The following is a 57671-nucleotide window of genomic DNA, read 5'->3' as shown; positions in this document are numbered from 1 at the left end:
GACGTGCTTGGTCCCGCCGGTAGCCAGGGAGTCCGGATGAAGCAACACCGCGGTGGCGAGCTGGCTCGGAGCCAGGGATCCGCTGGTTCGTTGCCGCACCAGCAGTTCCAGCAATCCCACGGCCGACTGCACCACGTTGTTCTGCGCAGGTGTCAGCGGCGCGTCCGAACCGAGGATCAACGCGCCAAGGTTCGCGTCTTTGGTACTCCGCAGGGGGTGCCCGAACACCAGCGCCGATCCCGGCTGCTCAAAGCCGTCCATCTCCACGCGGGGACCGCTGCCGGACAGCAGCCGCTCCAGCATCGGTGCCAGCAGTGAATGCTCGACGCCGTTGCTGCCGCCGGCATTGTGCCCGCGTGCCCTGACCCGCCCGTCCGCCCCCACCAGCAGCGCCCACACCGGTACGCGCTGGACGAGGGCTGCCAGCAGTTCGTGTTCCGGCCTGGGGGAGAGGACCGCGCGCATGAGCTGCCGGTTGGTCTCGGCGAGCTGCCGGAAAACGCGTGCGTTGTCTGTCTCCAGAAGCTGCGAGAATTCAAGACCGATCGCGGCGAACGGGACGGACTCCGGTACCTCGAAAAGGGTGAGGTCGTGGGTGCGGCACGCTTCGACCAAGGCCTCAGGTACGGCGTCGAAGTAGGGCCTGATGCCGAACCCCAGTGCAGCGACCTTGGCGTCCACGAGCCGGCGGACGTAGGCGTCCACCTTCGCCGCCGTGCCGCCCTCCCCAAGGAAGGGCAGCCCGGCGGTGAGGAGGAATTCGCCCTCGGGCAGGTAGGGCGTGGGGTCTTCGAGCTCACTGGGTTCCACCCACCGCAGCAGCGAGCCGCCGCTGCCGCCGTCGTGAATCATTTTCAACTCGGGCGGCAGCTGCTCCAGGAACTGCTCAAGCGTGACGAAGCTCAGGCGGGCGGTGGCGGGCTCAGGCGACATTGCCTTGCCCGGCGGCTGCCGGCTCCTGGTAGTCGGGGCACTGGTAGGCGGTAGTCGAGTAGGCGCGGGGGAGGCGCGGTGCGATCCTGTTGATGATCTCGTCTCCATGGCTGCCGATCGCGGCACCCCAGTCGTCGGCGCTCGCCGCTCCGCTGGAGGGATCGCCGAACAGTACGGCGGTGTCTCCCACGGCGATTCCGGACGCATCCGGCCCGAGGTCCACCATGAACTGGTCCATGCAGACCTTGCCGATTACCGGCACGCTGCGGCCAGCGATGTTCACCACCGAGCGTCCGCTGATGCCCTTGGGAATGCCGTCCGCGTAGCCGAGCGGGATGAGCCCCAGGTACCGTGGTTCGTAGGTGATGGCCTGGTGTTCGTAGCTGACCCCGGTGCCCGCTGGGACCTTTTTCACCATGACCAGCGGCGCAGTAACGCTCAGCGCCGGGCGCAGCCCGAAGTCCGCCGGGTTGAGGTGGTCCGCCGGAGCGAGGCCATAGATTGCCAGCCCTGCGCGGACCATGTCGAAGTGGAATTCGGGGCGGTCCAGGATGTTGGCGGAGCTGGAAACGTGCCGCAGTTCGGGCGTCAGCCCGGCGTCACGGGCTTCACGGACGGCGTCCTCGAACTCGGCGACGGCGGCTGCGTTGCCAGGGTGTGCCGGGACATCGGCCCAGGCCAGGTGGGTCCAGAGGCCTCGGACGCGGAGGGTTCCGTCGATTTCGGCTTGCCGCGCGTGCGCCACGAGTTCCGCCCAGTCTTCCTTGCGCGCGCCGCCACGGCTGAGGCCGCTGTCCAGTTCGAGATGGACGACGGCGGGGCGGCCAAGGCGGCCGGCGATACCCGCCAGGACCTCCAGTTGGCCAACGCTCCCGAGGGACACGTCGATGTCGTTTTCCAGCGCCTCGAGAATGGTGGCACTTGTCTGGGATGCCAGATAGAGCCAGGAAAGGATGGGTAGGGTGATGCCTGCTTTGCGGAGGGCGATGGCTTCCGTGAGTTGGGCTGTTCCCAACCAATCCGCCCCGGCATCGGCAGCAGTTCGGGCGACTTCCACCAGGCCGTGCCCATAGGCGTTGCCCTTCACCACGGCCATGAAGAACGGCGCCTCGGTGCGCTGTTTCAGGGCCTTGACGTTGTCTGAAATGGCGGACAGGTCAACGGTGACCTGTCCGGAGAGGGCCGCTGGGGCAGCCTCTTGATAGTGTGCATTACGTCTCATGGTTGAACACTATAGGTCATTTTGCACCGCGGTGAGAGGTGGCTCACATGCCAGTCTTGTGGAGGGGAAATCGAAACTACTTTGAAGGGACGTCAAGGGTGACTGTGCCTGTGAACACCGAAAATCCAGCGGCGGTGGGCGCTGCGAGGCCGAGCCTCGGAGCCCAGTTGCTGCGCCGAAAGCCCATTGGGCAGATGGTCAGCGAGTCCGGCAGCGGCGAAGGCGGCACTCCGCTGGTCCGCAGCTTCGGCGTGCTGCAGCTGACCATGATCAGCGTTGGTGCCACGCTCGGCACCGGCATCCTCGTCATTCTCGGCGAATCCGTTCCGCTGGCAGGTCCGGCCATCTGGATCTCCTTTGTCATCGCCGGCCTTGCTGCGCTCCTCTCCGCTGTTTCCTATGCCGAGATGGCAGGCCTCGTGCCGGTTGCCGGGTCAAGCTACTCGTACTCCTACGCCACCATGGGTGAGGGCATGGCGTGGATCTGCGGCTGGTGCCTGGTGCTGGAGTATGCCGTCTCCGTGGCAGCAGTTGCCGTCGGCGCCGGACAGTACGTCAATGAGACCCTGGCCGCCTTTGGGCAGGTCCTTCCGGACGCGTTGTCCCAACCTCCGGGGGATGGCGGCCTGGTCAACATACCGGCCGTGGTGATCGTGGTCTTCGCCATGATCCTGCTGGTCAGGGGCGCCCGCGAGAGTGCGTGGATCAACACAGCGATTGTCATCATCAAGGTGGGCATCCTGATCTTCTTCTGCGCAGTGGCTTTCACGGCTTTCAATGCCGGCAACTTCGAGCCCCTGCTGCCCATGGGCGCCGCAGGTGTTTCGGCAGCGGCCTCCAGCGTCTTCTTCTCCTACATCGGCTTTGACGCCGCGTCCACGGCAGGGGAAGAGGCCAGGAACCCCAAGCGTGACCTTCCCAGGGCCATCATGCTGTCCATGGTGATCGTCACCAGCATCTACGTCCTCGTATCCGTGGCCGCTATCGGTGCCCGCCCGTGGGGATGGTTCGACGGTACAGAAGCGGCCCTGGTGCAGATCCTGCACGAGATCACCGGCCAGCCCTGGATCGCCCTGGTCTTCTCCATCGGTGCTGTGCTCGCCATCGCCAGCATCGTCCTGACGGTCCTCTACGGCCAGACGCGCATCATGCTGTCCATGTCCCGCGACGGCATGGTGCCCAAAATCTTCGGCCGCGTCTCCCCGCGGACCGGCACTCCGGTGGCGGGAACGCTCATCATCGGCACCGCCGTCGCCCTCACTGCGGGCCTTGTCCCGCTGGGCGCGCTGGCGGACGCCACCAGCATCGGCACGCTGTTTGCCTTTGCCCTGGTCAACGTCGCCGTGATCTACCTGCGACGCAACCGCCCGGACCTCGAGCGAAGCTTCCGCGTTCCCCTATACCCGGTCACGCCGATCCTGGGCGCCCTGATGTGCGCCTACCTGATGCTCAACCTCGGCGCAGATACCTGGATCACCTTTGGGGTGTGGATGCTGGTGGGCATCGCCGTCTACTTCGGCTATGGACGCCGGAACTCCAAGGTAGCCGCGCTCAGCGAGCAGGACTACCGTGAAATGACCACCAGGGCCATGAGCCCGGAACCTGTGAAAGCAGCAAAACCATGACCATCGCCACCGAACTTCCCGTCGCCGGGGAACCCGCAGCACCCGGCGCCAGTGAAGCGCCGATCACCATGCTGAACCCGGACTTCCCCTTCAGCTACGACCACTACCTGGCACACCCGGACGGGCTTGGCTCCGTCCCGGAGGAAATGTACGGCACCGAAGTCGCCGTTATCGGTGCGGGCCTCTCAGGACTCGTGACCGCCTACGAACTCATGAAGCTTGGCCTCAAACCGGTCATTTACGAGGCCGACCAGATCGGTGGCCGGCTCCGGACCGCGAGCTTCCCGTCGGCGCCCGGCGTCGTAGCCGACCTCGGCGGCATGCGCTTCCCGGTTTCCGGCAAGGCGTTCTACCACTACGTGGACCTCCTGGGGCTGGACACCAACGATTTCCCCAACCCCATGGCACCGGCAACATCCAGCACTGTGATCGAGCTCGCCGGCAAGAAGCATTACGCCACCACCGCCGACGAACTGCCCGTGTTCTTCCGCGAAGTTGCCGATGCCTGGAAAGCCGCGATCAACGATGGCGCAGCCTTCGCGGAGATGCAGGAAGCCATCAAGGCCCGGGACACCAAGCGGATCAAGGAACTCTGGAACGCGCTCCTGCCCGAACTCGACGAGCAGACCTTCTACGGCTTCATCGCTGCCAGCAAGTCCTTCAAGGAAGCCGGCTTCGCCCACCGCGAGGCATTCGGCCAGGTCGGCTTCGGCACGGGCGGTTGGGACACCGACTTCCCCAACTCCATCCTTGAGATCCTGCGCGTCGTATACACCGACGCCGACGACCAGCACCGCTCCATTTCGGGAGGCGCGCAAAGGCTCCCGGAGGCACTTTGGAACCACGCGCCGTCGGGCCTGAAGCACTGGCCGGAAGGAACCTCGCTGGCCTCCCTGCACTCAGGTTCGCCGCGCGGTGCCGTGGACAACATCCGCCGGGCAGAGAACGGCGACCTCGTGGTGCGGGAAAACTGGGGACGTGAAGCCAGCTACCAGGCCGTGGTCACCACATGCCAGTCGTGGCTGCTCTCCACCCGTATCCATACCGAAGAGGCACTGTTCCCCGCGGAGATGTGGACCGCGATCGAACGCTCGCACTACATGCAGTCGTCCAAGACCTTCGTGATGGTGGACCGGCCGTTCTGGAAGGACATCGACCCGGAGACCGGGCGTGAAGTCTTGTCCATGACCCTCACCGACCGCCTCAACCGGGCAACGTACTTGCTCGACGACGGCCCGGACAAGCCCGCTGTCATCCTCTTGTCCTACACGTGGAACGACGACGCCCTGAAGTGGCTCGCCCTCACTGCGGAGGAGCGCGTCAAGTTGATGCTCCACTCGCTGGAGCAGATCTATCCGGGCGTTGACATCGCGAGCCACATTGTGGGGCAGCCGATCACCGTCTCCTGGGAAGCGGACCCCAACTTCATGGGGGCCTTCAAGGCCAACCTGCCCGGACACTACCGCTACCAGCAGCGGCTGTTCACGCACTTCAAGCAGGACAAACTGCCCGGGAACCAGCGCGGCATCTTCCTCGCCGGTGATGACGTGTCCTTCACCGCCGGGTGGGCCGAGGGTGCCGTCACCACGGGCCTGAATGCCGTCTGGGGCGTGGTGAACCACCTGGGTGGCTCGTCCGCCGCCGGAAACCCCGGCCCGGGTGACCTGCTGGACGAGCTCGGCCCGATCAGCTTGGACTAGTCCCTTTTGCATTGCGAGGCCCGCTCTACGCCCCAAACCCACCGCAGGGGACGCAGAGCGGGCCTCGCATTCGGCGTTAAGCGTGCATGTCCCGGTGCGCCGCTGCGAGTTCCTTGTAGTGGGCGGCGTTGTGCTTCACGCCCTCGAATTCTTCGTCCGTCAATTCGCGGCGGACTTTGGCAGGAACGCCAGCTACGAGGGAGCGCGGGGGAATGACGGTGCCTTCCAACACGACGGCGCCGGCAGCAATGAGGGAACCCGTGCCGATCACCGCGCCGTTGAGGATGGTGGCACTCATGCCGATGAGGCAGTCGTCCTCCACGGTGCAGCCGTGGACCACGGCGCTGTGCCCCACGGAGACGCGCTCGCCGACGGTGCAGGGAAAACCGGGATCGGCGTGAAGGACCACGTTGTCCTGCAGGTTGGAACCCGCCCCCACCTTGATCGCGGCTGTATCAGCGCGGACGGAGACGCCGTAGAAAGCGCTGGAATCCTGGGCCAACGTGGCCTTGCCGATGATGGACGCGGTGGGCGCCACGAAGGCGGTTTCATGGATGTCCGGAGTGTCCCCGGCAAAAGTGTAAGAAGGAGCCATGAAGCCCAGCCTAGTTGGCTGAAGGGGTGCGGAGCACCAGGAATTGGTAGTGCTGCTCCCAGTTTCCCGCGCCGGGGCCGGACTCAACGCCCACACCTTCCGGCCACGTTCGGAAATGCTCCACCACGCCGTGTTCCCCAAAAATCCGCCGCACGGTTTCGTCACTGCGGCGGCTGAAGAAACGCCGCGGTTCTTCCAGGTCCTCCGGGTTCAGAACTTCGTCGTCGTCACCGGACCAGAGTCCGACGGCGATTGGCGCACCCGGTGCGGTGACCCGCACGAGTTCGCGGACGACGTCGTGAATCCCGCTGTTGGGGACATGTAACAGCGTGCTCATGGTCCACGCCGCTTCGAAGACCGAATCCGCAAACGGCAGGTCCCGCCCGCTCGCAACCGAGGCGTCGAGTCCTGCGGCGCGGGCCACGTGGACGCTCTCCGGCGACAGGTCCACACCCGTGTAGTGCAGTCCGGCGCGGACGAACTCCACGCCTTCAACACCGGTGCCACAGCCGAGCTCCAGCAAGGAACGACGGTGTTCGGACTTGAGCAGCCGGATGAACCACTCCCGGCACTCAACCCGGTGGGGAGTCAGCGAGCGGGTATTCCGTGCGGCGGCATGGCGGTCGTAATAGACGGCGAGGTCGCGCTCCGGATCAGGAAGGCCCTGCATACCCCCAGCTTAGGAGTGGTGTTAGTTGAACACCACAGTCCGGGTGCCATCCAGGAGGACGCGGTGCTCGGCGTGCCACTGCACTGCCTGGGCCAGCGTGCGGCCCTCGACGTCGCGGCCCATCTGGACGAACTGGGCCGCCGTGCGCGCATGGTCCACTCGGATGACCTCCTGTTCGATGATCGGCCCCTCGTCCAGGTCTGCGGTCACATAGTGCGCCGTGGCGCCGATGATCTTGACTCCGCGGGCGTGCGCCTGGTGGTAGGGCTTTGCGCCCTTGAAAGAGGGGAGGAAGGAGTGGTGGATGTTGATGGCTTTGCCGTTCAACTCCGTGCAGAGTTCGTTGGAGAGGACCTGCATGTACCGGGCCAGGACGGTCAATTCGACGTCGTGCTCGGCAATCAGCTTCAGCAGCTCAGCCTCGGCCTGCGGCTTGGTTTCCGGTGTTACGGGGATGTGGTGGAACGGGATGCCGTAGAAGTTGGCCATTTCCTCCAGGTCGCGGTGGTTGGAGACGATGGCCGGAACCTCGATGGGCAGGGTGCCTGTGCGCTGCTGGAACAGCAGGTCGTTGAGGCAGTGGGCGTCCTTGGAGCACAGGATGATGGTGCGCACCTTCCGGCCAACGGGGTTGATCTGCCACGTCATGCCGAAGGTATCGGCCACCGGCTGCAAGGCGGCGGCCAGTTCCGCCTGGGTGCTCGACGTCGTTGCCTCCACGCGCATGAAGAAGTTGCCGGTGGTGGGGCTTCCGTATTGTTGCGAATCGGCGATATTGCACCCGGCGTCAAGGAGTGCGCCGGCAACAGCGTGCACGATGCCGGGGCGGTCGGGGCAGGAGAGGGTCACAACAAAAGCGGTGGAGTCAGTCACACGGACAAGCCTACCGGTGCTGCCTTGTTGTACTGTTAACGGGTCGCAACTGGCGTTGGGTGGACTACCACCAGGGAGCGGCAATCACGAAGACCACGGATCGTACGCCTGGGCCGAGGGTCATGTCTTACCGTCGCACGCAAGTGACCGATGCCTCCTGTCATCAAGGGGACGCGGGAATGCTGCTGCCGGTAGCCTGACCTGTAGCACCACCCGTTCCCTAGCCAGGAGATCTCCGTGACTACCACCACTTCAGCGTCTGTCAGCAACCAGTCGCTCGCCGAACTCGATCCCGAGATCGCAGCAGTCCTCGACCAGGAGCTTGGCCGCCAGCGCGGCACCCTGGAAATGATTGCCTCCGAAAACTTCGCCCCCCGCGCCGTGATGGAAGCCCAGGGCTCCGTCCTGACCAACAAGTATGCCGAGGGTTACCCGGGCCGCCGCTACTACGGCGGTTGTGAATACGTCGACGTCGCTGAGCAGCTCGCCATCGACCGGGTCAAGGAACTCTTCGGCGCCGAATACGCCAACGTCCAGCCCCACTCCGGTGCCCAGGCAAACGCTGCAGCACTGTCCGCCATGATCAACCCGGGCGACAAGATCCTCGGCCTGTCCCTGGCCCACGGCGGACACCTGACCCACGGCATGAAGCTCAACTTCTCCGGCAAGCTCTACAACGTAGCGGCCTACCAGGTGGAAGAGGACAACTTCCGCATCGACATGGACAAGCTCCGCGAGCAGGCCATCGCCGAGAAGCCGCAGGTCATCATCGCAGGCTGGTCCGCCTACCCGCGCCACCTCGATTTCGCAGCTTTCCGTTCCATCGCCGACGAAGTCGGTGCGCTCCTGTGGACCGACATGGCGCACTTCGCAGGTCTTGTAGCAGCAGGACTGCACCCGAGCCCGGTGCCGCACTCCGACGTCGTCACCTCCACGGTCCACAAGACCCTGGCAGGTCCGCGTTCCGGCGTGATCCTGGGCAAGCAGGAGTGGGCCAAGAAGCTCAACTCCAGCGTCTTCCCGGGCCAGCAGGGCGGCCCGCTCATGCACGTCATCGCAGCCAAGGCCGTTGCCTTCAAGATCGCCGGCGGCGAAGAGTTCAAGGAACGCCAGGAGCGTGTCCTTGAGGGCGCCAAGATCATCGCTGACCGCCTCAACCAGTCCGACGTCGCCGAAGCCGGCGTTTCGGTCCTGACCGGCGGCACCGACGTCCACCTGGTCCTGGTTGACCTGCGCAACTCCCAGCTGGACGGCCAGCAGGCCGAAGACCTCCTGCACTCGGTGGGCATCACCGTGAACCGGAACTCTGTTCCGTTCGACCCCCGCCCGCCGATGGTCACCTCCGGCCTCCGCATCGGTACGCCCGCCCTGGCTACCCGCGGTTTCGGTGCCGACGAGTTCACCGAGGTTGCCGACATCATCGCCACCGCACTCGTAAAGGGCGCCGCCGGCAGCGTTGATGCAGAGGCCCTCCAGGCACGCGTCGACAAGCTCGCCGACAACTTCCCGCTGTACCCGCAGCACGAGCAGTGGTAACCAGCGGTTCCTGCGACAACAAGCGCTGAACACGCATTACCCCGGCACTGAACCGGAGCCAACGGGATCCGCCGCCACACCTACGGCGGCGGGTCCCGTTGGCATGAGCCTCCCAGCAGAAAGAGCAGATGGAATGACACAGTCCACCGCACAGATCCTTGACGGCAAGGCCACCGCCGCCGCCATCAAGGCAGAACTGACCACCCGCGTTTCTGCCCTTGCCGCCAAGGGCATCGTCCCCGGCCTGGGCACCATCCTGGTGGGCTCCGACCCCGGCAGCACCTGGTATGTCGGCGGCAAGCACAAGGACTGCGCAGAGGTGGGCATCCAGTCCATCCGCCGCGACCTCCCCGAGGACATCTCCCAGGAAGACCTCCTGAAGGTCGTCCAGGAACTCAACGAGAACCCCGAGTGCACCGGCTACATCGTCCAGCTCCCGCTTCCCAAGCACATCGACCAGGACGTCATCCTGGAAGCCATGGACCCGGAGAAGGACGCCGACGGCCTGCACCCCATGAACCTTGGCCGCCTGGTGGCCAACGTGAACGGTGAAATGAAGTCGCCGCTGCCCTGCACGCCCAAGGGCTGTGTGGAGCTGCTTCGCCGCCACGACATCGACCTCAAGGGCAAGCGCGTCCTGGTGGTTGGCCGCGGCGTGACCATCGGCCGTCCCATCGGACTGCTGCTGACCCGCAAGGAAGTCAACGCAACGGTCATCCTGGCCCACACCGGAACCGTGGACCTGCCCGCGGAACTCAAGCAGGCCGACGTCGTGATTGCCGCCGCCGGCGTGCCGCACATGATCAAGGCAGAAGACCTCAAGCCGGGCGCAATCGTGCTCGACGTCGGCGTCAGCCGCGTGGACGACGGCAACGGCAAGGCTGTTGTCACCGGCGATGTGGACCCGGCAGCTGCCGACGTCGCCGCCTGGCTGTCCCCGAACCCGGGCGGCGTGGGTCCGATGACCCGCGCCATGCTGCTTGCCAACGTCGTGGAGAGCGCCGAACGCCAGGCCGGCATCGCGTAACCTCGCTGAATGCAGAAAGGGCGCCCGCTCCGTTTGGGAGCAGGCGCCTTTTCCGTCCCGCGGGGAGCGCCCTAGTGGACCTCGGTCATGGTGTTTTCGCTGCGAATACGACGCGGTACAGGGCGGCTGCAGCGATGGCTCCGGCGATGGGGGCAACGATGAAGACCCAGAGCTGGCCCAGCGCCCAGTTGTCGGCATACAGGGCCGTGGCGATGGAACGGGCCGGGTTCACCGAGGTGTTGGTCACGGGAATGCTGATGAGGTGGATGAGGGTCAGGCTGAACCCGATGGCAAGTGCGGCGAATCCGGCCTGTGCACGCCGGTCAGTGACGCCAAGGATGACCAGGACGAAGACAGCGGTCAGGACGAATTCGGTCATCAGCGCCGAACCAAGGCCAAAGCCCCCGGGGGAGTGGTCGCCGAAACCATTGGAGGCGAATCCGGCTGCCCGGGCGGCAGTGAAGAAGCCGTCGGAGCCGCCGGCAGCGATGACGGCCAGCACGCTGGAGCCTGCCGCGCCGCCCACAAGCTGCGCCCCAATGTAGGCCGCTATGTCCTTGGCCGGAAAACGCCCGGCGACTGCCAGGCCGATCGTCACCGCAGGGTTGAAGTGCCCGCCTGAGACGTGACCGAAAGCGTAGGCACCGGCGACGACCGTCAGGCCGAAAGCCAGGGACACGCCCAGGAATCCAACCCCCAAGGCGTTAGCAGGATCCGGGAAGCTTGCTGCGAACAGCGCAGTTCCCACGCCACCGAAAACCAAAATAAATGTGCCCAAAGCTTCAGCGCCGAGCCTGGAGACCAAAGCCGGGCCGGCACCGGGATCCGTGGGTCGTGGGATGGTCTTGGTATTGCGGCTGGCCATGCTGAGCCTTTCAGTTTTGGAGGTTGTTTGCGTTGGGGGCGGTTCACCCCAAGAACGTCGTGCGGCTGCTCGCGCGTTTGTGACGCGATTCCGGGCCTGTCTTTCGGGAAGGACAGCTGGTTGCGGGCGCAGGTCCCCGGTGCCTGCATCGGCTAAATCCAGAAAGTTGCGGAACACATCTTTCACATGTCGACGGGCGCTACTAGTCTGCTGAGGGTGCACAATGAAGCAATCCGCTCCCCGTCACCGTCTCCAACACCGTCACCGACACCGTCACCAACACAGTCAGAATCACTGCAACCCGGCTTCGACATGAACCGACCCACCGTCATCAGTGCCCGGAACCTCACCAAGGCCTACGGTGACCTCACCGCCGTCGACAACATCTCCTTCGACGTTCCGGCGGGGGAGTCCTTCGGCCTGCTCGGGCCCAACGGCGCAGGCAAGTCCACCACCATGAAAATGATCGGTGGCGTCTCCCAGCGCACGTCGGGCTCGCTGAGCATCATGGGCCTGGACCCCGAAACGCACGGCCCCGAGGTACGGGCGCATCTGGGCGTGGTGCCGCAGCAGGACAACCTGGACGAAGAACTCAAAGTCCGCGAGAACCTGATTGTGTACGGCCGCTATTTCGGCCTGCCCCTGCGCTACCTGCGTCCGAAGGCGGACGAGTTGCTCGAGTTCGCGCAATTGACCGACAAGGCCAATTCCAAGGTGGACGCGCTCTCCGGGGGCATGAAGCGGCGATTGACCATCGCCCGCTCGCTGATCAACGAGCCCCGCATACTCCTCCTGGACGAACCCACCACCGGCCTTGATCCGCAGGCCCGCCACATCCTCTGGGACCGGCTGTTCCGGCTCAAGGAAAGCGGCGTCACCCTCATCCTGACCACCCACTACATGGACGAGGCGGAGCAACTCTGTGACCGCCTGATCGTGGTGGACAAGGGCCGGATCATGGCGGAGGGGTCGCCTGCCAACCTCATCCGCGAGCACTCGTCGCGAGAAGTACTCGAGCTCAGGTTCGGGTCCGAGCGGAACGCGACCATCGGCGTCGAACTTGAAGGCATCGGTGAGCGGCTGGAGACCCTCCCGGACCGCGTACTGATCTACGCGCACGACGGCGAGGCCGCGCTGGAGCAGGTGTCCGCCCGCGGGCTGCGGCCCATGACCTCGCTGGTCCGCCGCTCGTCGCTGGAGGACGTGTTCCTCCGGTTGACCGGCAGGAGCCTCGTTGACTGAGAAGCAAAGCACGACGACGGAGCAGCCTTTGCGGGCCCACTCGCCGCAGGTTTCGGCCGCCAGGGCTCGCCGCTGGGGTTCCTTCTACTATGCGGAGCAAGTCCTCCGCGTGATGCGCAACTACGGCTGGTCCGTGGTCCTCTACAGCGTGGGGCAGCCCGTTGCGTACTTGTTCGCCATGGGAGTCGGGCTGGCCACGTTGGTGGACGCCAACAGCGTGTCGGCGTTCGGCGGCGTCAGCTACCTGGAATTCGTTGCGCCGGCGCTGCTGGTCTCCGCAGCGGTGATGACGGCGTCCGGTGAGTTCTCGTACCCCGTCATGGATGGCTTCAAATGGCGCCGGGTGTTCTATGGCCCGCACGCCTCGCCGTTGATTCCGCAGCAGATCGCCAGCGGGCACATCATGGCGAGCTCCCTGCGCTTCCTCCTCCAATCAGTGGTCTACTTCGCGGTAGTGGCCATTTTTGGAGCTTCACCGAGTCCGTGGGGCTGGGTCTCTGCGCTGGTGGCGACCGTGGCGGCGCTGTCCTTTGGCCTGCCCCTGATGGCCTATGCGGCAAGCATCACCCAGGACAAAGGGCAGTTCGCGCTGGTGCAGCGGTTCATTGTGATGCCCTTGTTCCTGTTCTCCGGGACCTTCTTCCCGCTGGATACCCTGCCGCTGGCTGTCCGCTGGATCGGCTGGATTTCGCCGGTCTGGCATGGAACCGAGCTGGGCAGGGTGTTCACGTACGGACTGGATGAACCGCCGTTGCTCACCATCACCCACGTGGTGTTCCTGGTGGCGGCTGCCGTTGGGGGCTGGGTGCTCGTGCGCCGGCAGTTCGTGAAAAGGATGGGTTCATGAGTGTCCTCACGGGTGGCCACAGCGCCACCGACCATGCCCGCGAACGCAAGTTTGGTTCCCTATACTCCCGCAACGCAAGGGCTGTTGTGGGCCGTGGGCTGATGGCGGCCAAGAGCAGTACTTGGCTGGTCCTGGTGTCCGGGTTCTTTGAGCCCGTGCTGTTCCTGCTGGCCATGGGCGTGGGCATGGGCTCGATCGTCGGAACAGTCGAAGGCCCCGGCGGCCAGGAAATCAGTTACGCGGCCTACATCGCACCGGCGCTCCTCGCCGTGTCCGCCATGAACGGCGCCATTTACGACTCCACCTGGAACGTCTTCTTCAAGATGAACTTCGCAAAGCTCTACCAGGGGATGCTCTACACCTCCTTGGGGCCGCTGGATGTCGCCATCGGCGAGATCTTCCTGGCGTTGCTGCGGGGACTTCTCTATGCCACAGGGTTCACCGCGGTCATGGGTGTCATGGGCCTGCTCACCAGTTGGTGGTCCCTCCTGGTCATCCCGGCGTCGGTGCTGATCGCCTTCGGATTCGCAAGCTTCGGCATGGGCATCACCAGCTTCATGAAGACGTTCCAGCAAATGGACTGGATCAACTTCTTCCTGCTGCCCATGTTCCTGTTCAGCGCCACGTTCTACCCGCTCAGCGTCTACCCGCAAGTCATCCAGTGGTTTATCCAGGCCATGCCGTTGTGGCACGGTGTGGAGTTGCTGCGGCAGATCAGCGTGGGGTCTTTCAGCCCGGCCACGGCCATCCATGTGGGCTACTACGTCGTGATGATTGCGCTCGGCATCATGCTGACCACCGGAAGGCTGCGCCGGCTGTTCCTCAAGTGATGGAGTTTTTGTACACCTCCTGCCCGCAAAAGGGCGTGTTGAGGGCATCTGGTGTACAAAAACTCCCACGGAAGGGGGCTCGTGTTCGCCGTCCGTGGAAGAGTCCCGGGCACCTTTCGGGGTTTGAGAGAATGGGCTCATGCAATCTCTCGGTGACCCGCACCCGTCCACGTCCCCCGCCGGCAAAGGCATGTTCAAGGGCTTCCGCATCGGCGGCCTGGGGATGACCGTTGTCATCATCGCTTGCCTGGTGGCCGTCATCTTCGCGGCAAACCAGAACGACGTGGTGGGCTGGGTAGTTGCCGTCGTCGCCTTCGGTTGGCTGGCCCTTGCCACCTTCGTCGTGTTGAGCATCCGCAGGGCTGCACAGCGGGCCGGGGCAAAGCTGAGCGAAGCCCAAGCCGCCTTCAACTCGGCAACCGGCCGCGCGCCGTCGTCGAACGTTGCGGACAACGGTGGCACGCGGGTGGTGGCCGAGCGCAGCCAGGCCGATGAGGTTCGTGACCTCAAGCTGGACCACTCGTTCAAGATCGTGCAGGTGCAGGTGCGCGTGGTTGACGGGGAGCGTGCAAAGGGCGCTGCCGCGGACCAGGACACCATCGACCGCGCGTTGGAAACCATCGCCATTACGGCCACCAACGCCAGGGATATGATCAAGTCTTCCGGCGGCTCGGACGAGCCCGTTGCCGGCACCATCATCGACTAGAGTAGAGCGGGTGAGTACGGCATTGAAGAAGGACTTCCTTCGCATCGCATCAGTCAACGTCAACGGCCTCAGGGCTGCCTACAAGAACGGCATGGCGGAATGGCTGGAGCCCCGCGAGGTTGACATTCTCTGCCTGCAGGAAGTCCGCGCCCCCGATGACATCGTCCGGAAGCTGATCGGCGAAGGCTGGCACATCCTCCACACCGAAGCTGAAGCCAAGGGCCGTGCCGGTGTTGCCGTTGCATCCCGCGAAGAGCCCACGGCCACCCGGATCGGCATCGGAGATTCCTACTTCGACACTTCCGGTCGTTGGGTCGAAGCGGACTTCAACGTCAAGAACAGTGCGGGGGAGTCCACCACCCTCTCCGTGGTCAGCGCCTATGTGCACTCCGGCGAAGTGGGAACCCCCAAGCAGGACGACAAATTCCGTTTCCTGGACGCCATGATCACCCGGCTCCCTGAGCTCGCCAAGCACAGCGACCACGCCTTGGTGGTCGGCGACCTCAACGTCGGACACACGGAACTCGACATCAAGAACTGGAAGGGCAACGTCAAGCGTGCCGGCTTCCTCCCGGAGGAGCGCGCCTACTTTGACCGCTTCCTCGGCGAAGAAATCGGATGGAGGGATGTCCACAGGGGCCTGGCAGGAAATGTCGCCGGCCCCTACACCTGGTGGTCCCAGCGCGGTAAGGCCTTTGACACTGACACTGGCTGGCGCATCGACTACCACCTGGCTACGCCGGACCTTGCTGCAGCTGCTTTCTCCGCTGTGGTGGACCGGGCGCCTTCGTGGGACACCCGTTTCTCCGACCACGCACCGCTGGTAGTCGACTACCGGCTCTGAGCTCCCTAAGGTATTTCTCCATGACAAGTTCCACCACGACTGAAACCGATCCGGTGGCCGCACCGGAAGCCGCCACGTCCACCAAACCGGCAGTCGGCGCCAAGCACCGTGTCCTGTCCGGCATGCAGCCCTCCGCGGACTCCCTGCACCTGGGCAATTATCTCGGCGCCTTGGTCAACTGGGTCCGCATGCAGGATGAGTACGACGCCGTCTTCTTCATCCCGGACCTGCACGCCATCACCGTGCCCCAGGATCCTGCGGAACTCGCACGACGCACCCGGGTTACTGCCGCCCAGTACATCGCCGGTGGCGTGGACGTGGACAAGTGCACCTTGTTCGTCCAGTCACAGGTACCCGAGCATGCGCAGCTGGCATGGGTCCTGAACTGCATCACGGGCATGGGCGAGGCCGCCCGGATGACCCAGTTCAAGGACAAAGCCCAGAAGCAGGGATCAGACCACGCCAGTGTCGGCCTGTTCACCTACCCCATCCTGCAGGCGGCCGACATCCTCCTGTACCAGCCGCACGGCGTACCGGTGGGCGAAGACCAGCGCCAGCACGTGGAACTCAGCCGCGACCTCGCCAACCGCTTCAACAGCCGGTTCGGGGAAACGTTCCAGGTCCCCGAGGCCTTCATCCAGAAGGAATCGGCCAAGATCTACGATCTCCAGAACCCCACGGCCAAGATGTCCAAGTCCGCGGAATCACCGGCGGGACTCATTAACCTGCTGGACGACCCCAAGACCGTGGCCAAGCGGATCAAATCCGCCGTCACGGACACCGAAACCGAGATCCGCTATGACCGCGAGAACAAGCCCGGCGTTTCCAACCTGCTGACCATCTACTCGGCCATCAGTGGTACGCCGGTGGAGAAGATCGTGGCCGACTACCAGGGCAAGATGTACGGCCACCTGAAGGTCGACCTCGCGGAACTGGTCTCGGGGCACCTCGCTCCCATCCGTGAACGCGCCAACGAACTCCTGGCCGATCCCGCGGAACTGGACCGGCTCCTGGCACACGGTGCGGACAAGGCACGGGAAATCGCCTCAGCCACCCTGACTGACGTCTACTCCAAGGTCGGCTTCCTGCCGTACCGCGGGACTGCCAACGGTGAGCAAGGGGTCCGCTAACTCCATGTGCTCTGCTGGCCAGCTCAACGTCAAGACCGACACCCGTAAGGGTGTTGGTCCTGACGACTCTCGCCAGCCTGCTGTCACCGGCGCCGACTGCGGCGCCGGTGACGCCATGTGTGTTGGAGTGATCCTTGGCTTCCCCCCGGAGATAGCCCGCGAACTCCAGGAATGGCGGGCTTCCTTCGGCGATCCCATGGCCGAAGTCATCCCGGCCCACATCACCTTGATCACCACCACCCCCACCCAGGACTGGGACGCCACCCGCGAACACGTCAGGGAAGTAGCCCGCACACAGGAGCCGTTCCACATTACGATTTCCGGCACTGGTTCGTTCCGTCCGGTGTCGCCGGTAGTGTTCGTCAACGTCGAACAGGGCTTTGAAGAATGCGTGCAGTTGCACGAGAAACTTCAAACCGGTCCCCTCGAGCGGCGGCTGCCCTTCCCCTATCACCCGCACGTCACTGTGGCTCACGATGTCGCCCAGGAAAATCTTGATGAGGCCGAAACGGTCCTCAGAGATTACCGGGCCACCTTCCCTGTGGTTAGCATGGGACTTTACGAGCACGACACCAACGGAATATGGCAGCTACGGGAAGAGCTCGACTTTGGCGGCGATACTGACGAAGAACAGCAAGCGGATTCAGGCCACGGAGGCGGACACTCCTCCACTGCCAACTGAGCTGGCAAAGCTCAAGCTTGAGCTGCTCCGGAAGCGGCAGGACTGGGGCCATGCCAAGCGTGCCGGCGACGGCGCACTGAAGAAGGCCGGCGCCTTCTTTGCGTTGTTCATGGCGCGGCTGAACACCAATCGCGTCATGCGCTCCTTCCAGCACTACACCCGACAGCACGGCCCCCTGTTGAGTGCGGGCATCGGTTTCAACATGTTCTTCTCGGTGACAGGTTTGCTCACCACGGGCTTTGCCGTCGCAGGCATTGTCCTGGGCGGAAATCCGGTTCTGGAGGACGCCGTGATCGGCAGCGTTGCATCCGCGGCGCCCGGCTTGCTTCAGGTCAATGGCGGTGAGGGCTTGGTGGATCCACAATCCCTGCTGAACCCCTCCGGCCTGGGCTGGACCGCGGTCATCGCCGCCGCCGTCACGATCTTCACGTCGCTGGGTTGGATAGCAAGCGTCAGGGAGGGGTTGCGCGGAGTCATGGGTTTGGGCCCCTTGGTCCGCAACGCCATCCTTCAAAAACTCATCGACGCCGGAACCCTGCTGCTCCTTGGCGTGATCCTGGTGGTCAGCGCCGGGGCATCCCTGATTTTCGGCACCGCGGCCGACTGGTTCTTCGACCTCCTGAAGCTCGACGAAACCGTCGCGGCCCCCATCGCGGCGGTCGTCAAGATCGTCGTCCCCCTCCTTCTGAACTGCGCGACGGCGGCCGTCCTGTTCCGCGTCGCCGGCAGCCTGGCGTTGACGCGCCGGGCGTTCCTCGAAGGCGTGGTGCTGGCCGGCGTCGGGACAACGGTTCTGCAATTCTTCAGTACGGAACTTCTGGCCCGCTCCGGCAACAACCCTGTCCTGGCTTCGTTCGCCATCATCATCGGCCTGCTGATCTGGTTCAACCTGGTGAGCCAGGTCTACCTCGTCTCAGCGTCCTGGTCAGCCATCCGCGAGGCCGACCTCGCATCGGGGGAGACCCCGCGCAAGAAAGTCCTCGGTTCGCGTCGCGTAGCACCGCGCACCTGAGCATCCAGTGGAGGCGCAATGAACAATCAGCTGTGGATCGCCTGCCTCCTGGGCGCTGCCGCGGGCTTGATAACAGGGCAGCTGATCTTCAATTCGCCTTTCCTGGGCATCCTGATCGGCGTTGGCCTCGGAGCGCTCGTGGGCGCAGCAGTGGGCCCCCGCCGCGGTTAGGAGCAGTGCCCTCCAGCTAGGGCGATTGCACCAGCCCTTCCCACGTCACGGTCCAGTCTTCGGGGAACCCGGGAGCGTTCCGCTCGGGTCCGTTGTCCCAGCCGGCCGCCATCAGTGCCACAGCGGCCAGGAGACCGCCGTTGCCCGGCAAGTACAGCGGCAACGAATCAGTCTGGCGGTTGTGGCCGTTGGGAAGCACGGTGTTCTTTCCCGCATCAAACAGCAGCGCCTCCACCGCGGCCTCGGGATCTCCCAAGCGCGCAGCGGTCATCGCCATCACTGGATAGTCCCACCCCCAGGTACTCGCCCAGTCCCAATCCGCCAGCACGTCCTTCAAGGTGGCCCGCATGATGTCAGGATCGATCAGCTCGGTCCGGGGGAGGACACCCAGTGCGCACAGCATTGACGGGTGGTCTGTGCGGATGGTGAAGGGTTCCACGTCGATGGCTGCGTAGACGCCGTCCACCACCCTTGGCGCCACCATCGCCTTCGCTACGACGGACCATTCCTCCACAGGGTCCAATCCCAGCCGTTCGCGCCAGGCAGCAGCTGTTTCCAGGCCCCATCGCCAGTACGCCAGCTCAAAAGTTGGATTGGTGACCGATGCCCTGATGGAGCCGTAACTCTCCTGTGCCGGGATCAGGGGTGGACCCAGCTCGAAGCCCCGCTGGGTCGGGTGTGCAAAGCCGGCCATGAACGCGGCCGACTCGAACACGATCTCCGCGAACTCCTCCAGCACATCACGGCTGGGATTGGCCCGGTACACCAGTTCGGCAAGGTAGATCGGATGCGGCTGCTGCCAGATCAGGAAGGTGCCGATCGGGCTGGGGCTCTCCCGCCCGTCCGGACCTACCTGCTTGGGCCAGCGGACGCCGTCGAATCCTTGTGCCTTGGCCGTTTGCCGCGACACCTCCAGGATGCTTGCGTACCAGCGCAGGGAAGGCAGAAGCAGCTCCACCCGGTTCCAGTGTGCGAAATGCGCCGCATGCCACCAGTGCATTTCCAGGTGGAAGCGGCCGCGCCAGGAATTACAGACGAGTCCCGTCTCCTGCGGCGGCAGCGAACCTGAACAGTTGATCGCCGTCAGGTACTGGGACAGCACGATCCTGCGTTCCAGCTCCTTGGCCCGTGGATCCTCCGTGGCATGGAGTTCCACGGCACCTCCCGTGGACCAGAACCCGGGCCAATGGGCCGAGGAGGCCGCGGCAACGCTGCTGCCCGGAGAAAGCACGACGCCGGTACGTGCCGTGGTGGCGCCGCCCTGGTCCGGCGCACGGTCACCGGAGCTGTGGTCACCCCGCGGAAGGCAGTCGCCGTCGCCGGAAGAGCGGAAGGAGATGCTGAAGTCGAGGACGCCGTTGGTGACGGGGTGGGCTGGACTTCCCGGGAGCACACGCAGCCGGTGCTCTTCCGTTTGCTCCACGGTGAGGTCCGGGCCGGTGATCAGGACCTGGTAGCGCGATTCGTCCAGCTCCCGGTCAGCCGTCCACACAGTGGAACCAGCATGTAGATCGGATGGCGTCCCACCAGCCAGGACGGTCCGGTGTGCCCCCGGGTTGTTCCAATCGGCCGCGTCATGCCATGCACCCGAGCCGTAAGGGAAGGCGACGCCCACCACCAAACCGGCCCCGAGGGCAGGCGACTCCACACGGAAGCCGAGCTCGTCGCGGTCCGGGTGGCACGCCGTCGTGACCTTGACGGGGTGCCCGGCGAGGAAGAAGCGGCTGGTGACCACTCCGGTCCACAGGTCCAGCGTCTGCACGGTACGCGTGAGTTCCCCGGGCTGTACCTCGCGCTCCACACCGTTCTCGAGCCAGCGGAGGCTGACGCGGCCCAGATCGAGCCTGTGGGAGTTGGCACGGAGCCAATCTTCGGCTGCGGATGTGTTGGTCTCGCGGTCGTTGACGATGTCGCCCACCATGTCGACGTAAGGGACGGGCCCGCGCGGCGAATCGTAGAGGACGGTGGACCCGGCGAGGTCGTAGGGTTCCGCCGGCGGAATGGTGTGCCAGCCCCACTGCGATTGCGTGCCCAGTAGTGTGCCTGCCGGAAGGTTATCGCGGGAAGCAACCGGGTAGGCATCTGGCAGCGTCTGGAAACCGGTGAGGTCCATGGTGAAGGCAAATTCGCCGTTGCCCACGGATACGGGGCTCCGGGAATCCAGTTCCTGTTGGTGGACGTTATGGCGCCGCACGAGTGATTTCCGGTCGATACCGCCGGGGGAGTGCGGCCCACCCGCCGGCTCCAGCACGACAGTGTCTTCAAGTTCCCGCAGCGGGAAGAACGCCGCCCGTTCGTGGGGGCTCTTGTTGGGCTGGTGCAATGTCAGGAACAGGCTGCCGTCCAGTTTCCGGCCGATCATGCCGTGGCCGCCGTCGGTGCTCCACAGGGGTTCCACCTCCTGGATCCAGGGGCCAAGGACGGTCCCGGATTCGCTGTGCGCGATGCCCATGGCATATCCGTTGTGGGCAAAGCTGGACCACAACATGATGAGCTTGCCGGTGGCGAGCCTGTGGAGGAACGGACCGTCGGTGACGTACACGGGGCCTTCCTTGGCTGCGCCGGATGCCTGCTCCAAGGCTCGCGACCATGGAGCCCCGGAGGCGGTGAACAGCACCACCGGTTCTCCCTCGGATGTACGCAGGTCCGGACTGAGGCGTTGGGCGACCATCCCGCCGTCGTTGACCTGCTTCCATTCGTGGCAGAAAACCATCCAGGGGACGCCGTCGTCATCAAGATGAAGCGTCCCGTCGAGGCACTCCCAATCCCGGGGCGTGACGGGGCCGTCGCTCCATGGTTCATAGGGTCCGTGCGGGGCCGCAGCTGAAAGTATTTGGGTCCCACGGGTGTGACCCGGAGCGGTGAAGGTGGCGAACATGAAGAAGCGGCCCTTGTACTCATGGACTTCCGGCGCCCAGTACTGCTCCTTGCTCCAGAAGTCCGGAGCAGGACGGAAAGCCGGGTACGGGCCCTCCCAGTCCACGAGGTTGCTGCTTCGGTAACAGTCGAACCCGGTAGCTGGTCCGGACCAGATGTTCCGGTCCGTGCTGCCGAAGAGCAGATACTCCTGCGAGCCGGGCAACGTCAGGACATAGGGATCCCGGATCTGAATCTGTTCCAAGGGCTGTGACACGGCGGGCTCCTCTGGGGGTGAATAGTTCAAGCTCAAAACTATTGACGAATATACACCGCCTTGATACGTTTCAGGAACCGTTTTCTCAAGGTTGAAAGAAGCTTACCCAATGACGCGTAAATCCCTCCGAAGTATTCGCAAATCCCTGGCCTTCGTGACGGCCGTGGGCATGCTGGGCCTGACCGCGGCCTGCTCCAGCCCCTCATCAAACCAGCCCGAAGACGGGCCCGTGGAGATCCGCTTTTCGTGGTGGGGCAATGCGTCCCGCGCCGAACTGACCAACAAGGCAATCCAGGAATTCGAGGCCGCCAACCCCAATATCAAGGTCAAGCCCGAATACGGCGACATCAGTGGCTACTTCGACAAACTGGCCACGCAAGTGGCTGCCAACGATGCTCCCGATGTGATCACCATGGGTGGTGCCTACCCGGCCGAATACGCCAACCGGGGTGCTCTCCTGGATCTGTCAAAAGTCCAAGGCTCGCTGGATCTGTCGAAGCTGGACCAGGGCGCCCTGGAAAACGGCCAGGTCCAGGGCAAGCAGTATGGCGTCTCCACAGGTGCCAACGCGCTGGCGGTTGTAGTGAATCCTGCTGTCTTCCAGGCAGCCGGCGTAGCCGTCCCGGATGACAGCAGCTGGTCCTGGGACGACTTCGCCAAGACCGCCTCGGAAGTGACGGCCAAGAGTCCCAAGGGAACGTACGGCACGGCCACCGTCCTCACGCACGACTCCCTGGACGCCTTCGCCCGTCAACGCGGCAAGTCCCTGTACACCCAGGATGGCCAGCTGGGGCTCGACAAGGACACTGTGCAGGACTACTTCGACTTCTCGCTGAAGCTCAGCGAATCCGGCGCGGCCCCCAGCGCGTCGGAGACCGTGGAGAAGCTCAATGTCAGCACGGAGCAGACGCTGATGGGCATGGGGCAGGCTGGCATGATGCTTACCTGGAGCAACTCCCTTTCAGCACTGAGCAAGGCTTCCGGCGCGGAGCTGAAGCTGCTCAAGCTCCCGGGCGAAACTCCCACCCCGGGCATCTGGCTCCAGTCTTCGCAGTTCTACACGATTTCGGCCCGCAGCAAGCACACTGATGCCGCCGCCAAACTGGTGAGCTTCCTGGTCAACAACGAGGCCGCCGCCAAGATCATCCAGAGCGACCGCGGGGTGCCCAGCAACCCGGGCATGCGCACGGCCATCCAGGACCTGCTCACTCCCCAAGGCAAGGTTGAGGCCGCCTACATCGACCAGATCGGCAAGATGGACTTCGCGCCGACGTTCATCGGCCCCACCGGTTCCACGGCGGTTTCGGAGATCACTGCGCGCATCAACACCGATGTCCTGTTCAAGCGCCTGACTCCTGAGAAGGCTGCCGAGCAGTGGCTCAGCGAGAGCAAAGCGGCCATCGGCAAGTAGCCAGGAGCAACGCGGGGTCACTTTTGGCCCGTCCAGGGGTGGAACATGGGCCACAAGTGACCCCGCGTTGCTTTAGGAGACTTCCAGGTAGGGGTCGGCCCACGCGCCGATGATCCGCGCCACGCGCGCAGCCTGGCCCTTCCCCGTGAGGAGGTGCTCGCTGCCCTCCAGGGAGATGAAACTCCGAGGGTGCCGGGCGGTTTGGAAGATCTCGCTGGCGTTGTCGATACCCACCGTATTGTCCGTGGGGGAGTGCATCACCATCAGCGGCTTGTGGAGCGTCCGGATGCAGTCGCGCAGGTCAGCGCTTTCGACGTCCTCCACAAAGTGGCGGCGAACCTCCATTGGACGCCCTCCCAGGTCAACCACGGCGCTGCCGTCGCGCAGGATGGAGTCAATCTCGGTGTCGAACATGTGCTCCACGTGCTTGGGCTCGTAAGGCGCCGCCACGGTCACGACAGCGTTGAGGCCGGGGATGTCGCGGGCAGCGGCGAGGACGGCTGCGCCACCGAAGGAATGACCCACCAGCAGGGAAATCGCGCGTCCCTGCTCACGCATGAAGGCTGCGGCCAGGATTGTGTCGGCCACCTTGACGCTGAACGAGCCGGCGGACCATTCGCCACCCGAGCCGCCAAGTCCGAGGTTGTCGAACCGGAGCATCCCTACTCCCTGCTCAGCCAGGCCCTTGCAGATCCGTGAAGCGGCCGGGCTGTCCTTACCCAGGGTAAGACCATGCGAGTAGAGGCCCCAGCCGCGGACCGGTCCCTCGGGCACGTCCACAATTCCGGCCAGCGTATCGCCGGTGCTTCCCGTGAAGGTGATCTTCTCAGAGCGTGACACGCTGGTCTCCTTGCGTTGCGATGTGTGGTTGCGGGAGTTGATTAACGACGACGGCGCCCCTCACCTGCAGAGGTGAGCGGCGCCGTCGACGTGCTGTTCTTCGAGGAACGGCTGGTTAGATCTTGCGGGCCAGGATGGCTTGCTTGACCTCAGCGATTGCCTTGGTCACCTGGATGCCGCGGGGGCATGCTTCCGAGCAGTTGAAGGTGGTACGGCAGCGCCACACGCCTTCTTTGTCGTTGAGGATCTCAAGGCGCATGTCGCCGGCGTCATCACGGGAATCGAAGATGAAGCGGTGTGCGTTGACGATTGCTGCCGGGCCGAAGTACTGGCCATCGGTCCAGAAGACCGGGCAGGACGAGGTGCAGGCTGCGCAGAGGATGCACTTGGTGGTGTCGTCAAAACGCTCACGGTCCTCAACGGACTGCAGGCGCTCCTTGGTGGGCTCGTGGCCCTTGTTGATCAGGAAGGGCATGACCTCGCGGAAGGACTGGAAGAAGGGTTCCATGTCCACGATCAGGTCCTTCTCCACCGGGAGGCCCTTGATCGGCTCGACGGTGATGGGCTTGGACGTGTCCAGGTCCTTCAGCAGCGTCTTGCAGGCGAGGCGGTTGCGGCCGTTGATGCGCATGGCGTCGGATCCACAGACGCCGTGGGCGCAGGAGCGACGGAAGGAGACGCTGCCGTCGATTTCCCACTTGACCTTGTGCAGGGCGTCCAGCACACGGTCCGTGCCGTACATGGTCAGCTTGTAGTCGTCCCAGCGCGCTTCTTCCGAGATCTCGGGGTCGTAGCGGCGCACGCGGAGCGTGATGTGGAACGTGGGAATTTCACCGTCGCCGGCAACACTCGCCGGAAGCTCGATCTTTGATGCGGGCTCTGCCATTTCGGTCGTCATTAGTACTTACGCTCCATCGGCTCGTAACGGGTGAAGATCACGGGCTTCGTCTCCAGACGGATGCCCGCAACGGATTCCGCCGAGGAGGCGGCAGTGACGGACGTGTCCAGGTAAGCCATGGAGTGCTTCATGAACTTCTCGTCGTCGCGGTCCGGGAAGTCCTCGCGGTAGTGGCCACCGCGGGACTCTTCACGGTGCAGAGCACCGACGGTCATGACCTTGGCCATGTCCAGCAGGAAGCCCAGCTCCACTGCTTCCAGGAGGTCCAAGTTGAAGCGCTTGCCCTTGTCCTGGACGGTGACGTTCTTGTACCGCTCTTCGAAGGATGCGATGTCACGAAGGACCTGCTCCAGGGATTCCTTGGTACGGAACACCTGCATGTTGGCGTCCATGGTGTCCTGCAGTTCCTTGCGGATCTGGGCAACACGCTCGGTGCCGGTGCCGCTGAGCAGGCCATCCAGGATGCCGCGGGTCATTGCTTCGGGGTCCTCGGGCAGCTCGACGAAGTCGGCCGTCTTGGAGTACTCGGCAGCTGCAATGCCTGCACGCTTGCCGAAGACATTGATGTCCAGGAGCGAGTTGGTGCCAAGGCGGTTGGAGCCGTGCACGGAAACACAGGCAACCTCACCGGCGGCGTACAGTCCGGGAACGATCGTGTCGTTGTCCTGGAGTACCTCGGTGGTGATGTTGGTGGGAATGCCGCCCATGGCGTAGTGCGCTGTGGGGAACACGGGGACGGGATCGGTGAACGGTTCCACACCCAGGTAGGTGCGGGCGAACTCCGTGATGTCCGGGAGCTTGGCTTCGATGTGGGCCGGCTCGAGGTGGGTCAGGTCCAGGAGGACGTAGTCCTTGTTCGGACCACAACCGCGGCCCTCACGCACCTCGTTGGCCATGGCGCGGGCCACGATGTCACGGGGAGCGAGGTCCTTGATGGTGGGGGCGTAGCGCTCCATGAAGCGCTCACCTTCCGAGTTACGCAGGATGGCACCTTCACCGCGTGCACCTTCGGTGAGGAGGATGCCCAGGCCTGCAAGACCTGTCGGGTGGAACTGGAAGAACTCCATGTCTTCCAGCGGAATGCCGCGGCGGAAGGCGATGCCCATGCCGTCGCCCGTGAGGGTGTGGGCGTTGGATGTGGTCTTGAAGACCTTGCCCGCGCCACCGGAGGCGAACACGACTGACTTGGCCTGGAAGACGTGCAGCTCGCCCGAGGCGAGGTCGTAGGAGACCACACCGGCGACACGCTTCTGCTTGTACGGCGTGCCGTCTTCGCGGACGGCGTCTTCCTCGACGATCAGCAGGTCAAGGACGTAGTACTCGTTGTAGAACTCAACGTTGTGCTTGACGCAGTTTTGGTACAGGGTCTGCAGGATCATGTGGCCCGTGCGGTCGGCTGCATAGCAAGCGCGACGGACAGGAGCCTTGCCGTGGTCACGGGTGTGGCCACCGAAGCGGCGCTGGTCGATGCGCCCTTCAGGCGTGCGGTTGAATGGCAGACCCATCTTTTCCAGGTCCAGCACGGCGTCAATGGCTTCCTTCGCCATGACCTCGGCTGCGTCCTGGTCAACCAGGTAGTCGCCACCCTTGATGGTGTCGAAGGTGTGCCATTCCCAGTTGTCTTCTTCGACGTTGGCCAGTGCTGCGCACATACCACCCTGGGCCGCACCGGTGTGCGAGCGGGTGGGGTAGAGCTTGGTCAGTACCGCTGTGCGTGCACGCTGACCGGACTCGATCGCGGCGCGCATGCCGGCGCCACCTGCACCGACAATGACGACGTCGTACTTATGGACCTGCATACCAGATGCTCTCTCTTTCAAAAATTCAGATGGTCGGCGGAGGCTGCTCCGCTACGTCAGGCGGGCCGGCAAGCCGGCCACGCCAATGCGGCACGGGCCGCTACGGGGCCGGGCAGAATCCGCCAGGAAGCTGAACGCCGTCGACGACGGGGCACGGGTTGAACGTGAAGATCACCAGGGTGCCGAGGATGATGATGACCAGCGTGGCTGCGTAGAGAACCATCTTGAGCCAGAAGCGCGTGGAATCCTTCTCGGCGTAGTCGTTGATGATGGTGCGGACACCGTTGGTGCCGTGCAGCATGGCAAGCCACAGCATGGCCAGGTCCCAGAACTGCCAGAAGGGATCGGCCCACTTGCCGGCGACGAAACCGAAATCGATGGCGTGGATGCCTTCGCCTACCAGCAGGTTAACGAAGAGGTGGCCGAAGATCAGCACCACCAGGACGATGCCGGAGAGGCGCATGAAGAGCCAGGCGATCATCTCGAAGTTGCCACGGCTGGAGCCGGTGCGGTTGTACTTCGGGGCGATCTTTCCGCTGCGCGGAGATTCGATGGTTGTCATGGCTTAGTGGCCTCCCAGCGCGAGGGAAAGGTGGCGGATGGCGAAGCCGGCGAACGTGACCAGCCACAGCGCAAGCACGACCCAGAGCATCTGGCGCTGGTACTTTGCGCCCTTCTTCCAGAAGTCGATCGCGATCACACGCAGGCCATTGAAGGCGTGGAAGATGATTGCGGCGACCAGGCCCGTTTCCCCCAGGGCCATGAGGGGGTTCTTGTAAGCACCAATGACGGCCGTGTAGGCCTCAGGGGACACGCGCACCAATGAGGTGTCCAACACATGGACCAACAAGAAGAAAAAGATCACTACACCGGTAATACGATGTCCAACCCAGGACCACATGCCTTCACGGCCGCGGTACAAGGTGCCAGCTGGTTTTGTCGGCACTGATTAAACCTTCCTGCAACACAGCGGCGCTGGCATGGGATCCACGCGGGGGGAACGCCTGCTGCGAGAGCACTCGTAGCTCACGCCTAAATCTAGGCTTCGCTCAGAGCATATTCAATTTAGGACGGGCTTCTCTGCGTGTTAATTCCATGTTTCCTGCCCGGATTCAGGCGATTTTGGATACTGTCTGAGACGAACGCCACATGCGTGGCGTTCTGCGGAGCTTACCGCTTGCGTCGGATAAAGTGTTGCGGTGAGTACAGAAGACGCGAAATACCCGGAATCGCCCATGAACCGCTTCCATGCGGTTATTCCGGCGGGCGGTGTGGGGACCCGGCTATGGCCGCTCTCGCGTGCCGCCGCGCCTAAGTTCCTGCACGACCTGACCGGGTCCGGCAGCACCTTGTTGAGGGCTACCTACGACCGCCTGGAGCCACTGGCCGGCGAACGCGTACTGGTAGTGACGGGCGAGGCCCACCGTGCGGCTGTCTGCCGCCAGCTCCCGGAAGTTGGGGACGACGAATTGGTGCTCGAAAGCGAGCCCAAGGATTCAGGTGCGGCGATCGGTCTGGCCGCTGCCATCCTTTACCGCCGCGATCCGGAGACCATCATGGGGTCCTTCGCCGCTGACCACGTGATCAGCCCCGACGACCTGTTCCAGGAGACTGTCCGGGAGGCGATCTACACCGCAGCCACGGGCAAGATTGTCACCATCGGCATCAAGCCCACCCACGCCTCCACGGGCTTCGGCTACATCCGTTCGGGCGCTGCGCTCAACGTTGACGGCGCTCCGAACGCGCTGGCGGTGGCCGAATTCGTGGAGAAGCCCAGCCAGGAAGTTGCCAACAAGTACGTCGAAGCAGGCGACTACGTTTGGAACGCGGGCATGTTCGTGGCTCCCGTCGCGTTGATGCTCAAGCACCTTGAAGCCAACCAGCCCGTACTCTTCGCCGGCCTCCAGGAGATCGCCGAGGCCTGGGACACCCCGCAGCGGGCTGAGGTTACCGCCCGTGTGTGGCCCACCCTGCCCAAGATTGCGATTGACTATGCAGTAGCCGAGCCCGCAGCGGCAGCCGGCGACGTCGCCGTCGTGCCTGGCACCTTCCGCTGGGACGACGTTGGCGACTTTGCCGCGATCGGTCGCCTGAACAACGCCGGCGACGTCGACGAAGTGACGGTTCTCGGCGAGGGCGCACGCGTGTTCGCGGAGGATGCCAGCGGTGTGGTGGTCTCGGACACCAAGCGTGTGATCGCCCTGATCGGTATCAAAGACGTGGTCATCGTGGACACCCCGGATGCCCTGCTGGTCACCACGAAAGAGCATGCCCAACTGGTGAAAGGCACCGTTGACGCCCTGAAAGCCAGCGGCGACACGGACGTCCTGTAGCCCGAGCCTTATACCGTGAGCCACCTCTTTGCTTGTCCTGCGTCTGAACGCGGCGTAACCAAGAGGTGGCTTTCGGTCTTCAGGAGCCCCGGATGGCTAGAGTTGTGACGTGCGCAATTACACGACTGAAACCGAGCCCGCCCCCGTTGTGAGTCCCTGGGTTGATGAGCTGCTCCCCGGGCTCATTGAGTTCCGCCGGGACCTCCATGCGCACCCGGAACTGTCGTTCAAGGAATTCCGCACCACGGACAAACTGGTGGAGCGGCTCGAAGCAGCCGGACTCAAGCCGCGCCGGCTCGAAGGAACCGGGCTCACCGTCGACGTGGGGGAGGGTCCCATCGCCACGGCTCTTCGCGGGGACATTGACGCTTTGCCGATCATCGAGGAAACCGGCCTGCCGTTCGCCTCCAAGAACCACGGCGTGACGCATGCCTGCGGACATGATGTCCACACCACTGCGATGCTGGGCATTGCCCTGACACTCCAGCGGATGCACAAGAACAACCCGCTGGGCGGCACTGTGCGGATCATTTTCCAGCCCGCCGAGGAAACGATGCCAGGCGGCGCGTTGTCCTGCATCGAGCAGGGGGTGCTTGAGGGCGTGCCGCGCATCCTGGCACTGCACTGCGACCCGAGGATCAACGTGGGCCAGATCGGCACGCGCATCGGCGCCATCACGTCAGCGTCGGACACCATCAAAATCGAGCTCTCCGGCCGCGGCGGACACACCTCCAGGCCGCACCTGACCGAGGACCTGGTGTTCGCGTTGGCCCAGATAGCGGTGAATGTTCCCGCAGTGCTGTCCCGCCGGGTGGACGTCCGCAGTGGCGTCTCCGTGGTGTGGGGACAGATTTCGGCAGGTTCGGCGCCGAACGCCATTCCCGGTACGGGCTACATGGCCGGCACCATGCGTTGCCTGGACCGCGATGCCTGGCACAGTGCGGGCGAGTTGCTGGACGACGTCGTCAGGCAGGTCGCTGCGCCCTACGGCGTGGACGTGCACCTGGAGCACACCCGCGGCGTGCCTCCCGTGGTGAACTCCGAGCATGAGACGGCCCTCATCGAAGCCTCTGCCCGCGCGGAACTGGGGGAGAACGCTGTTGTGCTCACCCCGCAGTCCATGGGCGGCGAAGACTTTGCGTGGTTCCTGGCGGACCTGCCCGGCGCCATGATGCGCCTGGGTACGCACACCCCCGGCGGCGAGGAATACGATCTTCACCGCGGCGACTTCATCGTTGATGAGCGCGCCCTTGGCTACGCTGTCCGCGTCCTCACTGCGGCTGCACTCCGTACCATCCGCGACCTTCCCCAGTAGTCCAACCGGGGGACAGCAGATGTCCCGTTGAGCCCTCTTTGGAGCATTCGCTGTCCCTTGCTTGGGCAGCCTGCCTCCAATTGAGTTGTGCACAATTGAATTGTGCACTATCGTTTTATCCATGAGTGATGCACCCCGCCTCCGCCACCAGGTCTGCTTTGCGCTGTACTCGGCATCAAAGGCCGCGACGGCGGTCTACCGCCCCGTCCTCGACGACCTCGGCCTGACCTACCCGCAGTACCTGGTGATGCTGGTGTTGTGGGAGCAGGAGCCGCGAAGTGTCCGGGAACTCGGTGCCGAACTGGGGCTGGACTCCGGAACATTGTCGCCGTTGCTAAAACGGCTTGAAGGCCTGGGGCTCGTTGAGCGGAAACGCTCCGCCGAGGACGAACGCCGCGTGGATGTGGTCCTGACCGCCGCCGGAACAGCGCTGAGCGCCAAGGCCCAGGCGGTGCCCCAACGGTTGGCCGACGCTGCCGGACTCTCCGCAGCCGAAATCGAGCAGCTCCACGCAACTCTCGGCAAGCTCACCGCAGCCCTGAACAGCTCACTTTGAGGCCCTGAACAGCTCACTCTGAATTTTTCCAAGCCATCCCATTCCCGAAGAGAAACGGAAACACCATGAAGACTCTCTACACAGCGGAGGCGCTTGCCTCCGGCGAAGGCCGTGACGGCAACGCCCGCACCAAGGACGGCAAGCTGGATGTAGCCCTCGCCAGCCCGGTGGAACTCGGTGGCAACGGCCAGGGAACCAACCCCGAGCAGCTTTTCGCAGCCGGCTATGCAGCCTGCTTCCACTCGGCGCTGCGGCTGGTTGGCCGCAAGGAGCGTGCCGACGTCAGCGACTCCGCCGTTGCGGCGAAGATCCACTTTGGCGCGCTGACCGACAGCGAAGGCTACGGCCTCGCTGCCGAACTCGAGATCGCCTTGCCTGCCCTGGACCGCGAAACCGCCGAAGCCCTGATGGCCAAGGCGCACCAGATCTGCCCCTACTCCAACGCCACCCGCGGCAACATGAACGTTGACCTCAAGCTCGTGGAGTTCGCAGCATGAGCGCCGTAGCAGGCACCCCGGTGCAGACCCGCGAAATCCACCTTGCCTCCCGCCCCGTCGGCCGTCCGGCGCCGGAGAACTTCCGTCTGGCACAGGCTGAACTGCCGGAGCTCGCTGAAGGCCAGCTCCTGGTGAAGAACCAGTTCATGTCCGTGGATCCTTACATGCGCGGCCGGATGAACGACGTCAAGTCGTACTCGGCACCGTTCCGCCTCGATGCAGCGCTCGACGGCGGTGCCGTAGGCGAGGTGATCGCGTCCCGTTCGGACGCGCACAAGGTGGGTGACGTCGTCGTGCATCAACTGGGGTGGCGCGAACACGCGGTGGTTGACGCTGCGGCCACCACGCCGGTGCCGGGCGGACTCGCTCCCACCTCGGCCTTCCTCGGCGCGCTGGGCATGACCGGCCTCACGGCCTATGCCGGCCTGCTGAAGGTTGCCGAGTTCAAAGAGGGCGACGTCGTGCTCGTCTCCGGAGCGGCCGGTGCCGTCGGTTCCATGGTGGGCCAGATTGCCAAGGCCATGGGCGCCTCCAAGGTCATCGGCAGCGCCGGTTCGCCGGAAAAGGTCGCACGGCTGCTGGAACTGGGCTTCGACTCCGCGTTCAACTACAACGATGGTCCCGTCCTCGAGCAGCTCCAGGAAGCTGCAGGGGAGCGCGGCATCGATGTGTACTTCGACAACGTTGGCGGGGAGCACCTCGAGGCCGCCCTGGCAACGCTCACGGTAGGCGGACGCGTGGCAATGTGCGGTGCGATCGCCCAGTACAACTCCACCGAACCTCCGGCAGCGCCGCGGAACATGGCAGTGGCGATCGGCAAGCAGCTGACCCTTCGCGGGTTCCTCGTCGGCGGGCAGCGCCAGCATGCTGCCGAGTTTGCCCAAAAGATGGCCGGATGGCTTGCCGACGGCACCATCAGCTACGACGAGACGATCGTTGACGGCTTGGAAAATGCGCCCCAGGCGTTCATTGATTTGCTGGATGGAGCCAACACAGGAAAGATGCTCGTCCGCTTGTGATGCGACAGTAGCCGGGTGTGACTTGCACACCCGGCTACTGCTTGGTAACAAAAAGTCAACAATCTGAGCGGCAGGCCGCCTTTGTGCTATCCGGGTGTGTTCCAGGCCACTAGGGTGGTGTCATCAATGCGCTTCGGCGCAGCTGCGAGCATCAGTGAAAACAGAATTTCTGCCTCAGGTATAGGAAACGGACACTCATTGACCATCCGTCGTAGCGCCAATCACTTTCTTCCTGGAGGAAAATTGAAGAAACCACTGCGTGCCACCCTGAAGCGCGGTTCAATGGCCGGTGTTGCAACCGTCGGCGCAGCAGCGCTCCTGCTGACCGGCTGTGGCCAGGCCCCCGACGCCGGATCCGGCGCCGCCACCAAGAGCGACTTCCTCGGATGCATCGTTTCCGACTCCGGCGGATTCGACGACCAGTCGTTCAACCAGTCCTCCTTCGAGGGACTGAAGAAGGCCGAAGCAGATCTGGGCATCCAGACCAAGTCGGCCGAATCCAAGGCGAACAGCGACTTTGAGACCAACCTCAACGGCATGGTCTCCGCAGGCTGCAACCTGACTGTCACGGTGGGCTTCCTCCTGGGCGACGCCACCAAGGCCGCTGCCGAAAAGAACACCGACAAGCACTTCGCGATCATCGACTTCGCGTACGACGCCCCGATCGCCAACGTCAAGCCCGTCGTCTACGACACCGCCCAGGCTGCATACCTTGCGGGCTACGCCGCTGCTGCAACCACCAAGACCGGCAAGGTGGGAACCTTCGGCGGCATCAAGATCCCCACGGTGACGATCTTCATGGATGGTTTCTACGACGGCGTCCAGGCCTACAACAAGGCCAAGAACAAGAACGTCCAGGTTGTCGGCTGGGACAAGAACACCCAGGACGGCTCCTTCACCGGCGACTTCGAGAAGCAGGACACCGGCAAGCAGGTCACCATCAACCTCCTGGACCAGGGCGCGGACATCGTCATGCCCGTCGCCGGTCCGGTTGGCAAGGGTGCCGGTGCCGCGCTTAAGGAAGCCAAAGCCGCCGGTAAGGACGTCAAGCTGATCTGGGTTGACTCCGACGGCTACCTGACGGCTCCCGAATACAAGGACCTCATGCTGACCTCCGTGGTCAAGCAGATGGGCGAGGCCGTCGAAACCGTGGTGAAGGACGACAAGGACGGCAAGTTCAGCAACAAAGCCTACGTTGGCACGTTGGAGAACGACGGCGTGGCCATTGCCCCGTTCCACGATCTCGACTCGGCTGTTTCTGCAGAAACCAAGTCCGAACTTGACGCTCTGAAGGCGGATATCGTCTCCGGCAAGCTCGTGGTCGAATCGAAGGCAAGCCCCAAGAAGTAAGCAATTCCTGGACGCGCCGCCAGTACCGAGCCCCGGTACTGGCGGCGCGTTTTTGCCCTGACTAGGCTGAACCCAAAGCTCGTTGCTTTGGAGCTGTTCAGCTGTCCCTCGGACTCACAGAACGGTGGGAGTTGTGAAACTCGAATTGAAGGGGATCTCGAAAGCCTTCGGGACCTTCTACGCCAACCAAGACATCGACCTCGTGGTCGAATCCGGCCAGATCCACTGCCTTCTAGGCGAAAACGGTGCCGGCAAATCAACCCTCATGAACGTGCTGTACGGGCTCTACGAGCCCACCGCCGGCCAGATCCTGGTAGATGACCAACCCGTCAACTTCCGCGGCCCCGGCGATGCCATGGCGGCGGGCATCGGCATGGTGCACCAGCACTTCATGCTGGTCCCGGTCTTCACGGTCGCCGAGAACGTTGCGCTCGGTGCTGAACCGACGTCGTTCGGCGGTGTCCTCAGCATCGATGAAACCCGGAAGAAGATCCGGGAAATCTCCGACAGGTACGGCTTCGACGTCGATCCCGATGCCCTGGTGGAGGACCTCCCCGTGGGCGTCCAGCAGCGCGTGGAGATCATCAAGGCGCTGGTACGGGAAGCCAAGGTCCTCATCTTGGACGAGCCCACAGCCGTGCTGACCCCGCAGGAAACCGATGAGCTCCTGGACATCATGCGCCAGCTCAAAGCCGGCGGCACGTCCATCGTCTTCATTTCGCACAAGCTGCGGGAAGTGAAGGCTGTTTCCGACGTCATTACCGTGGTCCGCCGCGGCAAAGTGGTAGGCGACGCCCCTCCTACGGCATCGGCCACGGAGCTTGCTTCCATGATGGTGGGCCGGCCGGTCAGCCTGAGCCTGAACAAGGCTGCCGCGCAGCCGAAGGAAACCACGTTCGTCGTCGAAAACCTCACTGTCCGCGCCGCAAACGGCACCAACGTCGTGGACGGCATCAGCTTCGATATCGCCCAAGGTGAGATCCTCGCCGTCGCCGGTGTCCAGGGCAACGGCCAAACGGAACTGACGGAAGCCATCCTCGGCATCCAGGAACATGTCACAGGTTCGGTGGTCCTGGACGGGAAGCAGCTTCTCGGACTGCCCGTCAAGGAAGTCCTGCGTTCCGGCGTCGGCTTCGTTCCCGAAGACCGCACCGTGGACGGCCTGGTGGGCCCGTTCTCCGTGGCCGAAAACCTGGTGCTTGACCTCTACGACCAAGCACCGTTTGCCAGCGGCATCAGCATGAAGCCTGCCAAGGTTGCAGAGCATGCCAAGGCCAAGATCGCGGAATTCGATATCCGTACCCCCTCCGCGGGGTCGGCTGCGGGGACCCTGTCCGGCGGTAACCAGCAAAAAGTGGTCATGGCCAGGGAACTTTCGCGTCCGCTGCGGTTGTTCATTGCAAGCCAACCCACACGCGGTGTGGACGTCGGTTCCATCGAGTTCCTGCATAAGCGCATCGTCGCCGAGCGGGATGTCGGAACGCCGGTCATGATCGTTTCCACAGAGCTTGATGAAGTCATTGAGCTCGCAGACAGGATAGCCGTGCTCTATAAGGGCAAACTCGTGGGCATCGTCCCGGCGGGAACACCACGCGACACGCTCGGCTTGATGATGGCCGGCGTCGGCCCCGAAGGAGGCTCCGATGACCAGTAGCAGCGACGGGTCCGCCAAGGACCAGAGACCTGAAGAATCCACAGCGGAAGTCCGGGCAGCTGACGTTGCCTTGGATACTGCCGGCGGCGCGTTGGAGCCGTCCATCGTTCCTGTCTCCTCCCAGAGCGGCGAACCGGGGCACCAACAGGGCAACGTCATGCGTCGGATCGTGATGGGCAATGGCTTCGTTTCGGTCCTGGCCGTGATCGTGGCCCTTTTCCTCGGTGGACTGCTGATTGCCAGTACGGACACCCAGGTAGCCAAGACCGCAGGGTACCTGTTCGCCCGCCCCAGCGACTTCCTGAGTGCGCTGTGGTCTGCCATGACGGACAGCTACGTGGCCCTCTTCCAAGGTGCGGTGTTCAACAGCCGCCAGGGGTTCGCTCCGCTGCTTGAAACCATGACAGTGGCGACGCCGCTCATTTGCGCGGGCCTGGGCGTGGCCCTGGCGTTCCGCGCAGGCCTGTTCAACATCGGGGCGCAGGGGCAGATCATCATCAGTGCCACCCTGGCCGCCTATGTTGGTTTCACCTGGCACCTGCCGTTTGGCCTGCACCTCCTCCTGGTGATCATCATGGGTGTCCTCGGTGGCGCCGCATGGGGCGCAATCGTTGGGATCCTTAAGGCCAGGACCGGCGCGCACGAGGTCATCGTGACCATCATGCTGAACTACGTGGCGCTGTTCCTGCTGGACTTCCTCCTGAACACCGCCGCCTTCCGGCGCCCTGGGGACAACAGCCCCATTTCGCCGCGTCTGGATGAATCGGCCACCTATCCGGTGCTGATCCCGGGATCCCGGCTCCACCTGGGCTTCCTGGTGGCCATCGCGCTGACCTATGGCGTGTGGTGGCTGCTGAACCGCTCCACCATCGGTTTCGAATTCCGTGCCGTCGGCGCCAACCCCGTGGCCGCGCGTACGGCCGGGGTGAAGGTGCCACGCGCCACCATCATGGTGATGGCTTTGGCCGGTGCCCTGGCGGCGTTTGGCGGTGTCGCACAGGTTGCGGGCACGGAGAAAGTCCTCACCGGCGGCGTGGCTGCACAGATCGGATTCGACTCCATCACTGTTGCCCTGCTGGGCCGCAGTACACCGTGGGGCACTTTCTTCGCCGGACTGTTGTTCGGGGCTTTCCGTGCCGGTGCCGTGCAGATGCAGATCCAGACGGGAACCCCCATCGACATCGTGCTCGTGGTCCAATCCCTGATCGTCCTGTTCATCGCCGCACCGCCCCTGATCAGGTCGATCTTCCGGCTCGAGGGCAAGAAAAAGAAGAAGAACAAGACACCGAAGGCGGCTCCTGAAGCTGCCCTTGCCAATGCCACCGGAGGTGCCAAATGAGCGCGACAACCACCGCTCCAACGCCCGGGTCCACGGCCCTGCCGGGGTTCCGGCCCTCACTGAAGGTTCCGGTTTCGCTGGGCGTCCTCGCCCTCATCGCGCTGGTGTTCTTCGGCTTCCTGGGCTCGGACAAGACCGCGGAGATGAAAATCAGCGACGCCGGTGACGCCGTTGCCGTTCCTGCCCTCATGATTCCGGGACAGGTGGGCGGCATTGTCTTCGGCATCCTGCTGCTGGCCATGGCTGCCTACTCGATCTACCTCTGGACGCAGGGGGAAAAATCGCCGAAGTGGCTCCCCATTGCCTTTGCCGTGGTCTTTGTCTTCGCCCTCCTGGTGTGGATCGTGGCCGGGGCCCGCCAGCCATCCATCTCATTGGCGGGCCTGGTCGCCGGGTCGGTGACCCTCGCCGTTCCGTTGGTTTTCGGCTCGCTGTCCGGTGTTTTGTGTGAGCGCGTCGGCGTCGTCAACATCGCCATCGAAGGCCAGCTTCTGGGCGGCGCTTTCACGGCGGCGCTCGTAGCCACCATGACCGGCAGCCCGTACATCGGCCTGATTGCGGCTGCTGCCGCCGGCGCGGTGGTGTCCATGGTCCTCGCGGTCTTCAGCATCAAGTACCTCGTCAACCAGATCATCGTCGGCGTGGTGCTCAACGTCCTGGTCTCGGGCCTCACGGGCTTCCTGTACGGCACCCTCATGGTTCCCAACAAGGAGCAGTTCAACACCCCGGGCCGCCTGGACATCCTGCCGATCCCGCTGCTCTCGGATATCCCCATCATCGGGCCCATCCTGTTCGAGCAGTCCATCGCGGGCTACCTCATGTACATCGCAGTGGCCGTGGTGTGGTTCGGCTTGTTCAAGACCCGCTGGGGCTTGCGCGTCCGCGCTGTCGGTGAGCACCCCCAAGCGGCCGATACCCTGGGCATCAACGTCAACGCCACCCGATTCTGGAATGTCACCCTGGGCGGTGCGATCGCCGGTATCGGCGGGGCTGTGTTCACCCTGGTGACCATCGATTCCTTCACCAAGGACATCTCTGGTGGCCGCGGCTTCATTGCCCTCGCTGCCCTGATCTTTGGCCGTTGGAATCCGATCGGCGCGTTCCTGGCGTCGCTGCTCTTTGGTTTCGCGTACAACCTGCAGTCGATCCTGGGCATCATCGGTACCCCGGTGCCCAGCCAGTTCATGGCCATGCTGCCGTACCTGGTGACCATCTTCGCCGTCGCCGGTTTGGTGGGTAAGTCGCGGCCACCGGCCGCAAGCGGCATACCGTACGTGAAGGGTTGACGATGCCGGAAAACGACGTCGACTGGCCCGCCCTGGAAGCAGCCGCGAAACAGGCCATGGAAAACGCCTACGCTCCGTACTCGAAGTTCCCGGTGGGGGCTGCTGCCCTCACCGACGACGGCAGGATCGTCAGCGGCTGCAACGTCGAGAACGCCAGCTACGGGCTGACCCTCTGTGCCGAGTGCGCGCTGGTGGGCCAACTCCACATGACCGGTGGCGGAAGGCTTGCCGCGTTCTATTGCGTGGACGGGCAAGGCAACATCCTCATGCCGTGTGGCCGCTGCCGCCAGTTGCTCTATGAATTCAGGGCCCCCGGCATGCAGCTCATGACCACCCAAGGCATCAAAACCATGGACCAGGTACTGCCCGACGCCTTTGGTCCGGAACACCTGGAGGAAACCACGTGACCAGTACCGAAGCGTTCGACGCCGTTCAGATCATCACCATCAAGCGGGACAAGGGCACGCTCACGCCTGAGCAGATCGATTGGACCATCGACGCGTACACCCGTGGCGTGATCGCCGAGGAACAGATGGCAGCGCTCAACATGGCCATCCTCCTCAACGGCATGGACCGCGCCGAAATATCGCGGTGGACTTCCGCCATGATCGCCTCGGGCGAGCGGATGGACTTTTCGTCCCTCACAAGGCCCGACGGCGGCATGAAAGCTACGAGCGACAAGCACTCCACCGGCGGGGTCGGGGACAAGATCACGCTGCCGCTGGCACCTCTCGTGGCCGTCTTCGGCGTCGCGGTACCGCAGTTGTCGGGCCGCGGACTTGGCCACACCGGCGGGACCCTGGACAAGCTTGAGGCCATTCCCGGATGGCGGGCCAACCTCAGCAATGACGAGATCATGTCCCAGCTCCAGGACGTGGGAGCGGTCATTTGCGCGGCAGGTTCGGGGCTGGCGCCTGCGGACAAGAAGCTGTACGCACTCCGCGACGTCACCGGAACGGTGGAGGCGATTCCGCTGATTGCTTCCTCGATCATGAGCAAGAAGATCGCGGAGGGCACGGGATCGCTGGTGTTGGACGTCAAGGTTGGTTCGGGTGCTTTCATGAAGGATGAAGCCCGGGCCCGGGAGCTTGCCGAAACCATGGTGGCCCTGGGCAAGGACGCCGGCGTGCACACCGTGGCGCTGATAACGGACATGTCCACCCCGCTCGGATTGACGGCCGGAAACGCCATCGAGGTAGAGGAATCCGTGGAGGTCCTGGCCGGCGGCGGTCCGGAAGACGTCGTCGAACTGACGGTCCGCCTGGCTGAGGAAATGCTGGCCGGTGCCGGTATCCACGATGCTGATCCGGCAGCGGCGCTGAAGGACGGCAGGGCCATGGATGTCTGGAACCGGATGATCGAAGCCCAGGGCGGCGATCCCCGGGCCGCACTGCCGGTAGCCAAGGAATCCGAGGTTGTCTACGCCCCGGCAGATGGGGTCCTGGTGGAACTGGACGCTCTTTCCGTGGGCGTCGCAGCCTGGCGCTTGGGCGCCGGCAGGGCACGTAAAGAGGACCAGGTCCAGGCCGGGGCGGGCGTGCGCATGCACGCCAAGCCCGGCGCTTTGGTCCGCGCCGGCGAGCCGCTCATGACGCTCCTGACGGACACTCCGGAGAAGTTTGATCGTGCCAAGGAAGCCCTGCAGGACGCGGTGGTCATTGCCCCTGAGGGTTCACGTCCCGCCCGTCAGCTAATTATCAGCCGCATCGCCTAGGCTGGATTATTCCGGGCCGTCCTGCGGATGGCCCGGAATAATCGTCGTCCGGCGCCTGTGGGGGAGCCGCTACTCGAAGGAAACCGTGCAGGGCATCAACGACTTCATCCTCGCCGCGGCGGAACAGCCGTGGGTGTTGTTCCTGGTGCTCGCCTGTTGCCYCATTGACGGCTTTTTCCCACCGATCCCCAGTGAGTCCGTGGTGGTGGGCCTGAGCGCGGTCTCGGGCAGCAGCGGTTCGCCGAATATCTGGCTGCTGGGCTTGATGGCGGCACTGGGGGCTTTCGCCGGCGACAACATTGCCTACATCATCGGCCAGCGGATCGGCACGCAGCGCTGGCGCTGGATGCGGAGGCAACGGATGCAGGGCGCCTTCCGCTGGGCCGGCAAGGAACTGCGCAGGCGTGCTGCTTCGCTCATCATGGTCGCCAGGTTCATTCCCATCGGCAGGGTGGCGGTCAACCTCACCGCCGGAGCCACGCATTTCAATCACCGCCGCTTCGTTCTCCTGACCGCAGCCTCGGCAGTTCTCTGGGCCAGCTACTCAGTGGTGCTCGGATACTTCTTCGGCGTCTGGTTCGAGCACAACCATCTGCTGGGTGCCGTTATAGCGATTGTGGTGGCAGTGATCCTCGGCATCATCATTGACCGCATCATCAGCCGGGTGCGCGGATCCGTGCCCCTGGACGGCAAGAACATTCCCGGGCAGGACGTCCCGCCTCCACCCACGGTATGACACTCACGGCCTCCCAAGATCAGTCCGCCGGTTGACGCCTCCACGAAGCGTGACCGATAGCGTTAAGCGTGTGATCCCGGGGCTGGGGCGTAGCGAACGACGTCCCGGCCATGGGACACTAAGAGCGACTTCGGTCACACTGTCAAGTCATATTCATCTAGGAGCTACCGCCGCGTGGAGTTTTTGAACCAAATGCTCGAGCATGCAGCCGGGCAGCCCTGGATATATCCGGTCCTTCTGGTCTTTTTCTTCATCGACGGATTTGCCACCATCCTTCCCAGCGAAACAGCCATCGTTGGCCTCTCGGCGCTGTCCCTTCACAGCGGAGAGCCCAACCTATGGATACTGGGGGCAACCGCCCTGGTGGGAGCCATGGCGGGCGACAACATGGCCTACATGCTCGGCCGCAAGATCGGGCTCACACGGTGGAAATGGATGCGCCGCCCCAAGGTGCAGAAGATGTTCGCGTGGGCCCAGTACGAACTGGACAAGCGCGGCGCGGTGCTCATCTTCACGGCCCGCTACATCCCGTGGGGCCGCGTAGCTGTCAACTACGTCGCCGGGCAGACCGGATTCCGGCACCGGACCTTCTTCCTACTGGACGCCTTCGCCTGCATCACGTGGGTGGCCTATTCCATCGGGATCGGTCTGCTCGCCGGGCAGTGGGTCCACAACAACCCACTCCTGGGCGTTGGCATTGCGGTTGCCTTTGCCGTAGTCCTGGGTATCGTCGTCGATCACGCGCTCCGCTGGTGGCACAAGTACCTCGAGAAGAAGGATCACTCCAAGGACGCCGCCGCGAGTGCCGAGGCACCTGAGGTGGAAAAGTCCCAAAAGGCGGTTGTCGGCGTCGACCGTTCAAAGCCTGCTGGCTAAGGTCCCGCCGTCGCCCTAGTCTTAGTACGTGACTGAGCCCATACTTGACGCCGCCCCTGCCCTCGACTTCGATCTGAAGAGCCTCCCCAAAGTTTCCCTTCACGACCACCTGGATGGAGGCCTGCGCCCCGCCACCATCATCGAACTGGCCGAAGCCGTAGGCCACACGCTGCCATCCACCGATGCTGTCGCCCTCGGTGAATGGTTCCGCGAGTCCGCCGACTCCGGCTCGCTGGTCCGTTACCTCGAAACGTTCGACCACACCATCGCGGTTATGCAGACCAAGGAAGGCCTGTTCCGGGTCGCCAAGGAATTCGTTGAGGACCTGGCTGAAGACGGCGTGGTGTACGGCGAAGTCCGTTGGGCCCCGGAACAGCACCTCCAGAAGGGCCTGACCCTGGACGAAGTGGTGGAAGCCGTCCAGACCGGCCTCGAAGCGGGCGTGGATGCAGCAGAAGAGCGTGGCCAGCAGATCCAGGTCGGGCAACTAATCACCGCCATGCGCCACGCCGACCGTGGCCAGGAAATCGCTGAGCTCGCCGTCCGTCACCGGGCCAATGGAGCCGTCGGCTTCGATATCGCCGGGGCCGAGGACGGCTTCCTGCCCTCGCGCTTCAAGGATGCGTTCACCTACCTGGCGGAGAACAACTTCCCCGCCACAGTCCACGCAGGAGAGGCAGCCGGACTCGAAAGCATCCAGTCCGCACTCGTGGACGGCCGGGCACTGCGCCTTGGCCATGGCGTGCGGATCGCCGAGGACATCTCGGTTGAGTTCGAGGACAACTCGGACGACGACGGCGAAGACACCGTGGGCATGGTGACCATCGGCAGCGTGGCTGCCTGGGTCCGCGACCGCGGCATCGCCCTGGAGATCTGCCCGTCGTCCAACCTCCAGACCGGCGCCATTTCCGGTTTTGGCGAGGGCATTGAAAGCCACCCGGTGGACATGCTCTTCCAGCTCGGCTTCAACGTGACCATCAACACCGATAACCGCCTCATGAGCGGCGTCACCCTGACGGATGAGTTCGAGCTCCTGGTGGAGACGTTCGACTATGACCTCGATGACCTGCTGGAACTGACACTCAACGCAGCCGAAGCGGCCTTCCTGCCGCTGGATGAGCGCGAGGCGCTGGTCGAGTACATCAACGATGCCTACGCCAACCTCGGCTGACAATTGCTACGGGCTCACAGAGCTCATCGGGACGATCGCCGCATTACGTGAGCATTGCCCCTGGATGGGTGCCCTGACTCATGAGTCGCTGGTGGAGTACCTGATCGAGGAAGCCTATGAAGTGGTGGACTCGATCGAGGCGGGTGCTGTTGACGATGAGCTTCGCGGCGAGCTGGGCGATGTACTGCTTCAGGTAGTACTTCACGCCMGGCTCGCCGAGGAGCGCGGCAGCTTCGACTTCGAGGCCGTGGCCGCGGACATCAATGCCAAGATGATCCGGCGGAACCGGCACGTCTTCAAGCCCGACGGTTCCCTCCAGGAAAGCTCTCCGGCCAGTGTCGAGGAAATCATCCTCAAGTGGGACGCGGCCAAGCGTGCGGAGAAACCGGAGCGGGAGGACCCCTTCGAGGGCATTCCGCCCCACCTTCCGGCGTTGGCGGCGGCGCAGAAGTCCCTGGACCGGGCGGTCCGTGCAGGCTTGGACGTCGACGCGCAAGGCGCGCCGGCCGGCGTCGCCGTTCCCGTCATCCCTGCCACGGAAGAGGCGCTCGGCGAGTTGCTGCTGGCGGTCGTCGCCGGGGCCAGGGAGCAGGGACTCGACGCCGAACGCGCCCTCCGCGCCGCAGTTCGATCGTTTCAGAACAGCCAGGCCCGGCCTTCATGACGTGAAAGGTTGGAAGTCGTTCCGTAACCTGAGCCACTCTGGACTACGCTAGTAGCGACGAGGACGTTGAGAATTTCCCTCCTCATTCCTGTAATTTGCCCATAAGGAGCACATCCATGGCGCTTATCGATGCCATCCACGCACGCGAGATCCTTGATTCCCGCGGAAACCCGACCGTAGAAGTTGAGGTCCTGCTCTCTGACGGCCAGATCGGCCGCGCAGCAGTTCCCTCCGGTGCTTCCACCGGCGAGCACGAAGCTGTCGAACTCCGCGACGGAGACAAAGGCCGTTACCTCGGCAAGGGTGTCCAGAAGGCCGTAGACGCCGTCATCGACGAGATCTCCCCGGCACTCATTGGCTTCGACGCCACTGACCAGCGCAGCATCGACCAGGCCATGATCGACCTCGACGGCACGCCCAACAAGGGCAAGCTGGGCGCCAACGCCATCCTTGGTGTTTCCCTGGCCGTGGCCAACGCTGCAGCAGCTTCGGCTGACCTGCCGCTGTACAAGTACCTCGGCGGCCCGAACGCCCACGTGCTTCCGGTTCCCCTGATGAACATCCTCAACGGTGGCTCGCACGCCGACTCGGACGTCGACATCCAGGAATTCATGATCGCCCCGATCGGCGCCGAAACCTTCTCCGAAGGCCTCCGCTGGGGCGTTGAGGTCTACCACAACCTCAAGGCTGTCCTCCAGGAAAAGGGCCTCTCCACCGGCCTCGGCGACGAAGGCGGCTTCGCCCCCAACCTGCCGTCCAACCGCGCCGCACTGGACCTGATCCAGGAAGCCATCAAGAACGCCGGCTACACCCCGGGTACGGACATCGCACTGGCTCTGGACGTTGCCTCCTCCGAGTTCTTCAAGAACGGCGCCTACCAGTTCGAAGGCAAAGCACTCTCCGCCACCGAGATGAGCGCCTACTACGCCGAACTCGTTGCCGACTACCCGCTGGTCTCCATCGAGGACCCGCTGGACGAGAACGACTGGGAAGGCTGGAAGACCCTTACCGACACCATCGGTGACAAGGTCCAGCTGGTGGGCGACGACCTCTTCGTCACCAACCCGGTCCGCCTGCAGCAGGGCATCGACGCCGCCACGGCCAACTCCTTGCTGGTCAAGGTCAACCAGATCGGTTCCCTGACCGAGACGCTGGACGCCGTTTCCCTGGCCCAGCGCTCCGGCTACACCACCATCACCTCGCACCGCTCCGGCGAAACCGAGGACACCACGATCGCCGATATCGCCGTTGCCACCAACGCCGGCCAGATCAAGACCGGTGCCCCGGCCCGCTCCGAGCGTGTCGCAAAGTACAACCAGCTGCTGCGCATCGAAGAAGAACTCGACGACGCCGCACGCTACGCCGGCCGCAGCGCTTTCCCGCGTTTCAAGGGCTAGCCTTCAGCGAAATCAGTTGACCGGTGGCTATGGTGGAAAGACCATGGCCACCGGTTCTGTTTAAAGCTGGCCAGATTCGACAAGCAAGTTTCGACAAGCAAGTGCAGCAACCCCGCCAGGCAAGCACCGGGCATTACAGGAGTGTCATGGCCACCCGTCGTCCAAAAGTACCCAGGGCCGACGCCCTTGGCCGTCCTTCAGGCACAGCCCGCCCCGCAGGCGCAACACGCCCTCCCGGGACGTCCGCTGGCGGCCATGCCACCCCGCAGGCCTCCGAGGACGCCGACGTCATTTCCCTGGGTGCCTCACGCGCTGCTGATAAGCCGCGCACCTCTGACAAACCGACGGCGCCACGCACCACAGCGCCCGGCACCCCCGCGCCAGGCACCGGCAAGGCCGGAACAGGTTCCGGCAAAGCAGGCGGCAGCAAGACGGGCTCCGGCGGCAAAGGTGCGTCAGCAAAGGCGGGCGACACCGCAGGCAAGACGGACAAGGACTCCGACAATCTCGATCCCGTGCCCGCAAAAGCCTTCTCAGGCAGGATGCTGGCGCTGGCCGTGGTGATGATTGCCATCACCATCCTGTTGGCGCCCACCGTGAAGATCTTCCTGGAGAAGCGTGCTGAAATCTCAGCCCTGGAGGCCGAAATTGCCAGCCGCAAGGCGGAGCAAACTGAGCTGAACAAGCAGATCTCACGGTGGCAGGATCCCAACTATGTGAAACAGCAGGCCCGCGACCGCATTAACATGGTTATGCCGGGTGAAACAGGTTACTGGGTGTTTGGCGGGGAAGATGCCGCCGGCACGCCGGGTGGCCGCACCGGCTCCGGATCAACTGCAAACCCGGAGAATCTGCCCTGGGTGGATGCTCTCTGGGAGTCCATCAGACGATCGGCAACAGACTAGACGCGGCGCCCACCGCCGTCGTGTCCGCATGGGACACGGCAACAAGGGCAGGAAGGTTGGCAGCGCAAGTGGAAGAGAACACGGCAGCCGTGCCGCAGGAATCCCGCCAGCCATCAGCACACGACCTCGAGGTCCTCAGCCGCCAGCTCGGCAGGCCGGTCCGGGACGTCGTGGAGATCCCGGCACGCTGTGTGTGCGGCAACCCGCTGGTGGCGGCGACCGCGCCGCGGCTCAGCAACGGGACCCCGTTTCCCACCACGTTCTACCTGACCCACCCGGTCATCACCTCCGCTGTTTCGCGGCTTGAAGCAGGTGGGCTCATGAACGAAATGAACCAGCGCCTGACCGGTGAGCAGGACCTTGCTGACGCCTACCGGGGCGCCCATGAGGCGTATCTGCAGGCTCGAAACGACATCGCCGGCCGCTCCGGCACCGGTGCCGTCCCCGAGATCGACGGAATCTCCGCCGGGGGCATGCCGACCCGCGTGAAATGCCTGCACGTCCTGGTGGGCCACTCCCTGGCCGCTGGTCCGGGCGTCAACCCGCTCGGCGACGAGGCCATCGAAGCCATCTCCGAGTGGTGGACCAAGGACCGTTGTTACTGCGACGGAGCATGGGACACCGCGGGGGAGGCGCCCTCCCGGGACTTGAGCCGACACGGACCCCAGGGTCTTCCGGAGATCGTGGGACGCCCGGCGCCGGTGCGCAAGGCCCAGTCCGCAACCCCTGCAGAAGAGGGAAACGCATGAGCCGTGTGGCCGCCATCGACTGCGGAACCAACTCCATCCGGCTCCTCATCGCCGACGCTTCGGCGAGCGGCGCACCGGGGCCGCTGACCGACGTCGTGCGTGAGATGCGCGTGGTGCGGCTGGGCCAGGGCGTGGATGCCACCGGCGAGCTTGCTCCGGAGGCCCTTGAGCGTACCTTCGCAGCCGCCCGCGATTACGCGCGCCTGATCGAGGACCATGGCGCCCGGCGGGTCCGTTTCGCAGCAACTTCGGCTACCCGCGATGCCCGTAACAGGCAGGTTTTCGTGGACGGGATCCGGGACTTGCTGGGAGTTGAGCCCGAGGTCATCTCCGGTGACGAGGAAGCTGCCTTGTCCTTCGCCGGCGCAAGCAGCGTCCTGCCCGTCACGGGGGAGGACGCCATCCTGGTGGTGGACCTCGGCGGCGGGAGCACGGAGTTTGTCCTGGGCGACTCTGGCGGCGTGATCGCCGCCCGATCCGTGGACATCGGCTGCGTGCGGCTCACCGAACGCCACCTTCGCAACGATCCGCCCACTGCCGCTCAAATCGCTGCCGCAGAGGCCGACGTCGATGCCGCGATCGACCTCGCGGCCCGGACGGTCCCGTTTGACCGCGCCACAGCCGTGGTTGGAGTGGCGGGCTCCATCACCACCATCACCGCGCACGCGTTGGGCCTGAGCGAATACCAGCCCGAGCGGATCCACGGCGCATCCCTGGACCTTGTGACCATCAGCGACGCCTGCACCAGCCTGCTGGAAATGACCCGGGCCGAACGCGCAGCGCTTCCCTACATGCATCCCGGACGCGTGGATGTCATCGGGGCCGGAGCCTTGGTGTGGCGCCGGATCCTGGCCCGGCTGGCTGAGGCCGGCAACGGGAGGATCCGTGGAGCCGTTTCGAGCGAGCACGACATCCTGGACGGCATTGCCCTGAGCATCCGGGACGCTGAATGACGGTGCTGCGCCGCCGTACCCTCTCCGCCGCCCTTGCCTCCGTGCTGGCCGGCGGTGCGCTGCTGGGTGCCGTCGTGACGGCTCCGGCCGCGGTGGCGGACGCCTGGCGTGACAAGGAGTTCTGGATCAAGGATTCCGGGGTTGCCAACGCCTGGCAGGTCTCCAAGGGGGCAGGGGTCAAAGTGGCGATCATCGACAGCGGCGTCGATGGAAACCACCCCGACCTCAAGGGTGCCGTGGTGGGCGGTACGGATGTCTCCGGAGCCGGTACCCCCGACGGGCAAAAGAGCATCGGTGCCAAGACCGAGCACGGAACGCTGGTGGCTACCATGCTGGCAGGGCGAGGGCATGCGACGCCCACGCCGCCACCGTCGGCGTCGGCTTCGGCCTCCGCGACACCCTCGTCCCCGCCTGTCCCCACGACTCCTCCTGCCGGGGGACCGGACGGGATCACCGGCGTGGCACCGGAAGCCCAGATCCTGTCGGTGTCCACCTGGCTTGGTTCGCCCAACCCCGGCGGGAAGACCGATCAGGAGCAAATTCCCGACGCCGTTCGCTGGGCCGTGGACAACGGCGCGAAGGTCATCAACATTTCCCTCGGCAGTACGTCACCGGACTGGCCGCAGAGCTGGGACGCGGCTTTCCTCTATGCGGAGCAGAAGGATGTCGTCATTGTCGCTGCCGCAGGGAACCGCGTGGGCGGAAACGTCCAGGTAGGGGCCCCGGCCACCATCCCGGGCGTCCTTACCGTTGCCGGGCTCGACGGCGAAGGCCGCGCCAGCGTGGACTCGTCGTCACAGGGCATCAGCATCGGGGTGGCCGCACCGGCGGAGAACCTTGTGGGAGGCATTCCCGGCGGCGGCTACGCCGAATGGGCCGGAACCTCGGGCGCCGCTCCCATCGTTTCCGGCGTGGCGGCCCTCATCCGCTCCAAATGGCCGGAGATGAGTGCCAGCCAGGTCATCAACCGGATTGTCAGTACGGCCAAGGATGCCGGAGCGCCTGGGAAGGATCCGCTGTACGGCTATGGCGTCCTCGACGCCGAGGCTGCGCTCAAGGCCGATGTTCCCACCACCAGCAGCAATCCGCTGGGATCCATCGCGGACTGGATCCGGGTGCATCGCCGCGGGGTGCTCAGTGAGCCTTCACAAGCACCAGTAGCCAGCCCGACCAGTGCTGTGCCCACCCTGGCCGACCCCACCGTTCCTGTCGCCAAGTCTCCGGCGACCGTCGACGATGCCTTGCCCGCCGCCGTCGTACTGGGCTTTGGCGCGCTTTTCATCGCCTTGGTGGCCGGCGCCGCCATCCAGTTGCGGCGGGTGTCGAAGAATCCACCCGCCGTGCCTGAAGAGGTTGAAACGGGCACCTTGGAGACGGTGGATCCGCCCGGCAAAACCTAGTTAGTGAAGATTTTCACAAAGTGTTGTACTCTGGATCCATGGCAACCACCCCAGAGCTCATTGACCGTCCCCGGGTTCTCGTCGTCGGCGGCGGCTACGTCGGCCTGTACGTAGCACTCAAACTGCAGAAGAAGATCGCGAATGCCGGTGGCATCGTCACCGTCGTGGATCCGCTGCCCTACATGACATACCAGCCGTTCCTCCCCGAGGTGGCAGGTGGCAACATCGAGGCACGCCACGCCGTCGTCTCCCACCGTCAGCACCTGAAGCAGACTGAGCTCATCCAGGGCCGCGTCACCGGCATCGACCACGCCAACCGCACTGCGGTCGTGGCTCCTTCCGATGGCGGCGAGCCTTTCGAGATCCCGTACTTCGACGTCGTGATCGCAGCCGGCGCCATCACCCGCACCTTCCCCATCAAGGGCCTCGCGGACAAGGGCATCGGCCTGAAGACCATCGAAGAAGCCGTTGCACTGCGCAACAAGGTCCTGGAGCGCATTGAAGCCGCTTCCACCATGACCGACCCCGCAGAGCGCGCCAAGGCACTGACCTTCGTAGTGGTCGGTGGCGGCTTCGCAGGCATCGAGTGCCTCACCGAAATGGAAGACCTCGCCCGCGCAGCAGTCCGCAACAACCCGCGCGTCCGCCAGGAAGAAGTCCGCTTCATCTTGGTTGAAGCCATGGGCCGCATCATGCCCGAGGTCACCGCCTCGCAGGCCGAGTGGGTCGTGGAGCACCTCCGCAGCCGTGGCATCGAAGTTCTGCTCAACACCTCCTTGGACAGCGCCGAGGGCAACCTCAAGCTCATCAACCTGCCGGACAAGACCTCTGCCGGTGAAGTCGAAGCAGACACGCTCGTTTGGGCTGCCGGTGTGCAGGCCAACCCGATGATCCGGTCCACCGACTTCCCGCTGGAACCGCGCGGCCGCGTCCGCGTCCTCCCGGACCTGCGCATCGCAGGCGACGAAGGCATCGTGGAGAACGCCTGGGCGGCCGGCGACATCGCCGCTGTTCCGGACCTCACGGGGAAGGGCCTGCCGGACGGCACCTGCGTCCCCAACGCCCAGCACGCACTCCGCCAGGCCAAGAAGCTTGCCAAGAACCTGTGGGCTTCCCGCTGGGACAAGCCGCTCCACGACTACAAGCACAAGAACCTTGGTGCTGTTGYCGGCTTCGGCGAGTGGAAGGGCGTTGCCAACATCAACCTGCTGGGCCGCATCGGCCTCAAGGGCGGCCTCGCCTGGCTTGCACACCGTGGCTACCACGGCATGGCCATGCCGACGGTTGAGCGCAAGTTCCGCGTGATCTTTGGCTGGATCCTGTCCTTCTTCGCAGGCCGCGACACCACCCAGCTGATCGACCTCGACAACCCGCGCGGTGCGTTCGTGGCCGCAGCAACGCCGGCTCCCAAGCCTGCCGCAGCTCCGGCGCCCGCTCCTGCGCCCGGGAAGCCTGTCGAGGACAAGACCCCGGTGACTGCTGACGCCAAGTAGTACAAGCACCAATTAGTACAAGCACCACGGCGGCCGCCCCCTGCGGGGAGTGGCCGCCGTCGTCGTTTAATCCGTCTTCTAGACTGAAGCCATGCCCGGTGAAACAGATCTGACCACCCTGCTGGAATCCCTGCACCCCGTGTTCCGCGACGGTGACTATGTGTACGCGCTCTGGCCGCACGGGCGTCCATTGGAAGGCGCCATTGAGGCCGCTGTCCGGGAGGCTGAGGGCCTGACGGTGGTGTTGCACCGGGATGAGGCGGACAGGCTCGGACTCAGTTACGACTTTGTGGCCTCGTGGATTACGCTGCAGGTCCACTCCGCGCTGGAAGCCGTGGGACTGACCGCTGCAGTCAGCGCAGCGCTCACGCACGCGGGCATCAGCTGCAACGTCCTTGCCGGTTTCCACCACGACCACCTGCTGGTGCCGGTGGCGGACGCGCCGCGGGCGATGGGTGTGTTGCGGCTGCTGGCGCAGGGTCTGGTCCTGCGCACTGAGCGGCCGGCAGATCGCCCGGAGATCCTGGAACTGACCGCGCGCGCTTTCGCCATTTCGCCGGTGACGGGCGAGCCGGTGGAGGGCGTTCCGATTGAAGCAGGGCTGCTCCGGGAACTCTTTGACTGCAGCGGGTACCTTCCGGAACTCAGTGTGGTGGCTGAGGCAGGCGGCGAAATAGTGGGCCATGCGATCTCAACCCGGGGGTGGGTGGGAGACTTGGAGCTCCTTGGGCTGGGGCCGATCGGCGTGCTTCCGCAGTTCCAGGGCCGTGGCGTCGGTTCTGCCCTCATGCGCGAGACGGTGGCCCGTGCCACCGCCATGGGGGAACCGGGGATCGCGCTGCTGGGAAGCCCGGGCTACTATCAGCGGTTCGGCTTTGTGCCGGCAAGGCCCCTGGGCGTGGCACCACCGGAAGCGGGGTGGGGAGATCACTTCCAGCTGCTGGCACTGCCGGACTGGCCCGACGGCGTTCACGGCACCTTCCGGTACGCCGAACCCTTCAACCGGCTGTAGCTGGGATACCATGGTCCGGGCGCCCCAGTAGCCCAATTGGCAGAGGCAGCGGACTTAAAATCCGCGTGTTGTGGGTTCGAGTCCCACCTGGGGCACACAGGGCAAGTGGGTGCCCGCTCCGCAACATTGTTGCAAATAGGCTGGTCAGAGGGCTTTCCCGTGGGTGCACGAAGGTGATGCTGGAGCGTTGGGTGGTGGTGCGGACTGGTGCGCACGATTGCGCCGTGCAACCCCGGAGTTGCGGATGCAACCCTTAACGCAACCGGTGCAGGGTCGTCGTGTGAGCCACGCTGCAATAGCGGGTCCCGTCAACCTTCACCTGCACGTCTCGCCTGACGAAAGGTTTGCCTTCACTGCAGTGATGCACACTCGCTCGCCGCAGTAGACGCGATCGCTGCCGGCCAGCACGACCGCGGTTGCTCGCGACCAGCGGGCACGGCGTCGCGTCGCGTCAATGACATGCTCGGCAAAACTATGCATGAGATCCCGCAAATCGGGCTCGGCGGACGCCATAATCGCCACATGGCTTCCAAAACCAAGCATCTATTGGCCGGTGCGATGGGGATCGCCTCGTGGAAGGCACGGGCGACCTTGCGCGAGTACGAAGATGCGTCGAACCTAACAGGCGCGGTACTCAAAATGAAAAATTCCGTGGTGGCATCGGGAAAACCGGTTGCCTGGTCCTTGAACGAGGTCGGTGTCACGGACACCGTGATGACCGCTCTCTGGCGCCATGCTGGAGAAAATGCGGTATATGCCGTGACGTCCGCGGCGGAGAAGGCCGTTTTTGGTGGCGATCTTGCAATCGTCGACAGAGCGAAGACGATCCGCGTCTACCAGGCCAAGCTCGTCAAGGAAATTGATTTCGCCGCCAACAAGTACGTCCTAAAATCTGCGCTCACTCAGAAACATTTAGGCCACCTCAACACGGCCTCGTTCGTTTGGGATGGCGACACCTATGAGAAACACGGTTACCTTGCCCTGTACCAGCGAGAGCTTCAAGTTATTCGCGGCAACTGGACGCCTTGCCGGTCCGACTGGTGGGAGCAGACAGCGATGTCGGTGAATGCTCCGCGGCTCGGCGGGGTCTACTACTGGGACATGATGGAAGGAAAACAAAACAGCCCCGCGCGTTCCGCGTCTGCCCGAGGCATTATGGCCGTTCGTGCGCCGGCCCAAGGTGTCAGCAAGCTGCCAGTCAGCAGGCTGCCAATCGACAGCAGCTGGCCCTGGGAGTACAACGTGGCAAACGTCTGGTCCGGGCCGACAGGCCCGGACCCCAAGCCGGACCATGCGGACAGCTTTGAGATCCCGAAACCTTTAGACGAGTCCGGTAACCAACTCTCCAGCCAAGAGCGCGAGGCCTTCGTCTCCGCGCTCTTCGAAGACATCCATGGAGACACGCCAGGGACTCTGACAGTAGTTTTCCTGTAACCCTGCCGACCCTGGTGACCACGATCGACGAGACATTCGGGCGACGCGAGCGCCGCACCCTGGTGGGATCAGAGGGTGGACACCCAATCGCGCTTCGCGTACGTCATCCTGTCCCTCCGTGGGGAGCAACGTGCATGTAGCTGTCGGCACGTCTACGAGACGGACGGACCACCCAGCCCGAGAGGACCGCCTTCGATGGATAGCGTGCCAACAGACACGGATAGCCAAGCAAGTCGCGGCCAGGCGATCCCGGTCGCACCGCTGGTCGAGCGAAGTCACAGTTGGTATCCGCCTCGGCGGCCGCGCGGGCGGGTTGTCCTGCCCGCGGTCGATACCGCCCGACGGGCTGAACCCTGGCTGACTCCAAAGTGCAGTCCGATCTCTGTCAGCGTCATCCCGCTCTCGTAGAGATTCCGGGCCTCGGGCACATGCTCATCTGCCAGCCCTCTTGTCCGCTGCGGCACCGTCCGGCGAACGAGATGCGCCGTGGCAGTCCGATGGTGTACGCCGAATCTCTCGCCTAGTTCCGGCAGAGTCATGCCTTGCACATACAGAGCCACCAGTTCATCGATCTGGCCAGCACTCAGAAAGGTGTGCACCATCCCGACCGCTCGCACCAACCGGCCTCGCGTATCCGTGATCGATGGCTCCGACGGCCTCCGACTACTCTGGTAAACGCCCCGAGACAGGCGGGAGGCCACGGTCTTCAGGGCCGGGCCAGGGTTCTCGAACTGTCTACGGAGGTGCACATCGGCCTTTTGTCATGGAGTTTTATTCGCCTCCCAGCAGGACCGGCGCGCGAGGGCCGCGCTCACGTTGTGAGCGGGAAGAATACTGTGGCCCGCAATCCTCCCTCGGGTCGCGCCTTCAGGTCGAGGTCTGCGTCGAGGCGCACTGCTATGGCGGAAACAATGGACAAGCCAAGGCCGCGACCAGTCGACCCTGAGCCGGTTGATCGGGTACGACCTTCGGCACGGGTGAACGGTTCGGTCAGCTTCGCGAGTGTCTGCTCGTCGACCACCGGGCCACTGTTGAGAATCTCCAAACGGGGAAGCGCGTCGGCCGTGCTCGCCGCGACGCTCACCTGCACAAATCCACCCGGCTCATTGTGACGAATTGCGTTTTGCAGAAGGTTCGAGATGAGCTGCACGAGGAGCGCCTGGTTCGCATAGATGACAACCGGGTCCAGATGCAGTTCGATTGCAACACCGCGGGACCGGGCCTCGTCTGCACAGCTGGCGAGTGCCTCGTGTGTGGCCGTTGACAGTTCGGTCGGCGTCAGCGGTGCACTCGTGGCCTCGATCTCGGCCAGATCCAAAAGTGCCTCAACGATGGTGATGCTGCGCTCGTTAGTGAGCCGGAGACGGCTCAGCAGGCTCAGTTCTGCGGGATCGGTTACCCGCGCGACGGCTGCGTCGAGCATCGCCCGGTTGGTGGCAAGGGGCGTGCGGAGCTCGTGGGAGGCATTCGCGGCGAAGCGACCGGTCATTGTCATTGAGTGTTGCAGCCGGTCAAGCATATGGTCGAAAGCCGCGGCAAGGTCCGAGATCTCATCGCGGGGCCCCAGCAAATTTACACGCTGGTCAAGTGTACCGGTGGCTGCCCGCAGGGCCGCTGCGTTGATGGCCAGGAGCGGAGAGACCATTCGCCCGGCTATCCACCAACCTGTTGCGATCCCCGCGACAATGAGGATAAGCAGGACCACAGCCGAGGTCGCAAGCAGTACGTTGAAGAGGGTTTCGGTTGAGGAAATGAGAAAGGGAGCGGCCGCACCACTGGTGACGCTGTTGCCACCATCGGGTGGTACCGACGGGCCAACCTGCAGCGTTTTGCCGTCGAACACAGCGAAGTCGTAGTTCGGCACATAACGCATGAACAGGTAGATCATCGTCAGCATGAGGGTGCCGGTGGCAATGGATAGTCCGGCGTAGGTGAGTGCGAAGCGCGTTCGAATGGTCAGCCGACGGCGGCGGGACCGGGAAGCGGGTCGGACGGGCATATCAGCGGCCAGGGTCAGTGATGGAATAACCGACACCAATCACAGTGGTGATGGGATCCGGAGACCCGAGTTTCCGCCGGAGGTTGCTCACTGTGACTTTGACGGTTCCAGTGAATGGGTTGCTGTTTTCATCCCAAGCCTTCTCCAGAATCGTTTCTGCGCTGATGATTCCTCCGCCTGCGCGGAGCAAAAGTTCCAAGACAGCGAACTCTTTGCGGGTGAGATTCACAGCCCGGCCATTTCGAGTCACATCACGGCGGAACGGGTCCAGCGAGATCCCGCCGGAACGGAGGACGGGTGGGTGGGACACAAACTGCCTTCGGTGGACCGCACGGAGTCTGGCTATCAGTTCGGTGAACTCAAACGGCTTGGTGAGGTAGTCATCTGCACCGAGCCCGAGTCCGCCAACCCTGTCATCCAGATGCCCGGACGCCGTCAGCATGATGACAGCCGGTCCCTCCGGGTTCGAGGACAGCAATTGACATAGCTCGTCTCCGTGGATGCCTGGAATATCGCGGTCCAACAGAACAACGTCGTACTGTGTGTGCGTCGTCGCCTCCAGCGCAGCGTCACCATCAAAGGCGATATCCCCGGCAATAGCGTCGACTTCAAGACGGTCGCGGATGGCCTCGGCCAGGAAAGCTTCATCTTCCACGATCAGAACCCGCATGCGCGAACCCTCCTCTCTTCCCGGAAACAGTTAAGCAGAGCCGGGGTTACTTCCTGGTAAAGCCGCTGACGAGGGATGATCCAACGCCGGGTCCGGCCCCGGTCTCCCGGGGCCCTCGTTTGAGGCAACGCTGGTGACGTCTTGACGGCAAATTCGACTATGCCCGGCCCGAAAGCCGATCTCTTTACGCTAACAAAACCTGCTCCTTGATGTGCTTCATCCAGACGGTGACACAAGGTCTCCGTCAAAGCAGAAGTATCGAGGACCCGGATTGTTGAGAACCCGAACCCATTCAAAACCGTTTTTTGCATGTTCACTGCTGGGCACGGCCGCTGTGGCGCTGATATTGTCGCTTGCTGCGTGCTCCCCTGAACCGGATACGGACCCTGGCACGGCGCCGAGTGCTGGAAACGGGCAAGCACTGATGGCGGATTGGCAGACGAAGCTCAACGACTGCCTCGCAGCAGAGGGGGTGGATCCCAACCGTAAGAGACAGCCGAATGGTGGTTCCCAGGCCGCCTACACGAAGTGCTACGCCGAGGTCGGCCCGCCCCCGCAGGTCGACGGTCCGCCGCGACCGTCCAGGGAGGAAAGCCTGAAGATGGACCTTGCTTTTGCAAAGTGCATGCGCGAAGCCGGATACGACTACCCGGACCCGGACCCCGACGCGGACGACACCTCGGCCGGACAAGCCGTCAGCCCGGGGGACTTTGACCGCACAATCCTCACCGACTGCATGTCCAAGGCTTATGGCGAGAACTTCCTTAATGGTTTCGGAGGAAGCAAGTGACCTCGACAACGACTGAACCCGCAGGCCCGGCGCCGGTACATTCCCGAAGGTTGCGGCGCATCAGGGCTTTCACCGGCGCAGGGCTGGCGGTCGCTGCGACACTGGCCCTTGTTGGGGTCCTCATGGAACCGACGCCGGAGTCGAAGGCGACGACGGTCACGCTTGAGTCGGTCGCGGTGACCCGGGGAGACCTCACCGAACAGGTTCGGGCTTCCGGCACCCTGGCTTACGCCGGGATGAGGTCAATAGGCACCCCTCTTCCCGGCGTCCTAACAGCGCTACCGGACTTGGCGTCCGTAATTGGCGCAGGGCGGGAGCTGTTTCGAGTCGATGACCAGCCTGTTGTTCTCATGCACGGCGCCTTACCGGTGTGGCGCGGGTTCGCATCCGGGATGGAGGCTGGAACGGATGTACTCCAGTTGGAGCAAAATCTGGCGGCTCTGGGGTATTTTACTGGTCAGCCCGACCGCGAATTCAGCTGGCAAACAGCCGATGCGATCAAAGCCTGGCAAATGTCAATCGGCTTGGAAGTCACTGGTACCATCCCCGTAGGCCGTATTGTCTTTGCGGGCGGCGATGTGCGGGTATCGGCCATCAATGCATCGGTCGGCGACCCTTCGGGCCCTGCACTGCTCACTGTGTCCGCGCTCGGCAAAGAAGTAGTCGCAGCCCTGGACCCGTCGCTTCAGTCTGTGGCCGTGGCAGGGGCAGAGGTCACCATTGCCCTGCCGAACGGTTCCAAGTCGACAGGAACGATCTCCAAAGTCGGACTTCCGAAAGAAATGGAGGATAAGTCCCTCAAGATCCAGGCCACTGTTACCCTGAACGACCCTTCCGCGGCGAACGACTTCGACAACGTCACCGTGACCGTGGGCCTTACCCAGGTCAGGAGCCGGAACGTGCTGATTGTTCCGGTACTCGCGTTGCTCGCCCAAAGCGGCGGTGGATATGCCGTCGATGTTCTTGAGGAGCCGGGAAAGACCCGTTCCGTTCCAGTGACGTTGGGCGCCTTCGCCAGCGGCAATGTTGAAGTGACCGACGGAGAGCTCACCGAAGGCGACAACGTGGTGGTCGGACGATGACGACTGACATCGTCGCCCTTCAGGGGGTAACGCGCGTCTACGGTTCTCCGCCCACCCAGGCGCTCAAAGGGGTCGACCTGCGCATTACCCAGGGGGAGTACCTTGCAATCGTTGGCCCCAGTGGGTCAGGAAAATCCACCCTGCTCAATCTGATCGGCACGCTTGATCGCGCGTCCTCAGGCACGACGTCCATTGCGGGCAGGGACGTGGAAGGGATGACCGACGCACAGCTCTCAGCGTTGCGCGCCTACACCATCGGATTTGTGTTTCAGCAGTTCCACCTCTTTGACGGGGTGAGTGCGGTCGACAACGTCGCTATGGGCTTGCTTTACACGGGTGCTCCCGCCCGTCAACGTCGGGCCAGGGCCGCGATCGCACTCGAACGTGTGGGACTTAGCCGGCGAATGCGTCATCAGCCCAAGCAAATGTCCGGAGGAGAACGCCAGCGGGTGGCCATCGCCCGCGCCATCGTCGGGGAACCGCCGTTGCTCCTTGCGGACGAACCTACTGGCAGCCTCGACACCAAGTCCGGTCGCACCGTGATGGAAATCCTTGACGAACTCAACAATACGGGCACTACGGTGGCGATAATCACCCATGACGAATCGCTTGCCGCGAAAGTACCGCGACGGGTGGCCATTCGCGACGGCGAAATCATCCACGATACGAAGAACGGAACCGCATGA

The 57671-nt window shown here is 64.0% G+C and carries 54 protein-coding genes, 1 tRNA gene, 1 pseudogene and 1 riboswitch (1 of these 57 running past the window's edge); of the genes and pseudogenes, 41 read left to right on the top strand and 15 right to left on the bottom strand.

All coding sequences use genetic code 11. The features are described from left to right. On the bottom strand, window positions 1-933 hold the 5' portion of the coding sequence (locus AB4Y81_RS09745) for a PucR family transcriptional regulator (protein ID WP_055974637.1). 675 nt of this gene lie to the left of the window's left edge; only the first 933 of its 1608 coding nucleotides appear in the window; it begins with the start codon at window positions 931-933; its stop codon lies beyond the left edge, outside the window. Beyond that, window positions 923-2155, bottom strand: coding sequence for an alanine racemase (alr, locus tag AB4Y81_RS09740; RefSeq protein ID WP_110504342.1), 1233 nt, complete (start codon window positions 2153-2155; stop codon window positions 923-925). Before alr ends, AB4Y81_RS09745 begins: the two co-directional genes overlap by 11 nt. A 110-nt stretch (window positions 2156-2265) precedes the next feature. Between alr and AB4Y81_RS09735 the strand changes: the two genes are divergently transcribed. Continuing rightward, complete coding sequence (locus AB4Y81_RS09735; protein WP_064722074.1) at window positions 2266-3780, top strand: amino acid permease; 1515 nt, start codon at window positions 2266-2268, stop codon at window positions 3778-3780. Next, a complete protein-coding gene (locus AB4Y81_RS09730; RefSeq protein WP_193591086.1) occupies window positions 3777-5480 on the top strand; it encodes a flavin monoamine oxidase family protein in 1704 nt (567 codons plus the stop codon). The genes AB4Y81_RS09735 and AB4Y81_RS09730 overlap by 4 nt, the downstream gene beginning before the upstream one ends. A gap of 76 nt (window positions 5481-5556) precedes the next feature. On the opposite strand, the gene AB4Y81_RS09725 is transcribed toward AB4Y81_RS09730, so the two are convergent. From AB4Y81_RS09725 to purU, 3 genes are read right to left on the bottom strand one after another with little or no spacing between them, the layout of a single operon-like run. Next, the gene (locus tag AB4Y81_RS09725; protein ID WP_018777234.1) at window positions 5557-6075 is read right to left on the bottom strand and encodes a gamma carbonic anhydrase family protein; all 519 of its coding nucleotides are present in this window, start codon (window positions 6073-6075) and stop codon (window positions 5557-5559) included. Between the two features lie 10 nt (window positions 6076-6085). Next, complete coding sequence (locus AB4Y81_RS09720; protein ID WP_193591087.1) at window positions 6086-6745, bottom strand: class I SAM-dependent methyltransferase; 660 nt, start codon at window positions 6743-6745, stop codon at window positions 6086-6088. Between the two features lie 21 nt (window positions 6746-6766). After that, window positions 6767-7618, bottom strand: coding sequence for a formyltetrahydrofolate deformylase (purU, locus tag AB4Y81_RS09715; protein WP_441995725.1), 852 nt, complete (start codon window positions 7616-7618; stop codon window positions 6767-6769). 35 nt (window positions 7619-7653) lie between these two features. Next, a riboswitch (ZMP/ZTP riboswitch) is annotated at window positions 7654-7739 on the top strand. 116 nt (window positions 7740-7855) lie between these two features. On the opposite strand from purU, the gene glyA reads away from it, so the two are divergent. After that, window positions 7856-9154 carry a serine hydroxymethyltransferase gene (gene glyA / locus AB4Y81_RS09710; RefSeq protein ID WP_218670575.1) on the top strand — a complete coding sequence of 433 codons (1299 nt, stop codon included), beginning with the start codon at window positions 7856-7858 and terminating at the stop codon, window positions 9152-9154. Window positions 9155-9287: 133 nt separating this feature from the next. Next, entirely contained in the window at window positions 9288-10181 is an 894-nt protein-coding gene (locus AB4Y81_RS09705) for a bifunctional methylenetetrahydrofolate dehydrogenase/methenyltetrahydrofolate cyclohydrolase (protein ID WP_018777238.1), read from the top strand. An 85-nt stretch (window positions 10182-10266) separates the two neighbouring features. Here the strand turns inward: AB4Y81_RS09705 and aqpZ are convergent, their stop codons facing one another. Further along, window positions 10267-11046 (bottom strand): aquaporin Z, encoded by a 780-nt coding sequence (gene aqpZ, locus AB4Y81_RS09700; RefSeq protein ID WP_275778556.1) that lies wholly within the window; start codon window positions 11044-11046, stop codon window positions 10267-10269. Window positions 11047-11358: 312 nt separating this feature from the next. Between aqpZ and AB4Y81_RS09695 the strand changes: the two genes are divergently transcribed. From AB4Y81_RS09695 to AB4Y81_RS09655, 9 genes are all read left to right on the top strand, one after another. Further along, on the top strand, window positions 11359-12288 hold the full coding sequence (locus AB4Y81_RS09695; protein WP_039240273.1) for an ABC transporter ATP-binding protein: 930 nt from the start codon (window positions 11359-11361) through the stop codon (window positions 12286-12288). Then, complete coding sequence (locus AB4Y81_RS09690) at window positions 12281-13135, top strand: ABC transporter permease (RefSeq protein ID WP_079581105.1); 855 nt, start codon at window positions 12281-12283, stop codon at window positions 13133-13135. The genes AB4Y81_RS09695 and AB4Y81_RS09690 overlap by 8 nt, the downstream gene beginning before the upstream one ends. Then, complete coding sequence (locus tag AB4Y81_RS09685) at window positions 13132-13965, top strand: ABC transporter permease (protein WP_055974659.1); 834 nt, start codon at window positions 13132-13134, stop codon at window positions 13963-13965. Before AB4Y81_RS09690 ends, AB4Y81_RS09685 begins: the two co-directional genes overlap by 4 nt. 139 nt (window positions 13966-14104) lie before the next feature. After that, complete coding sequence (locus AB4Y81_RS09680) at window positions 14105-14671, top strand: hypothetical protein (protein ID WP_441995724.1); 567 nt, start codon at window positions 14105-14107, stop codon at window positions 14669-14671. A 10-nt stretch (window positions 14672-14681) separates the two neighbouring features. Beyond that, window positions 14682-15515 carry an exodeoxyribonuclease III gene (locus AB4Y81_RS09675; protein ID WP_275778559.1) on the top strand — a complete coding sequence of 278 codons (834 nt, stop codon included), beginning with the start codon at window positions 14682-14684 and terminating at the stop codon, window positions 15513-15515. A gap of 20 nt (window positions 15516-15535) precedes the next feature. Next, window positions 15536-16645 (top strand): tryptophan--tRNA ligase, encoded by a 1110-nt coding sequence (gene trpS / locus AB4Y81_RS09670; RefSeq protein ID WP_039240278.1) that lies wholly within the window; start codon window positions 15536-15538, stop codon window positions 16643-16645. A gap of 4 nt (window positions 16646-16649) precedes the next feature. Beyond that, window positions 16650-17327, top strand: a complete 678-nt coding sequence (locus tag AB4Y81_RS09665; protein WP_018777246.1) for a 2'-5' RNA ligase family protein — start codon at window positions 16650-16652, stop codon at window positions 17325-17327. Then, window positions 17254-18339 carry a YihY/virulence factor BrkB family protein gene (locus AB4Y81_RS09660; protein WP_018777247.1) on the top strand — a complete coding sequence of 362 codons (1086 nt, stop codon included), beginning with the start codon at window positions 17254-17256 and terminating at the stop codon, window positions 18337-18339. The genes AB4Y81_RS09665 and AB4Y81_RS09660 overlap by 74 nt, the downstream gene beginning before the upstream one ends. A gap of 18 nt (window positions 18340-18357) precedes the next feature. Then, on the top strand, window positions 18358-18510 hold the full coding sequence (locus tag AB4Y81_RS09655; RefSeq protein WP_018777248.1) for a hypothetical protein: 153 nt from the start codon (window positions 18358-18360) through the stop codon (window positions 18508-18510). 16 nt (window positions 18511-18526) lie between these two features. Here the strand turns inward: AB4Y81_RS09655 and AB4Y81_RS09650 are convergent, their stop codons facing one another. Together AB4Y81_RS09650 and AB4Y81_RS09645 are read right to left on the bottom strand one after the other, a co-directional pair. Further along, window positions 18527-20722, bottom strand: coding sequence for a hypothetical protein (locus AB4Y81_RS09650; RefSeq protein ID WP_441995793.1), 2196 nt, complete (start codon window positions 20720-20722; stop codon window positions 18527-18529). Window positions 20723-20827: 105 nt separating this feature from the next. Next, window positions 20828-21643: pseudogene (locus AB4Y81_RS09645) on the bottom strand (glycoside hydrolase family 43 protein); the annotation flags it as partial. A gap of 109 nt (window positions 21644-21752) precedes the next feature. Between AB4Y81_RS09645 and AB4Y81_RS09640 the strand changes: the two are divergent. Further along, window positions 21753-23054, top strand: a complete 1302-nt coding sequence (locus AB4Y81_RS09640) for an ABC transporter substrate-binding protein (protein ID WP_018777250.1) — start codon at window positions 21753-21755, stop codon at window positions 23052-23054. A 72-nt stretch (window positions 23055-23126) separates the two neighbouring features. Here the strand turns inward: AB4Y81_RS09640 and AB4Y81_RS09635 are convergent, their stop codons facing one another. The 5 genes from AB4Y81_RS09635 to sdhC form a co-directional block, all read right to left on the bottom strand. Continuing rightward, on the bottom strand, window positions 23127-23894 hold the full coding sequence (locus AB4Y81_RS09635) for an alpha/beta hydrolase family protein (RefSeq protein WP_018777251.1): 768 nt from the start codon (window positions 23892-23894) through the stop codon (window positions 23127-23129). Window positions 23895-24009: 115 nt separating this feature from the next. Next, on the bottom strand, window positions 24010-24792 hold the full coding sequence (locus tag AB4Y81_RS09630; RefSeq protein ID WP_018777252.1) for a succinate dehydrogenase iron-sulfur subunit: 783 nt from the start codon (window positions 24790-24792) through the stop codon (window positions 24010-24012). After that, complete coding sequence (gene sdhA / locus AB4Y81_RS09625) at window positions 24792-26591, bottom strand: succinate dehydrogenase flavoprotein subunit (protein ID WP_018777253.1); 1800 nt, start codon at window positions 26589-26591, stop codon at window positions 24792-24794. The genes AB4Y81_RS09630 and sdhA overlap by 1 nt, the downstream gene beginning before the upstream one ends. Window positions 26592-26691: 100 nt before the next feature. Next, window positions 26692-27153, bottom strand: a complete 462-nt coding sequence (locus tag AB4Y81_RS09620; protein WP_017197835.1) for a succinate dehydrogenase hydrophobic membrane anchor subunit — start codon at window positions 27151-27153, stop codon at window positions 26692-26694. A gap of 3 nt (window positions 27154-27156) precedes the next feature. Next, the gene (sdhC, locus tag AB4Y81_RS09615) at window positions 27157-27537 is read right to left on the bottom strand and encodes a succinate dehydrogenase, cytochrome b556 subunit (protein ID WP_018777254.1); all 381 of its coding nucleotides are present in this window, start codon (window positions 27535-27537) and stop codon (window positions 27157-27159) included. 289 nt (window positions 27538-27826) lie between these two features. On the opposite strand from sdhC, the gene AB4Y81_RS09610 reads away from it, so the two are divergent. From AB4Y81_RS09610 to AB4Y81_RS09495, 24 genes are all read left to right on the top strand, one after another. Beyond that, window positions 27827-28924, top strand: a complete 1098-nt coding sequence (locus AB4Y81_RS09610; RefSeq protein WP_018777255.1) for a mannose-1-phosphate guanylyltransferase — start codon at window positions 27827-27829, stop codon at window positions 28922-28924. Between the two features lie 109 nt (window positions 28925-29033). After that, window positions 29034-30239: an amidohydrolase gene (locus AB4Y81_RS09605; RefSeq protein WP_018777256.1), complete on the top strand. Its 1206-nt coding sequence runs from the start codon at window positions 29034-29036 to the stop codon at window positions 30237-30239. A 121-nt stretch (window positions 30240-30360) separates the two neighbouring features. Next, entirely contained in the window at window positions 30361-30795 is a 435-nt protein-coding gene (locus tag AB4Y81_RS09600; RefSeq protein WP_018777257.1) for a MarR family winged helix-turn-helix transcriptional regulator, read from the top strand. A 65-nt stretch (window positions 30796-30860) separates the two neighbouring features. After that, complete coding sequence (locus tag AB4Y81_RS09595; protein WP_018777258.1) at window positions 30861-31292, top strand: organic hydroperoxide resistance protein; 432 nt, start codon at window positions 30861-30863, stop codon at window positions 31290-31292. Next, window positions 31289-32311: an NADP-dependent oxidoreductase gene (locus AB4Y81_RS09590; RefSeq protein WP_441995723.1), complete on the top strand. Its 1023-nt coding sequence runs from the start codon at window positions 31289-31291 to the stop codon at window positions 32309-32311. Before AB4Y81_RS09595 ends, AB4Y81_RS09590 begins: the two co-directional genes overlap by 4 nt. A 243-nt stretch (window positions 32312-32554) precedes the next feature. Next, the gene (locus AB4Y81_RS09585; protein WP_018777260.1) at window positions 32555-33661 is read left to right on the top strand and encodes a BMP family lipoprotein; all 1107 of its coding nucleotides are present in this window, start codon (window positions 32555-32557) and stop codon (window positions 33659-33661) included. 133 nt (window positions 33662-33794) lie between these two features. Continuing rightward, a complete protein-coding gene (locus AB4Y81_RS09580) occupies window positions 33795-35315 on the top strand; it encodes an ABC transporter ATP-binding protein (RefSeq protein ID WP_441995722.1) in 1521 nt (506 codons plus the stop codon). Next, entirely contained in the window at window positions 35305-36654 is a 1350-nt protein-coding gene (locus AB4Y81_RS09575) for an ABC transporter permease (RefSeq protein ID WP_189075911.1), read from the top strand. The genes AB4Y81_RS09580 and AB4Y81_RS09575 overlap by 11 nt, the downstream gene beginning before the upstream one ends. Then, the gene (locus AB4Y81_RS09570; protein WP_018777263.1) at window positions 36651-37940 is read left to right on the top strand and encodes an ABC transporter permease; all 1290 of its coding nucleotides are present in this window, start codon (window positions 36651-36653) and stop codon (window positions 37938-37940) included. Before AB4Y81_RS09575 ends, AB4Y81_RS09570 begins: the two co-directional genes overlap by 4 nt. 2 nt (window positions 37941-37942) lie before the next feature. Beyond that, window positions 37943-38347: a cytidine deaminase gene (locus tag AB4Y81_RS09565; RefSeq protein ID WP_018777264.1), complete on the top strand. Its 405-nt coding sequence runs from the start codon at window positions 37943-37945 to the stop codon at window positions 38345-38347. Beyond that, window positions 38344-39654, top strand: a complete 1311-nt coding sequence (locus tag AB4Y81_RS09560; RefSeq protein ID WP_018777265.1) for a thymidine phosphorylase — start codon at window positions 38344-38346, stop codon at window positions 39652-39654. Before AB4Y81_RS09565 ends, AB4Y81_RS09560 begins: the two co-directional genes overlap by 4 nt. An 85-nt stretch (window positions 39655-39739) precedes the next feature. Next, window positions 39740-40390: a DedA family protein gene (locus tag AB4Y81_RS09555; protein WP_441995721.1), complete on the top strand. Its 651-nt coding sequence runs from the start codon at window positions 39740-39742 to the stop codon at window positions 40388-40390. A 192-nt stretch (window positions 40391-40582) separates the two neighbouring features. After that, window positions 40583-41266 (top strand): DedA family protein, encoded by a 684-nt coding sequence (locus AB4Y81_RS09550; RefSeq protein WP_055975192.1) that lies wholly within the window; start codon window positions 40583-40585, stop codon window positions 41264-41266. Window positions 41267-41294: 28 nt separating this feature from the next. Next, a complete protein-coding gene (locus tag AB4Y81_RS09545; RefSeq protein WP_018777268.1) occupies window positions 41295-42437 on the top strand; it encodes an adenosine deaminase in 1143 nt (380 codons plus the stop codon). Then, window positions 42415-43101 (top strand): MazG nucleotide pyrophosphohydrolase domain-containing protein, encoded by a 687-nt coding sequence (locus AB4Y81_RS09540; protein ID WP_189075910.1) that lies wholly within the window; start codon window positions 42415-42417, stop codon window positions 43099-43101. The genes AB4Y81_RS09545 and AB4Y81_RS09540 overlap by 23 nt, the downstream gene beginning before the upstream one ends. A gap of 116 nt (window positions 43102-43217) precedes the next feature. Next, window positions 43218-44498, top strand: coding sequence for a phosphopyruvate hydratase (gene eno / locus AB4Y81_RS09535; RefSeq protein ID WP_189075909.1), 1281 nt, complete (start codon window positions 43218-43220; stop codon window positions 44496-44498). Window positions 44499-44644: 146 nt separating this feature from the next. After that, window positions 44645-45403, top strand: a complete 759-nt coding sequence (locus tag AB4Y81_RS09530) for an FtsB family cell division protein (RefSeq protein ID WP_018777271.1) — start codon at window positions 44645-44647, stop codon at window positions 45401-45403. Window positions 45404-45471: 68 nt separating this feature from the next. After that, complete coding sequence (locus AB4Y81_RS09525; RefSeq protein WP_189075908.1) at window positions 45472-46152, top strand: DUF501 domain-containing protein; 681 nt, start codon at window positions 45472-45474, stop codon at window positions 46150-46152. After that, the gene (locus tag AB4Y81_RS09520) at window positions 46149-47105 is read left to right on the top strand and encodes a Ppx/GppA phosphatase family protein (protein ID WP_018777273.1); all 957 of its coding nucleotides are present in this window, start codon (window positions 46149-46151) and stop codon (window positions 47103-47105) included. The genes AB4Y81_RS09525 and AB4Y81_RS09520 overlap by 4 nt, the downstream gene beginning before the upstream one ends. Then, window positions 47102-48505 (top strand): S8 family serine peptidase, encoded by a 1404-nt coding sequence (locus AB4Y81_RS09515; protein WP_064721923.1) that lies wholly within the window; start codon window positions 47102-47104, stop codon window positions 48503-48505. Before AB4Y81_RS09520 ends, AB4Y81_RS09515 begins: the two co-directional genes overlap by 4 nt. 38 nt (window positions 48506-48543) lie before the next feature. After that, a complete protein-coding gene (locus AB4Y81_RS09510; protein ID WP_441995720.1) occupies window positions 48544-49998 on the top strand; it encodes an NAD(P)/FAD-dependent oxidoreductase in 1455 nt (484 codons plus the stop codon). A 91-nt stretch (window positions 49999-50089) separates the two neighbouring features. Then, window positions 50090-51010 (top strand): N-acetyltransferase, encoded by a 921-nt coding sequence (locus AB4Y81_RS09505; RefSeq protein ID WP_018777276.1) that lies wholly within the window; start codon window positions 50090-50092, stop codon window positions 51008-51010. A 21-nt stretch (window positions 51011-51031) separates the two neighbouring features. Next, window positions 51032-51105, top strand: a tRNA-Leu gene (locus AB4Y81_RS09500). Window positions 51106-51532: 427 nt separating this feature from the next. Continuing rightward, window positions 51533-52444 carry a hypothetical protein gene (locus AB4Y81_RS09495; RefSeq protein ID WP_431230315.1) on the top strand — a complete coding sequence of 304 codons (912 nt, stop codon included), beginning with the start codon at window positions 51533-51535 and terminating at the stop codon, window positions 52442-52444. An 811-nt stretch (window positions 52445-53255) separates the two neighbouring features. On the opposite strand, the gene AB4Y81_RS09490 is transcribed toward AB4Y81_RS09495, so the two are convergent. Continuing rightward, a complete protein-coding gene (locus AB4Y81_RS09490; protein ID WP_193591101.1) occupies window positions 53256-54479 on the bottom strand; it encodes a sensor histidine kinase in 1224 nt (407 codons plus the stop codon). Further along, window positions 54445-55113, bottom strand: coding sequence for a response regulator transcription factor (locus tag AB4Y81_RS09485; protein ID WP_110504372.1), 669 nt, complete (start codon window positions 55111-55113; stop codon window positions 54445-54447). The genes AB4Y81_RS09490 and AB4Y81_RS09485 overlap by 35 nt, the downstream gene beginning before the upstream one ends. A gap of 424 nt (window positions 55114-55537) precedes the next feature. Here AB4Y81_RS09485 and AB4Y81_RS09480 point away from each other — a divergent pair, with 424 nt between their 5' ends. From AB4Y81_RS09480 to AB4Y81_RS09470, 3 genes are read left to right on the top strand one after another with little or no spacing between them, the layout of a single operon-like run. After that, window positions 55538-55903 carry a hypothetical protein gene (locus AB4Y81_RS09480; RefSeq protein ID WP_110504374.1) on the top strand — a complete coding sequence of 122 codons (366 nt, stop codon included), beginning with the start codon at window positions 55538-55540 and terminating at the stop codon, window positions 55901-55903. After that, window positions 55900-56985, top strand: a complete 1086-nt coding sequence (locus AB4Y81_RS09475) for a peptidoglycan-binding protein (protein WP_146230285.1) — start codon at window positions 55900-55902, stop codon at window positions 56983-56985. Before AB4Y81_RS09480 ends, AB4Y81_RS09475 begins: the two co-directional genes overlap by 4 nt. Continuing rightward, entirely contained in the window at window positions 56982-57671 is a 690-nt protein-coding gene (locus AB4Y81_RS09470; RefSeq protein ID WP_189075902.1) for an ABC transporter ATP-binding protein, read from the top strand. The genes AB4Y81_RS09475 and AB4Y81_RS09470 overlap by 4 nt, the downstream gene beginning before the upstream one ends.

This window comes from Paenarthrobacter sp. TAF1 (assembly GCF_052113825.1).
Classification (GTDB): Bacteria; Actinomycetota; Actinomycetes; order Actinomycetales; family Micrococcaceae; genus Arthrobacter; species Arthrobacter nicotinovorans.
The sequence above is the reverse complement of the archived record's forward strand: the minus strand, read 5'-3'. Positions and strand labels throughout refer to the sequence as shown.

Bases quoted from the DNA above. Each gene is read 5' to 3' on its own strand.
- alr (WP_110504342.1), bottom strand. From the start codon at position 2,155: ATGAGACGTAATGCACACTATCAAGAGGCTGCCCCAGCGGCCCTCTCC.
- AB4Y81_RS09730 (WP_193591086.1), top strand. From the start codon at position 3,777: ATGACCATCGCCACCGAACTTCCCGTCGCCGGGGAACCCGCAGCACCC.
- AB4Y81_RS09725 (WP_018777234.1), bottom strand. From the start codon at position 6,075: ATGGCTCCTTCTTACACTTTTGCCGGGGACACTCCGGACATCCATGAA.
- AB4Y81_RS09720 (WP_193591087.1), bottom strand. From the start codon at position 6,745: ATGCAGGGCCTTCCTGATCCGGAGCGCGACCTCGCCGTCTATTACGAC.
- AB4Y81_RS09705 (WP_018777238.1), top strand. From the start codon at position 9,288: ATGACACAGTCCACCGCACAGATCCTTGACGGCAAGGCCACCGCCGCC.
- aqpZ (WP_275778556.1), bottom strand. From the start codon at position 11,046: ATGGCCAGCCGCAATACCAAGACCATCCCACGACCCACGGATCCCGGT.
- AB4Y81_RS09695 (WP_039240273.1), top strand. From the start codon at position 11,359: ATGAACCGACCCACCGTCATCAGTGCCCGGAACCTCACCAAGGCCTAC.
- AB4Y81_RS09685 (WP_055974659.1), top strand. From the start codon at position 13,132: ATGAGTGTCCTCACGGGTGGCCACAGCGCCACCGACCATGCCCGCGAA.
- AB4Y81_RS09680 (WP_441995724.1), top strand. From the start codon at position 14,105: ATGCAATCTCTCGGTGACCCGCACCCGTCCACGTCCCCCGCCGGCAAA.
- trpS (WP_039240278.1), top strand. From the start codon at position 15,536: ATGACAAGTTCCACCACGACTGAAACCGATCCGGTGGCCGCACCGGAA.
- AB4Y81_RS09665 (WP_018777246.1), top strand. From the start codon at position 16,650: ATGTGCTCTGCTGGCCAGCTCAACGTCAAGACCGACACCCGTAAGGGT.
- AB4Y81_RS09655 (WP_018777248.1), top strand. From the start codon at position 18,358: ATGAACAATCAGCTGTGGATCGCCTGCCTCCTGGGCGCTGCCGCGGGC.
- AB4Y81_RS09640 (WP_018777250.1), top strand. From the start codon at position 21,753: ATGACGCGTAAATCCCTCCGAAGTATTCGCAAATCCCTGGCCTTCGTG.
- AB4Y81_RS09630 (WP_018777252.1), bottom strand. From the start codon at position 24,792: ATGACGACCGAAATGGCAGAGCCCGCATCAAAGATCGAGCTTCCGGCG.
- sdhA (WP_018777253.1), bottom strand. From the start codon at position 26,591: ATGCAGGTCCATAAGTACGACGTCGTCATTGTCGGTGCAGGTGGCGCC.
- AB4Y81_RS09620 (WP_017197835.1), bottom strand. From the start codon at position 27,153: ATGACAACCATCGAATCTCCGCGCAGCGGAAAGATCGCCCCGAAGTAC.
- AB4Y81_RS09610 (WP_018777255.1), top strand. From the start codon at position 27,827: ATGAACCGCTTCCATGCGGTTATTCCGGCGGGCGGTGTGGGGACCCGG.
- AB4Y81_RS09600 (WP_018777257.1), top strand. From the start codon at position 30,361: ATGAGTGATGCACCCCGCCTCCGCCACCAGGTCTGCTTTGCGCTGTAC.
- AB4Y81_RS09595 (WP_018777258.1), top strand. From the start codon at position 30,861: ATGAAGACTCTCTACACAGCGGAGGCGCTTGCCTCCGGCGAAGGCCGT.
- AB4Y81_RS09590 (WP_441995723.1), top strand. From the start codon at position 31,289: ATGAGCGCCGTAGCAGGCACCCCGGTGCAGACCCGCGAAATCCACCTT.
- AB4Y81_RS09575 (WP_189075911.1), top strand. From the start codon at position 35,305: ATGACCAGTAGCAGCGACGGGTCCGCCAAGGACCAGAGACCTGAAGAA.
- AB4Y81_RS09570 (WP_018777263.1), top strand. From the start codon at position 36,651: ATGAGCGCGACAACCACCGCTCCAACGCCCGGGTCCACGGCCCTGCCG.
- AB4Y81_RS09565 (WP_018777264.1), top strand. From the start codon at position 37,943: ATGCCGGAAAACGACGTCGACTGGCCCGCCCTGGAAGCAGCCGCGAAA.
- AB4Y81_RS09550 (WP_055975192.1), top strand. From the start codon at position 40,583: ATGCTCGAGCATGCAGCCGGGCAGCCCTGGATATATCCGGTCCTTCTG.
- eno (WP_189075909.1), top strand. From the start codon at position 43,218: ATGGCGCTTATCGATGCCATCCACGCACGCGAGATCCTTGATTCCCGC.
- AB4Y81_RS09530 (WP_018777271.1), top strand. From the start codon at position 44,645: ATGGCCACCCGTCGTCCAAAAGTACCCAGGGCCGACGCCCTTGGCCGT.
- AB4Y81_RS09520 (WP_018777273.1), top strand. From the start codon at position 46,149: ATGAGCCGTGTGGCCGCCATCGACTGCGGAACCAACTCCATCCGGCTC.
- AB4Y81_RS09515 (WP_064721923.1), top strand. From the start codon at position 47,102: ATGACGGTGCTGCGCCGCCGTACCCTCTCCGCCGCCCTTGCCTCCGTG.
- AB4Y81_RS09505 (WP_018777276.1), top strand. From the start codon at position 50,090: ATGCCCGGTGAAACAGATCTGACCACCCTGCTGGAATCCCTGCACCCC.
- AB4Y81_RS09495 (WP_431230315.1), top strand. From the start codon at position 51,533: ATGGCTTCCAAAACCAAGCATCTATTGGCCGGTGCGATGGGGATCGCC.
- AB4Y81_RS09485 (WP_110504372.1), bottom strand. From the start codon at position 55,113: ATGCGGGTTCTGATCGTGGAAGATGAAGCTTTCCTGGCCGAGGCCATC.
- AB4Y81_RS09480 (WP_110504374.1), top strand. From the start codon at position 55,538: ATGGCGGATTGGCAGACGAAGCTCAACGACTGCCTCGCAGCAGAGGGG.
- AB4Y81_RS09470 (WP_189075902.1), top strand. From the start codon at position 56,982: ATGACGACTGACATCGTCGCCCTTCAGGGGGTAACGCGCGTCTACGGT.